We start from the raw sequence: 53,884 nt of genomic DNA, 5'->3' as shown, positions 1-53,884 counted from the left end.
ATCCAAGCAGGAAACGACTGATATTGACGCCGATTCGCTCGCTTCTTAATGCTGTAGAACTTTTGACTGTCCAGTAAAGAAAAACCAAGTGTAATTTTGAAGTTATCAACAAAAAGAGCACACCACCCGGGTGATGTGCTTCTTATATTGTGGATTTTGCTTTTTCTTTTGGTGCCTAATATAGCTTTCGCCCATTTGCGAATAACGCAAATGGGCGAAAGGGTTGAAAATAAGGTTTTTTAACGTTTCGAGAATTGAGGTGCGCGACGAGCGGCTTTCAAGCCGTATTTCTTACGCTCCTTCATCCGCGGATCGCGGGTCAGGAAGCCGGCTTTCTTCAAAGAACCGCGGAATTCCGGATCTGCTTTAAGCAGTGCACGGGAAATTCCGTGGCGGATAGCACCTGCTTGCCCAGTCGTTCCGCCGCCATGTGCCGTTACCAGCACATCATATTTACCTTCCGTTTCGGTAAGGGCCAATGGTTGCTTAACGATTAATTTCAATGTTTCCAGACCAAAATATTCATTCAGATCGCGTTTATTAATAACAATTCGTCCTTCACCCGGTACAAGGCGGACACGTGCTACCGAATGCTTACGACGACCGGTTCCATAGTATTGTACTTGTGCCACGAAAGAGTCCTCCCTTTATTACCCGCGAAGTTCCCAAACTTCGGGTTGTTGTGCTTGATGTGGATGCTCGCTTCCGGCATACACTTTCAGCTTTAATTTCATTTTGTTGCCGAGACGGTTCTTAGGCAGCATTCCATGAACAGCCAGTTCGATCATCCGCTCCGGTTTCTTGGCCAGCATTTCCTGAGCCGAGGTTACTTTCAGACCGCCGGAATGCAGCGAGTGTCTGTAGTATTTCTTGTCTTGCAATTTGTTCCCCGACAGGACAATCTTGCTGGCATTAATAATGATAACGAAGTCACCCGTATCAATATGTGGCGTAAAGGTCGGCTTATGCTTACCGCGAATCAGGCTGGCCGCTTCGCTGGCCAGTCGACCCAAGGTCTTGCCTTCGGCGTCGATAATGTACCATTTACGTTCAACTTCGTTAGGCTTAGCCATATATGTGGTACTCATTTGCTTAATCCTCCTAAGCATCAGAAATAGCTTGTATGATTTAATTCATTAATGTTCAATTATCCGGTGGTCATTTCATGACTCGGGGCCGTGGGATAGCCAGTTATGAAACACCATCTAATATCTTACTATACCTGGATTTGAATAGCAAGAAAAAGTCGTACAAATCAGCAGGCAATATGAAGATTTATTCATACCTGACTTCCCATAGCGTGAGTCCGTGAGCCATAGCTGTCGGCCCTGCCAGTTTACGGTCCCGGGCATCAAGAATTTGTTTGATTTCCGACTCGCTTCTCTTGCCTGTGCCGACCTCCAATACGGTCCCGACGATAATTCTCACCATATTGAATAGAAAACCGTTCCCCGTGATATAAATATGAATCACACCTGCCTCACCATCTCCCAGCATCGGTTCCGGCCTATACTCCACGCTGGTCGAGAAGATGGTACGCACGTGTGATTCAACCGAAGTCCGGGTGGAGCAGAAGGAAGTAAAATCGTGCTCCCCTTCCAAGTAGCGAAGGGACCTTCTCATAGCATCGATGTCCAGCAATGAAGGGTGATGCAAGCGTGTCTTCCGGTGGAAGACGTCCGGCCAGCGGCTCCTATGAATGCTGTAGCGGTAGGTCTTTTGTTTGGCATCGTGTCTGGCGTGGAAATTAAGAGGCATTTCTTCGGCAGTATGAACGGTAATATCGTCAGGAAGTCTGGAATTGATCGCAAGGCACCAGCGTTCGATCGGGATGGCCGACCTGGTTAAGAAGTTAATGACCTGGGCCCGCGCATGAACCCCCGCATCCGTCCTACCGGAAGAGGTAATATGAACCTCTTCACCGGTAAGGATGGAGACGGCTTCTTCCAGCTTGCCCTGAATAGTCACCTGATCCGGTTGAATCTGATATCCGCAATAGGCTGTACCATCGTAGCTTACCTGCATCTTAATGTTTCTCACGATATGCTCCTGTTCCTCACCTAATCGCGTGAACGATACAAAAAAAGGGCTTCAGCAGAATCAGAGATTCTGTCCACCCTTTCCTATCCAGTCGTTAAGCTTGATCCACCAGTTCCAAATAAACCATAGGAGCAGCATCTCCGCGACGAGGCCCCAGCTTCAGGATACGTGTGTATCCGCCTGGACGCTCGGAATAGCGGGTGGCCAATTCAGTAAACAGCTTTTGAATGGCGTCCTGCTCATCGTTAGCCGCTTCACGGCGAACGTAGGCGGCTGCTTGGCGACGAGCATGAAGATCTCCGCGTTTAGCCAGAGTGATCAGCTTCTCCGCGATGGATCTAACCTCTTTCGCCTTAGCCTCTGTCGTTTGGATGCGCTCTTGAATGAATAAGTCGGTCACCAGATCACGGAACAAGGCTTTCCGCGCACTGGAATCACGACCCAGCTTTTGATATGCCATGTTGTTCCCTCCTTCTAATGGGAAATTTAATCTTCCGATCGAAGGCTTAATCCTAATTCGTCGAGCTTCTCCTGAACTTCTTCCAGAGATTTGCGGCCAAGATTGCGGACCTTCATCATGTCCTCTTCCGTCTTGGTTATCAGCTCTTGAACGGTATTAATTCCCGCACGTTTCAAACAGTTGTAAGAACGAACGGAAAGATCCAACTCTTCGATGGTCATTTCCAATACTTTTTCTTTTTTGTCTTCTTCTTTCTCTATCATGATCTCAGCATCTTTGGCTTCATCCGTCAAGCCAACAAAGAGCATAAGATGTTCGGTCAAAATCTTGGCTCCGAGACTAACCGCTTCCTCCGGACGAATACTGCCATCGGTCCATACTTCGAGGGTAAGTTTATCGTAGTTAGTAACTTGACCAACACGAGTGTTCTCAATACTGTAGTTGACGCGGGTAATTGGAGTGTAGATCGAGTCAATCGGGATAACACCGATCGGATGATCCTCACGCTTATTCTTGTCCGCCTGTACGTACCCTCTGCCACGATTGGCATTGATTCGCATATGAAGGCGTGCGTCAGCCGATAAAGTAGCAATATGAAGGTCCGGGTTCAAAATTTCTACATCGCTGTCCGCGCGAATGTCTCCAGCTGTGACTACTCCTTCGCCATCCGCGTCAATTTCCAGTACTTTCTCTTCGTCGGAATGAATCTTTAACGATAGTCCTTTGAGGTTTAGGATAATTTCCGTAACATCTTCCATTACACCGGGAATGGTCGAGAACTCATGAAGGACACCTTCGATTTGAACGGAGTTAACAGCAGCTCCCGGCAAAGAAGAGAGCAAAATACGACGTAAAGAATTGCCAAGCGTCGTCCCGTAACCCCGTTCCAAAGGTTCAACCACAAACATGCCGTATGTGCCTTCTTCGTTTACTGTCACGGTCTCAATCTTTGGTTTTTCAATTTCTATCATTAAATTTACCCTCCTTCGAAACGTCGTTTCCACTGGATACCCGATAACCGATAAAAACATCTAGTATTCCTATCCTTCAACACCATTATTCACATGTTACGGATATTTATACTAGTTTTCGATCCTTAATTAGACACGACGACGTTTAGGAGGACGGCAACCGTTATGCGGAATCGGAGTTACGTCTTTGATCATGTTGACTTCCAGACCTGCAGCCTGCAAGGAACGAATTGCAGCTTCACGTCCGGCGCCAGGACCTTTAACCATAACCTCCACAGTTTTCATACCGTGCTCCATAGCAGTTTTGGCTGCGGCTTCGGCTGCCATTTGTGCTGCAAAAGGAGTACTCTTACGGGAGCCTTTAAATCCAAGGTTTCCGGAGCTTGCCCAAGAAATAGCGTTCCCGTGCGGGTCCGTAATCGTAACGATCGTATTGTTAAATGTGGAACGGATATGAGCTACTCCAGATTCAATATTTTTACGGTCACGACGTTTTGTACGGGTTACTTTTGTTTTAGGTTTAGCCATTCGTCTTTATCCCCCCTTATTATTTCTTCTTGTTAGCTACGGTACGACGAGGACCTTTACGCGTACGTGCATTCGTCTTAGTCCGTTGACCACGAACCGGAAGTCCGCGACGGTGACGAATTCCCCGATAAGATCCGATCTCAATCAAACGCTTGATGTTGAGAGAAATTTCACGGCGAAGGTCACCTTCCACTTTCACCGTCTTGTCAATTGCGTCACGCAGTTTGCTGACTTCATCTTCCGTTAAATCACGGACACGAGTATCCGGATTAACGCCGGTGCTGCTCAGAATTTTCTGCGAAGTGGTGCGGCCAATTCCAAAAATGTAGGTAAGGGCAATCTCCACCCGCTTATCACGAGGCAAGTCTACTCCAGCTATACGAGCCATTGATTGAATGCACCTCCTTAACCTTGTTTTTGTTTATGCTTCGGATTTTCGCAAATCACCATAACGTTACCTTTACGCTTGATGACTTTGCATTTTTCGCATATAGGTTTAACCGACGGTCTAACCTTCATTGTGGTTACCTCCTATTGGTTTTGTCTTAGCAAAACCTACTTCGTAAGCTTGAGCTTTGGGGTTTTGCCTGAGCAAAACCATACTTCATATGCATAACCTCATCTATCTCATGCGTCACTAACAGGAATGCCGACTTATTTAAAGCGGTACGTAATGCGTCCTCTTGTCAGATCATAAGGGGAAAGCTCGACTGTAACCTTGTCTCCAGGCAAAATCCGGATAAAGTGCATTCGAATTTTACCAGATACGTGAGCCAAAATTTTATGACCGTTCTCCAATTCCACTTTAAACATGGCATTCGGGAGAGGTTCTACTACCGTACCTTCAACTTCAATAACATCTTCTTTGGCCACCGTTATTCTCCTTTCTCATGAACTGAGGCTTGTTGCTCTTCCACAAACTTGCTCAGTGCATATCGCAGTTTTCCGTTGGTCACACGACCGGTTTCCGTTAAACTATCCACAACCTCACTGCTTACCGCTTCTAGCAATTTAAGGTGAAGCAGGTTTTTCTTCTTTGGCTGATCGAATTTCCTCTTATCGCCGTCCGCGATAAGAACGAAACGGTCATCGACGATTTGTATGATAATCCCGAATTTTCCAGTGTCCCTTCCTTTCAGGATCTGTACAATTTGCCCAAGCCGGGGATGATCGGATACCTCCACGCTCATCACCTACATTTCCGATTTAGTCAGGATCTCGTACCCATCGTTCGTAATCGCGATAGTATGCTCGAAATGAGCACAGAGAGATCCGTCTACCGTCACAACCGTCCATTGATCATCCAATGTTTTGACATACCGTTCGCCGATGTTTACCATCGGCTCGATGGCCAAGACCATACCGGGCTTCAGGCGAGGCCCTCGGTCAGGAAGTCCGTAGTTCGGTATTTGCGGCTCTTCATGCAGGCTGGCCCCGATTCCATGACCGACATATTCCCGGACAATGGAGAACCCTTCCGCTTCAACCGTGCGTTGAATAGCATGTGAAATTGTGAACAGGCGAGCATCCGGTTTGGCTTCTGCAAGTCCATCATATAGAGCCTTTTCGGTCACTTCCAGCAATTTCTGAGCGCTTGAAGAGATCTCCCCTACCGGATAGGTCCATGCAGAGTCGCCATGATAGCCTTGATATTGTGCTCCGATATCTATGCTGATGATGTCGCCTTCTTTTAGTTTTCTGGGTCCGGGTATTCCATGTACCAACTCTTCATTGACTGAAGCACAGATACTGCCGGAAAAACCGTTGTAGCCTTTAAAAGATGGTGTCGCACCCTGACTGCGAATGAATTCTTCCGCGATCCGATCCAATTCTTTGGTCGTCACACCAGGTCGGATCTCTTTGGAAAGCAATCGGTGGGTCTCCGCCACAATCCGACCTGCTTCCCTCATTAAATCCAACTCGTATTCGGACTTACAAATAATCATCAGGCATTCCCTCTTAGCAGAGAATGGATGTTTGCAGTAACCGAATCAATTTCCTGCTCTCCGTCAACTTGACGTAAAATACCTTTAGCCCGGTAGTAATCAAGCAGAGGTGCCGTCTTGTTGGTATATTCATCCAACCGGGTACCTACTTTCTCCTCGTTATCATCGGCCCGCTGATACAGCTCGCCGCCGCATTTATCGCATGTTCCCTCCGCCTGAGGCGGATTAAACATAACGTGGTAAGTAGCTCCGCAGGATTTGCAAATTCTTCTACCGGTCAATCTCGCCAACAGCAGGTTGCGATCGACTTGCAGATCAATGACGTGATCCAGTTTTCTTCCCATGGACTCCATGATTTCATCAAGTGCTTCGGCCTGGGCCGTCGTTCTTGGAAACCCGTCCAGCAGAAATCCTTGTTCACAATCCGGCTGCATCAGTCTGTCCCTCACAATGCCGATCGTTATGTCGTCCGGCACCAGGAGACCCTGATCCATATACTTCTGGGCTTCCAAGCCAAGCGGTGTAGCCTGGCTCTTGGCCAAACGAAAAGCGTCTCCGGTAGAAATGTGAGGGATCCCGAACTCGCTGACGATTCTTTCCGCTTGAGTCCCTTTCCCCGCCCCGGGAGGACCCATAAATAAAATGTTCACTTCGCTTTAACCTCCCCGAAGGTGACAGACAAAGCGATGAATCCAGTCTACTTATCGCTAGCCTGCAATGCGAATGCAAAGCTTCTTATTTGTTGATAAACCCTTTGTAGTGACGTTTGATCAGCTGGCTTTCGATTTGTTTCATAGTCTCAAGCGCAACTCCGACTACGATCAAGAGTGAAGTTCCACCGATTCGCACCGATTCCGGCAGACCGGCCAATCCTCCGAACAGCATAGGGAGAATGGAGATAGCCGCCAGGAATATGGCACCCGATAATGTAATTCTTGTCATTACTCTCGTTAAATAAACCGAGGTCGTCTTACCTGGACGAATCCCAGGAATGTATCCGCCGTTTTTCTTCATTTGGTCCGCCATTTGCTCAGGGTTAATTTGTACGAACGTATAGAAGAATGTAAATCCGATAATCAACAGAACGTACAGAACCATACCGAGCGGAGCGGTGAAGGACAGATTTTCGATGATCCAATTGGCGACGACATTTCCACTCCAGAACTGTGCAATCGTAGCTGGGAACATCAGCAGCGACATCGCGAAGATGACCGGAATAACCCCTGCTGCGTTCACTTTAAGCGGAATATGAGTCGACTGACCGCCGTACATTTTACGCCCAACTACGCGTTTGGCATACTGTACAGGGATTTTGCGCACACCTTGTTGAACGAAAATAACCCCGGCAATAATGAGGACAATCGCAACAAGGATAACAATAAATTTAATGATATTAAGGAACAGCGCATCTCCTGCGTCAACGAACAGCTGAAGATAGATTGCGCGTCCGTGAGTCGGAATTCCTGCTACAATACCGGCAAAGATAAGGATGGAAATCCCGTTTCCGATCCCATGCTCGGTAATTTGTTCACCCAACCACATCAAGAAAGCAGTACCTGCAGTCAATACGATAGCGATCATCGCGTAGGTTGTGAAGCTCGGATCGATGACCAGATTGCCGTAATAGCTGTTAAATCCAACCGAAGTTCCGAAAGCCTGGATCAACCCAAGTACGATCGTTCCGTATCTTGTAAATTGAGTAAGCTTCTTGCGTCCCGCTTCCCCTTCTTTAGCCCACTGCGCAAACTTGGGGACAACATCCATAGACAACAGCTGAACGATAATGGACGCTGTAATGTATGGAAAAATACCCATGGCGAAAATGGAGAATTGGAACAAGGCGCCGCCTGAGAAAGTATTTAACAGCCCGAATATATCTGCTTGCTGCCGGTCAGTAGCTGATAAAATGTCAGTATCGATATTGGGCACTGGAATAAACGCACCAATCCGATAGACAATCAGAACGAGAAGAGTAAACAGGATCCTTCTGCGAAGATCCTCTACTTTCATGATGTTTGATATGGTCTTTAACATTAAATCACCTCGGTTTTACCACCGGCAGCTTCAATTTTTTCCACCGCAGATTTAGAGAACTTATTGGCTTTAACTGTCAGCTTAACGGTCAGTTCGCCTTCCCCTAAGATCTTGATGCCGCTCAGAGTATTTTTAACAATACCGGCTTGCACTAAAACCTCTGGTGTCACCTCAGCGCCCTCTGTAAATTGATTCAGGCGGTCGAGGTTAACCACTGCATATTCCTTGCGCGAAATGTTCGTAAAACCGCGTTTTGGAAGTCGACGGAACAGCGGGTTTTGTCCACCCTCGAATCCAGGACGTACACCGCCGCCGGAACGGGCTTTCTGCCCCTTATGACCTCTGCCTGCAGTTTTTCCGTTACCGCTGGCAATACCACGACCAACACGCTTTTTCTCATGACGGGAGCCGGCTGCAGGAGTAAGTTCATGCAATTTCATCGTGTGCACCTCCTTATAATTTTTGCAATCTGTTATGTTGAAGCCGGAATGTCATCCGAACGGATTCTTAAGCCTCGACTTCTTTAACTTCAACCAAATGGCTAACTTGATTCACCATGCCCCGAATAGCCGCGTTATCCGGTTGAACAACAGTCTGGTGCAGTTTACGCAGACCTAAAGTTCTAACCGTTGTGCGGTGGGTCTCCGGACGTCCGATCAAACTGCGCTTGAGGGTGATTGCTAATTGCTTGGTCATCGTTTCCCCTCCTAACCTAATAACTCTTCTACAGTTTTACCCCGAAGTTTAGCAACGTCTTCTGCTTTCTTCAAACGCTGCAAGCCTTCCAAAGTGGCGTTGACCATGTTGATAGGATTGGAAGATCCTAAAGACTTGGTCAGAATGTCGCCTACGCCTGCCAGTTCGAGCACCGCACGAACAGGTCCTCCGGCAATAACTCCGGTACCTTCTGCTGCCGGCTTCATCAAAACTTTACCCGCACCGAACCGTCCAATTACAAAGTGCGGAATAGTAGTGTTGACCAGCGGAACATAGACCAGATTCTTCTTGGCGTCTTCGATGCCTTTGCGGATCGCATCGCCGACTTCAGAAGCTTTACCGATTCCGGCGCCAACCCAGCCCTTCTCGTCGCCAACAACAACGAGAGCGCTGAAGCTGAAGCGACGACCACCTTTAACTACTTTAGCAACACGGTTGATGTGAACTGTTTTATCCTTAAGTTCTAAAGTGTTGGGATCTACACGCAAGTTCTATTACCTCCTTATTAAGTGAATTCGCGGTTAGAATTCTAATCCTGCTTCCCGTGCCGCATCGGCCAGAGCCTGTACGCGACCATGATACAGATAACCACCGCGGTCAAATACTACTTTGTCGATGCCTTTCTCTTTGGCACGCTTGGCAATCAAGGCACCTACTTGGCGGGCCGCTTCGACATTGCCGCCGTTCTCCATCTTCAATTCTTTATCCAATGTAGAGGCCGCTGCGATCGTAACGCCTTTAACATCGTCAATAACTTGAGCGTACATATGCTTCTCGGAACGGAAAATGTTCAGGCGAGGACGTTCCGTCGTCCCTTCAATTTTCTTGCGGACACGAAGGTGTCTTTTCACGCGGGCTTGATTTTTATCGGATTTAGTAATCATTCGGTTGTCACTCCTTTCCATTTCCCTTAACACGCTTCAGAGAAATCACTTCTTCTTACCGGCTTTACCTTCCTTGCGGATAATCCGTTCGCCTTCATACTTGATTCCTTTGCCTTTGTAAGGCTCAGGCTTACGAATAGAGCGGATTTTGGCCGCTGTAGCGCCAACCTGCTCTTTATCGATACCTTTAACAATCACTTTCGTATTGGAAGGAACTTCGAACTCGATTCCTTCTTCCGCTTCGATCTCAACCGGATGGGAGTAGCCAACGTTCAGCACAAGCTTGTTGCCGCTTTTGTTAGCGCGGTATCCGACCCCGACAAGCTCTAACGCTTTCGCGTATCCTTCCGTTACACCGTTAACCATATTCGCTACCACAGTGCGGGTAGTTCCGTGCAGGGAACGATGCAATTTATTATCTGAAGGACGTTCGATCAGAATAGTGTTATCTTCAATATTTACATTAATTTCCTTATGCAGTTCGCGGGTCAATGTTCCTTTAGGACCTTTAACCGTAATTACGGAATTGTCCAAAGTCACTGTAACGCCGCCTGGAACAGCAATCGGTTTGCGTCCAACTCGAGACATGTGTGCACCTCCATTCGTTTACGATAAAAACATTACCATACGTAGCAGAGAACTTCTCCGCCTGCGTTGGCCTGACGTGCTTCCTTATCCGTCATCACACCGCGAGACGTGGAAATGATCGCCAAACCCAGACCGCCCAATACTTTAGGAATCTCTTGGCTTTTGGAATATACGCGCAATCCCGGCTTGCTGATTCTTTTCAGCCCGGTAATAACGCGCTCGTTGTTCGGACCATATTTCAGAAACAGGCGGATAATTCCTTGCTTGCTATCCTGAACGTATTCCGCGTCGCGGATGAAACCTTCTCTTTTCAGGATTTCAGCAATTTCCTTCTTGATCTTGGAAGCGGGAATTTCCACAGTTTCATGACGAACTGTATTAGCGTTGCGAATGCGAGTAAGCATATCTGCAATCGGATCAGACATTACCATATTGCGAACCTCCTTCCCGAACTAGGGTGATTACCAGCTTGCTTTTCTGACGCCAGGAATCTGGCCTTTGTATGCTAATTCACGGAAACATATTCTGCAGATTTTGAATTTGCGCAGAACGGAATGCGGACGACCACAACGCTCGCAACGGGTATATGCACGAACCTGAAATTTCGGTTTACGGCGTTGCTTTACGATCATCGAGGTTTTTGCCACTTACTTTCCACCTCCAATAGTTGGAATTATTTGGCGAAAGGCATACCCAATTGAGCAAGCAATTCGCGGGATTCTTCATCCGTTTTGGCGGTTGTTACGATAACTACGTCCATACCGCGAACTTTGTCTACTTTGTCATAATCGATTTCCGGGAAAATGAGCTGTTCCTTCAAACCAAGCGTATAGTTGCCGCGGCCGTCGAATGCCTTGTTCGACACCCCGCGGAAGTCACGTACGCGTGGAAGAGCTACGTTAAACAGCTTATCCAGGAAATGGTACATGCGTTCACCGCGCAGGGTTACTTTAACTCCGATCGGCATTCCTTCACGCAATTTAAAACCTGCAATAGATTTCTTTGCTCTTGTAATAACAGGCTTCTGACCGGCGATCAGCTGAAGATCCTCAACTGCGCTGTCCAGAACCTTGGAGTTAGCCACAGCGTCGCCCACGCCCATATTGATGACAATCTTCTCTATTTTAGGAACCTGCATGACGGTCGTGTAATTAAACTTCTGCATCAATGCAGGGGTAACATCATTCAGATAACGATCCTTTAATCTAGCTGCCATGCTGACATGTACCTCCTTTCCGCACTAAACTTAATCAATAACTTCTCCGGATTTTTTCGCGATCCGGACTTTTTTGCCATTGTCGAGCGTTTTGTATCCGATACGGGTCGGTTGTCCGCTCTTCGGATCCAGCAGCATCACGTTGGAAACATGAATCGGAGCTTCCTGTTCGATGATTCCGCCTTGCGGATTTTGCTGGGATGGTTTGGAATGCTTCTTGACCATGTTCACGCCTTCCACCAACACGCGGTTCTGACGCGGATAAGCTGCGATGACACGGCCCTTCTTGCCTTTATCTTTACCGGTAATAACAAATACCGTATCGTCTTTTTTGACGTGCAATTTGTTATTATGGGATTCAAGCTGTTTAGCTTTCGGCATTTTCAAGTACACCTCCTAAGTAACGGATGGTTCTAACTGCGTTACGCCAGCGGCCCAATTAAATAACTTCAGGCGCCAACGAAATAATCTTCATGAAGTCTTTATCACGAAGCTCCCGGGCAACCGGCCCGAAAATACGGGTTCCGCGAGGGCTTTTGTCTTCTTTGACGATAACAGCTGCGTTCTCATCGAAAGTGATGTAAGAACCATCTTTCCGGCGAGCACCACGCTTAGAACGAACGATAACCGCCTTAACTACATCACCCTTTTTGACAACGCCGCCTGGTGTTGCTTCTTTGACGGAGCAGACGATCAAATCACCAATATTGGCAAACTTGCGTCCTGTTCCACCAAGTACGCGAATACACATCAATTGCTTCGCACCAGAGTTGTCGGCTACGCTTAAACGGCTTTGTTGTTGAATCATTCCAGCGACCTCCTTTCAACCTATTTCCGAAAAAATCTATATAGCAACGGCTTAAATGACTACAGCTTCCTCTACGATTTCAACCAGTCTCCAGCGCTTGTCTTTGGACAGCGGACGGGTTTCCATAATTTTAACCACATCGCCGATCTTGGCTTGGTTGTTCTCGTCATGCGCCTTGAATTTCTTCGTATATTTAATACGCTTGTGGTAGAGGGAGTGCTTCTTGTAAGTTTCTACAGCTACAACGATGGTTTTATCCATTTTGTCGCTGACAACTTTACCGATTTGAACTTTGCGTTCGTTACGTTCACTCATGAAGGATCCTCCTTTCTTCTCTCTGGTTCAGCTTAGCTGATGCCGAGTTCTCTTTCACGCAAAATGGTCTTGGCACGTGCAATTTCTTTGCGCACTTTACGGATTTGAGACGGGTTATCCAGTTGGCCGGTAGCCAGTTGAAAACGGAGGTTGAACAGTTCTTCCTTGAAACCGGAAATTTTGCGCTCGATCTCTTCAGTGGTTAAGTTGCGAAATTCACTAGCCTTCATTTGCTTCACCACCCAATTCATCACGTTTCACAAACTTTGTTTTGATCGGCAGTTTGTGAGCAGCCAGGCGCATCGCTTCGCGAGCCACCTCTTCGCTTACTCCGGCCAATTCAAACAAAATTTTACCGGGTTTAACAACTGCAACCCATTTCTCTACGCTTCCTTTACCGCTACCCATCCGCACCTCAAGAGGCTTCTGGGTGATCGGCTTGGAAGGGAAAATTTTAATCCATACTTTACCGCCACGCTTAATGTAACGGGTCATGGCAATACGGGCAGCCTCAATCTGACGGTTGGTAACCCAGGACGGCTCCATAGCCTGCAGGCCATATTCGCCGAAAGTGACTTCCGTCCCGCCCTTGGCTCTGCCTTTCATCTTACCGCGATGTTCCTTGCGGTGTTTAACACGTTTAGGCATTAACATGATTAGTTTCCTCCTTCCTGTTCAGCCTTCTTCTTAGCTGGCGGAAGAACCTCTCCACGATAGATCCATACCTTCACACCGATCCGTCCGTAAGTGGTATGAGCTTCAGCAGTTCCGTAGTCGATGTCCGCACGCAGAGTGTGCAGAGGCACGGTACCTTCGCTGTAGCCTTCCGTACGAGCGATTTCCGCCCCGCCCAAACGTCCGCTGACAGACGTCTTGATTCCTTTAGCGCCTGCTCTTATCGATCTTTGAATAGCCTGCTTCATAGCCCGGCGGAAAGATACGCGACGCTCGAGTTGCTGTGCAATGCTTTCTGCAACCAATGTTGCATCCAGCTCAGGATTTTTAATTTCTGTAATATTGATGTGGACCTTCTTGTTAGACAATTTGGCAATGTAGGCGCGGATATTCTCTACCTCGGAACCGCCTTTACCAATAACCATTCCTGGTTTAGCCGTATGGATGGTTACGTTCACCCGATTAGCAGCACGTTCGATATCAATACGGGAAACAGAAGCATCCTTCAGCTTACCTTTAAGATATTCGCGGATTTTGACATCCTCCAGGAGCAGATCGCCATAGTCTTTATCTGCGTACCATTTGGATTCCCAATCACGAATGATGCCTATTCTCAATCCGACCGGACTTACTTTTTGACCCACATGTATCCCTCCTTATTTTTCAGATACCACTAACGTAATGTGGCTTGTGCGTTTATTGATACGGCTAGCACGTCCCATAGCACGCGGCCGAAAACGTTTCATGATCGGACCCTGATTTACATAAGCTTGAGCGATATACAGCTTCTCCGGATCCAGGGAATGATTATGCTCAGCATTCGCAATCGCTGCGTTCAAAATTTTCTCCACGACCGGAGAAGCGGCTTTAGGCGTATGACGCAAAATAGCGATAGCTTCTCCCACGTTCTTGCCGCGGATCAGATCGATAACCAATTGAACTTTACGAGGAGCAATGCGAATATATCTTGCACTTGCAGTTGCTTGCATGAGTCTACCTCCTCTCAAACATATCGCTTACTGATTCCGGCTATTAGCGTCTGCCGGTTTTTTTGTCGTCGTCCGTATGCCCTTTGTATGTCCGGGTTGGAGCAAATTCACCGAGCTTATGCCCAACCATGTCTTCCGTTACATACACAGGCACATGCTTTCTGCCATCGTATACGGCAAAAGTATGTCCGACAAATTGAGGGAAAATGGTGGAGCGGCGAGACCAGGTCTTGATCACTACTTTTTTGCTTGTGCTGTCGGCTTCCTCAACCTTCTTAAGCAAATAGCTGTCCACAAACGGTCCTTTTTTCAAACTGCGACCCATAGCTGTTCCTCCCTTCATCCAACCTTACGGATCTGAATATTATTTCGTACGTCCACGTACAATGTACTTACTAGAAGCTTTACCTTTTTTACGGGTTTTGTAACCAAGCGTAGGTTTACCCCATGGAGACATCGGAGATTTGCGTCCGATTGGAGCACGACCTTCACCACCACCGTGAGGGTGATCGTTCGGGTTCATAACTACCCCGCGGACTACCGGGCGTTTGCCCAACCAACGGGAGCGGCCGGCTTTACCGATTTTGAGCAGCTCATGGTCCTCGTTGCCGACAGAACCGATCGTTGCGCGGCAAACCTTGAGAATGCGGCGTACTTCTCCAGAAGATAAACGAACAGTTACGTACTTATCTTCTTTACCAAGAAGCTGAGCCTCTGTTCCAGCAGCACGAACGAGCTGTCCGCCTTTGCCGGGCTTCAATTCGATATTGTGGATAAGCGTACCTACCGGAATATTTTCCAGTGGAAGGCTGTTTCCGACCTTGATATCCGCAGCTGCTCCGGACTCGATTACATCGTTCACCTTCAAACCTTGTGGGGCAAGAATGTAACGCTTCTCTCCGTCTGCATAGTGGATCAAGGCAATATTAGCTGTCCGGTTCGGATCGTACTCGATCGTAGCAACGCGTCCAGGTATTCCATCTTTGTTCCGTCTGAAATCGATAATCCGGTACTTACGCTTATGTCCGCCGCCATGGTGACGAACCGTAATTTTACCTTGGTTGTTCCGTCCTGCCGTCTTGCTCAGCGGAGCCAGCAAAGACTTCTCAGGCGTGCTTGTCGTAATCTCTTCGAAGGTAGATACGTTCATACCGCGTCTTCCCGGAGATGTCGGTTTGTATTTTTTAAATGACATTCGGATTCCCTCCTATCTTCACAAAATGGCCTTAGACCGTTTCAAAGAACTCAAGTTCTTTGCTGTCCGGGCTTAAGGTAACAAAAGCTTTCTTCCAATCCGGTCTGTATCCGGAGAAACGGCCATAGCGCTTCGGCTTGCCGGGCATTCTTAAAGTGTTGACTTTAAGGACTTTCACTTTGAAAATTTCTTCAATCGCCTGCCGAATTTGCGTTTTGTTGGCCTTAATATCCACTTCAAACACGTATTTCTTCTCGGCCATCATATCTGCAGAACGTTCCGTAATTAACGGACGCTTGATAATGTCACGAGGATTTTTCATTACGCAAGAACCTCCTCTACTTTCTCAACCGCTTCCTTCGTAATGATGAGTTTGTCGTGAACCAATACGTCCAATACGTTGATTCCTTCAGCAGTTACAAATTTAACTCCCGGGAGATTACGAGCGGACAATGCCACATTTTCATCGAAGCTCGGAGCGACGATCAGTGCCTTGCGATCGGCCTTCAAATTTTTCAGAATAGCTGCGAATTCCTTCGTTTTAGGCTGATTCATTTGAAGTTGATCCAACACAATAATCTCGTTCTCGATCACTTTAGAAGAAAGAGCTGATTTGATTGCTAAACGGCGAACCTTCTTAGGCAATTTGTATCCATAGCTGCGTGGAGTCGGGCCGAATACAACACCTCCGCCTTTCCACTGCGGCGCACGGATGCTGCCTTGACGAGCGCGACCAGTTCCTTTTTGTTTCCAAGGCTTGCGTCCTCCGCCTCTTACTTCGGAGCGACCTTTAACCTTGTGCGTTCCCTGACGCTGGGAAGCCTGCTGCATAACAACAGCTTCATGAAGCACGTGTTGATTCGGTTCAACTCCGAATACGGCATCGGACAGTTCAACTTCACCAACCTGAGCTCCGCTAACGTTGTATAATGCTACTTTTGGCATGATGAATCCTCCTTTCTCGCAAAATTACTTCTTAACCGAAGATTTGATGCTGACGAAGCTATTTTTAGGTCCTGGAATAGATCCTTTAACCAGAATTACATTGCGCTCCGCATCCACTTTAACGACTTGCAGATTTTGCAGCGTAACGGTTTCCTGACCCATATGTCCCGGTAATTTCTTGCCTTTGGGAACACGGTTGGCTTGAATCGATCCCATCGAACCCGGTCCGCGATGATAACGGGAACCGTGAGACATAGGCCCTCTGTGCTGTCCATGTCTTTTGATAGATCCGGCAAATCCCTTACCTTTCGAAGTGCCAGTTACGTCTACGAATTCGCCTTCGCTGAACAGATCTACTTTAATTTCTTGTCCTACCTCATAATCTGCCAACTGAACTCCGCGAAATTCTTTAATGTAGCGCTTAGGTGCTGTGTTCGCTTTTTTGGCATGGCCTGACTCAGGCTTGTTGGCGCGAACTTCCTTCTTATCTTCAAAACCGATCTGAATCGCCTCATAACCGTCGTTCTCCACGTCTTTCTTCTGCAGAACAACACAAGGGCCGGCTTGAATTACCGTTACGGGCAGAACTACACCTTCCGGTGTAAATACTTGAGTCATCCCCAGTTTTCTACCTAAGATACCTTTAGTCATGTTGACACCTCTTTTCCTTTACAATCCTTCTGAAATGAAATATTCGTTACTCGTTGCTTCGATCTTCTATTCTACAGCTTGATTTCGATGTCCACACCGGACGGCAAGTCCAAACGCATGAGCGCATCGACCGTTTGCGGCGTCGGGTTGACAATGTCAATCAAACGTTTATGCGTACGCATTTCGAATTGCTCTCTGGAATCCTTGTACTTGTGAACCGCACGCAGAATCGTGATGATTTGCTTCTCGGTAGGAAGCGGAATCGGTCCGGATACACCTGCTCCCGAACGTTTTGCCGTTTCTACGATTTTCTCGGCGGATTGATCAAGAATTCTGTGATCGTATGCTTTCAAGCGAATACGAATCTTTTGCTTTGCCATAGTAGTCCCTCCTTCTTTCGCCCAAATTATAATCGGACATACTCCGTGAAAATCTCCTGAACACCGTCCATGGCAAAGGGGCCGGGTGTGTCAGCAACCTCTCACATCATCGCAACGTCACAGACCAACGTTCACTATTATATTAAAAACCCAGCAAGAAATCAAGAAAATTTCAAAAAAACTTACTCAAACGCTATTCTTTTATAGAAACAACCAAAGCATTAAGGGCTATAGGCCTTATGCAGCCTCTACGTCGGCTTGAATTCTTCCTCTTCTTAAATCGCAAAGAGAACCTTCACCTATTAAGATGAAGGTTCTCATAATTGCATTATTACTTCACGATTGTAGCAACCGCACCGGCACCTACTGTACGTCCGCCTTCGCGAATAGCGAATTTGGTTCCTTGCTCGATAGCGATCGGAGCAATCAGTTCAACGGTAACGGTGATGTTGTCCCCAGGCATAACCATCTCGGTTCCTTCCGGAAGAGTGATGATTCCTGTTACGTCCGTTGTACGGAAGTAGAACTGAGGACGATATCCGGTGAAGAAAGGCTTATGACGTCCGCCCTCTTCTTTAGTCAGTACGTAGATTTGAGCGGTGAAGCTGGTGTGCGGATTAACGGAACCAGGCTTAGCCAAAACTTGGCCGCGCTCGATTTCTTTACGATCCACACCGCGGAGAAGAGCACCGATGTTGTCCCCGGCTTGAGCGGAGTCAAGCAGCTTACGGAACATTTCTACTCCGGTTACAACGGATTTCTTAGTTTCTTCTACAAGACCAACGATTTCGATCTCGTCGCCCACTTTAACTGTTCCACGCTCTACACGGCCAGTAGCAACCGTACCGCGTCCGGTGATGGAGAATACGTCCTCGACAGGCATCAAGAAAGGCTTGTCAGTGTCGCGCTCAGGAGTCGGAATGTAGGTGTCGATTTGCTCGAACAGCTCGACGATTTTCTGAGCCCATTCTCCGTCCGGATTTTGCAGAGCTTCACGTGCGGAACCACGGATAACCGGAGTGTCATCTCCAGGGAATTCATATTCGCTCAGCAGATCGCGAACTTCCATTTCAACCAGTTCGAGAAGCTCTTCGTCTTCTACCATGTCGCATTTGTTCAGGAAGACTACAATATAAGGTACGCCAACCTGACGGGAGAGCAGGATGTGCTCACGAGTTTGCGGCATAGGACCATCAGCAGCGGATACAACCAGGATAGCTCCGTCCATTTGGGCAGCGCCGGTGATCATGTTTTTAACATAGTCGGCGTGTCCAGGGCAGTCAACGTGAGCATAGTGACGGTTAGCGGACTCATACTCAACGTGGGAAGTAGAGATCGTAATACCGCGCTCGCGCTCTTCAGGAGCTTTGTCGATTTGATCGTAGGAGAATGCTTCTCCGCCGCCGTATTTCCTTGTCAATACAGTTGTGATGGCAGCTGTCAAAGTTGTTTTACCATGGTCAACGTGACCGATAGTTCCGATATTAACGTGCGGTTTTGTACGTTCGAATTTTGCTTTTGCCATGTTTAATAAGCCTCCTTAAAATTAAATATATTAGGCGCCTTTGTTCTTAGCGATGATTTCATCGGCGATAGATTTAGGCACTTCTTCATAATGGGAAATTTCCATAGAGTAAACCCCGCGACCTTGGGTACGGGAGCGGAGAGTCGTGGAGTATCCGAACATTTCGGCCAAAGGTACTTTGGCGCGAATGACTTGGGCTCCTGCGCGTGCATCCATTCCTTCAATGCGTCCGCGGCGGGAGTTCAAATCTCCCATAACGTCTCCCATATACTCTTCCGGTACAGTGACTTCCACTTTCATGATAGGCTCAAGGATGGCAGGATTACACTTATCCTTGGCTGCCTTGAGCGCCATAGATCCGGCAATTTTGAACGCCATCTCACTAGAGTCAACATCATGGTAGGAACCATCAAACAGTGTTGCTTTGATGTCAACCAGCGGATATCCGGCCAAAACCCCGTTCTTCATAGCTTCTTCGATTCCTGCCTGAACAGGAACGACGTACTCCTTCGGAACGGCTCCACCGACAATCTTGTTCTCGAATTGGAAACCAGTTCCCGGCTCAAGAGGCTCGAACTCAACCCATACGTGTCCGTATTGACCGCGTCCACCGGACTGACGTACGAATTTACCTTCGACTTTAGCCGCACTGCGGAAGGTTTCTCTGTAGGCTACCTGAGGCTTACCTACGTTCGCTTCCACCTTGAACTCGCGAAGCATACGATCAACGATAACTTCCAGGTGAAGCTCACCCATACCGGAAATGATCGTCTGCCCTGTTTCTTCATCGGTGTGCGTTCTGAAAGTCGGGTCTTCTTCAGCCAGCTTGGACAAAGCAATACCCATCTTGTCCTGGTCGGCTTTCGTCTTCGGTTCGATAGCTACGTCAATAACAGGCTCTGGGAAGGTCATTGACTCCAGAATAACAGGATTTTTCTCATCACACAAGGTGTCCCCTGTAGTTGTATCCTTCAAACCTACGGCAGCCGCGATATCACCGGCATGAACCTCGGTAATTTCCTGACGGCTGTTAGCGTGCATTTGCAGGATACGTCCCACTCTTTCGCGCTTTCCTTTGGTTGTGTTCAACACATAGGAACCGGAATTCAGAATACCGGAGTAAACACGGAAGAAGGTCAGTTTACCTACATACGGGTCAGTCATAATTTTGAACGCAAGCGCTGCGAAAGGCTCATCATCGGAGGACTTTCTGGTAGCTTCGGTTCCGTCTTCCAAATGCCCCGTAATATCCGGAACATCGGTAGGAGCCGGCAGATAAGCTACGACAGCGTCAAGCATCAACTGAACACCTTTGTTACGGTAAGAGGATCCGCACAGAACCGGAGTGATCTTAACATCGATTACTCCCTTGCGAAGAGCAGCCTTCAGCTCATCTACGCTGATTTCTTCCCCTTCCAGGTATTTCATCGTCAGTTCTTCATCCAGCTCGGCGATTTTCTCTATCAATTCTCCACGAAGCGTTTCAACTTTATCTTGATACTCTGCAGGAACTTCAACCTTCTCAATTTCCTGCCCTTTGTCATCTTTATAGATGTAGGCGCAGTTTTCGATCAGGTCGATAATACCAACAAATTCGCTCTCCGCACCAATAGGGTATTGGATTGCAACAGCGTTGGCCTGCAGTCTTTCACGCATCTGTTCGATAACACCATCGAAGTTTGCACCGATAATGTCCATCTTGTTAACATATGCGATCCGCGGAACGCCATAACGGTCTGCCTGACGCCATACGGTTTCAGATTGGGGCTCTACGCCGCCCTTGGCGCAAAACACACCAACTGCTCCATCCAGTACACGAAGCGAACGTTCAACTTCAACGGTGAAGTCTACGTGACCAGGCGTGTCGATAATATTGATGCGGTGACCTTTCCACTGGGCTGTCGTCGCCGCCGAAGTGATCGTGATTCCACGTTCTTGCTCCTGCTCCATCCAGTCCATAGTAGCGGAACCCTCGTGGGTCTCCCCAATCTTGTGGGTACGACCCGTGTAGAACAGGATCCGCTCCGTCGTGGTAGTCTTACCGGCGTCAATGTGCGCCATGATCCCGATGTTTCGTGTATCTTGTAAGGAGAACTCTCTTGCCATAGTCATTCGTCTCCTTTCTAATATGCTGCCATTTTTGGAATTCTACCAGCGGTAATGAGCAAAAGCTTTGTTAGCCTCAGCCATTTTATGAGTATCTTCGCGCTTCTTAACCGAAGCACCGGAGTTATTGCTGGCATCGATGATTTCCGCAGCCAGTCTTTCCTGCATTGTCTTCTCGCCGCGAAGACGAGAGTAATGCACCAACCAGCGCAAACCAAGCGAAGTGCGGCGCTCAGGCTTTACTTCGATAGGTACTTGGTAGTTGGCACCCCCGACACGACGGGCTTTTACTTCCAATACAGGCATGATGTTCTTCAGCGCTTGTTCAAAAACTTCCATTGGCTCTTTGCCGGTACGTTCTTTAACCGCGTTGAAAGCATCATATAGAATTCTTTGTGCCGTACCTCTCTTACCGTCGATCATAATACGATTGATCAGACGGGTTACCAGCTTGCTGTTGTAAATCGGATCCGGCAATACGTCTCTGCGTGGAACTGGTCCTTTACGTGGCATAGTTATCCCCCTTTCGTTACATTCTTCATCCATTTATCGGATCGAGTCCGGTTTATTTCTTCTCCTTAGGACGCTTCGCTCCGTATTTGGAACGAGCCTGCATCCGGTTGGCTACACCTGCGGTATCCAATGCTCCGCGAACGATGTGGTAACGTACCCCCGGAAGATCTTTAACCCTACCTCCACGCACCAGAACAACGCTGTGCTCTTGAAGGTTGTGCCCGATTCCCGGAATATAGGCGGTTACCTCTACACGGTTACTCAAGCGTACACGGGCATATTTCCTGAGGGCGGAGTTCGGTTTCTTCGGTGTCATCGTGCCCACACGAGTACAAACTCCGCGCTTTTGAGGGGCGTTCAAATCTGTTTCCTCTCTCTTCAGCGCGTTAAACCCTTTTTGCAGGGCCGGAGATTTCGAAGTGTAAACCTTCGCCTTGCGGCCTTTGCGAACTAGTTGGTTAATTGTTGGCATTCATCGCACCTCCTTCCTTTATACTTTCTACTTCCTTGCAGCAAGCCCACAGATCCAGGTGAATCATAAAAAAGCAAAGGAAAGTTTTTGCCCGCAGAAGTACACCATGAAACACTCCGTTTCCGGTGTGCTTCATATAAGGCCTTCCGTTAACAAAAACATATCTATCCTTCATTCACCACTGCAGCCATGGCAGCACCCACTTCGATCCCGCATGCTTTTCCAAGCATTTTCATAGAATCGACATAGGTTACTTTAACCCCCATTTTTTTGCAGAGGTTTACCATTTTCGTTGTTATGCGCGGATCGGCGTCCTTGGCAATAATGACCTCTTCGGCTTTACCAAGCTCCACCATCCTTGTCGCTTGCTTGGTGCCAACGATTAAATGATTTGCCTGCTTAACTTTATCATAAGACATGATTAACTCGTATCCTCCAAAGTACAGGTGAGATCAAATAGGCACACTCCGATATAATATCACTTCAAAAAAACTGTGTCAAGAAAGTTCATGCATGTAATTTCATGAACTTTCTTGACTATCTGGAAGTATTAATTCTGGCTCAATGCAACCTCGCTGCCCGCTTCGGGATCCAAACCGTTCTCTACAGCCTCATCGCCTTCGGGCTCCGTTACCGGCGCATTCGGATCCAGGATGCGTACATTCCGGTACCGCGCCATTCCTGTTCCGGCAGGAATCAGCTTACCGATAATGACGTTCTCCTTAAGACCGAGCAATTGGTCCACCTTGCCCTTGATGGCGGCATCCGTAAGGACACGGGTCGTCTCCTGGAAGGATGCGGCCGACAAGAAGGAGTCGGTCTCCAGCGAAGCCTTGGTGATTCCAAGCAGTACGGGTCTGGCCACTGCAGGCTCAAGCCCGTTAAGCAGCGCTTCACGGTTGGCCGCTTCGTATTCATGGATATCCACATACGAACCCGGCAAGAGCGGTGTATCTCCGGAATCGACGATACGGATCTTACGCAGCATCTGGCGGATCATAACCTCGATATGCTTGTCGTTGATTTCAACGCCTTGGTTCCGGTATACGCGGTGAACTTCTTGCAGAATATAATTCTGAACGCCGCGTATTCCTTTAATCCGCAGCATATCCTTCGGATCGATCGAGCCATCCGTCAGCTCGTCTCCGGCTTCCACCGTCTGTCCCTTCGTTACCCGGATTCGGGAACCGAAGGTTACGGAGTACACCTTGGTCTCCGCCTCGCCCTGGACTTCAATCTCCCGGCGATCTTTGGCTTCGCGGATATCCTTGATCACGCCGTCGACTTCGGTGATGATCGCCTGACCTTTCGGATTCCGGGCCTCGAACAGCTCCTGAATCCGCGGCAAACCTTGGGTAATATCGTCTCCGGCTACTCCCCCGGTGTGGAACGTACGCATCGTCAGCTGCGTTCCAGGCTCCCCGATCGATTGTGCGGCGATAATTCCGACAGCTTCACCTATTTCAACGAACTGACCTGTTGCCAGGTTGCGTCCGTAGCATTTCTTACATACTCCGTGCTTGGCACGGCAGCTCAGCACCGAACGGATTTGCACCTTCTCCACCCCGGCACGTACGATCTGATCGGCAATGGACGCCGTGATCATCTCGTTCCGTCCGACAATGATCTCACCGGTTTCCGGATGTCTTACCGTCTCGAAGGAATACCTTCCCTCAATCCGGTCGTACAGATCCTCGATGACCTCTTTACCGTCCTGAATTTTGGTGACGACAAGACCTTTGTCCGTGCCGCAATCCTCTTCACGGACGATAACATCCTGAGCCACGTCAACCAGACGGCGTGTCAGATAACCCGAGTCTGCGGTACGAAGCGCCGTATCCGACAATCCTTTCCGGGCACCGTGCGTGGAGATGAAGTACTCCAGAACGGTAAGTCCTTCCCGGAAGTTGGACTTGATCGGCAACTCGATGATCCGTCCGGACGGGTTAGCCATTAAGCCGCGCATTCCGCCGAGCTGGGTAATCTGGGATTTGTTACCCCGTGCTTTGGATTCAACCATCATGTTGATGGAGTTGAATTTATCCAGCGATTTCATGAGGATGTCTGTAATGTCATCCTTGGCTTTACTCCAGATGCCGATGACGCGGTCGTACCGTTCTTCATCGGTGATCAGACCTCTGCGGTATTGGTTCGTGACGGTCAGTACCTTCTCTTCCGATGCCTTGATGATCTGGTCTTTCTCTTGAGGCACGGTTACGTCCGCCACGGCAATGGTAATACCGGCGCGAGTCGAGTAAGTAAAGCCCAGGCTCTTGATTTTATCAAGGATTACGGAAGTCTCCGTCGTATGGTAGCGGCGGAAGCATTCCGCAATGATGGCTCCGAGGTATTCCTTGCCTATAGCCGGCTTCTCCTCGGCCTGCATGATGCGCTCGCGGATGTCCACGCCTTTGTCGAACACGAAGTGCTCGTCGGATATTCCATTCAGCAAGTTAGCCTTGGAGGCTTCGTTGATATATGGGAAATCACTCGGGAAGATTTCATTGAATATAATTTTCCCGATGGTAGTAATCAGCATAGCATTTTGCTGCTTTTCCGTGAATGATGTCTTATTAAGGGCCTTGGCCGGAATCCCGACAACCGCATGCAGAGACGCAATTCCGCGCTGATACAGCGAGACGGCCTCATGAACGGATGCCAGTATCATACCCGCCCCGTTGGCTTCCTTATTAGACATCGTCAAGTAGAAGCTTCCCAATACCATATCCTGAGACGGAGTAACGACAGGCTTTCCGTCTTTCGGGTTAAGAATATTGCCGGATGCCAGCATCAGAAGGCGGGCTTCCGCTTGAGCTTCTGCAGACAACGGAACGTGAACCGCCATCTGGTCACCGTCAAAGTCAGCGTTGTAAGCCGTACATACGAGCGGGTGAAGCTTAATGGCACGTCCTTCTACGAGAATAGGCTCGAACGCCTGAATTCCAAGTCTGTGCAGCGTAGGCGCACGGTTCAGAAGAACTGGGTGTTCTTTGATTACTTCCTCCAGAACGTCCCACACTTCCGCGCTGCTTCGCTCTACCTTCCGCTTGGCACTTTTAATGTTATGGGCCAGCCCTTTGTTCACCAATTCCTTCATGACGAACGGCTTGAACAGCTCCAACGCCATTTCTTTAGGTAATCCGCATTGATACATTTTCAGGCTCGGGCCTACAACGATAACCGAACGGCCCGAATAGTCTACCCGTTTACCAAGCAGGTTCTGACGGAAACGGCCTTGCTTTCCTTTAAGCATATGGCTTAAGGATTTCAGAGGACGGTTTCCGGGCCCGGTTACGGGACGCCCGCGGCGGCCGTTATCGATCAGGGCATCGACCGCTTCCTGCAGCATCCGCTTCTCGTTCTGAACAATGATATCTGGTGCACCCAGATCCAACAGGCGCTTAAGCCGGTTGTTCCGGTTAATAACACGCCGATACAGATCGTTCAGGTCGGAAGTCGCAAAGCGGCCACCATCGAGCTGAACCATCGGACGAAGCTCCGGCGGTATAACCGGGAGCACGTCGAGGACCATCCACTCAGGCAGGTTCTTGGAGTTGCGGAAAGCCTCAATGACTTCAAGACGTTTAATCGCACGATTCCTGCGCTGACCCTGAGCGGTCTTGAGTTCTTCTTTAAGAGAATCTAATTCCTTCTCTATATCGATGTCCTGAAGCAGCTTCTTGATCGCTTCGGCACCCATTCCCGCCTGGAAAGCATATCCGTATTTCTCGCGGTAGCTGCGGTATTCCTTCTCCGATAGCAGCTGCTTCTTCTCCAGCGGCGTATCTCCCGGATCGGTCACGACATAGGAGGCGAAATAAATCACTTCCTCCAAGGAACGCGGCGACATGTCCAAAGCCAGGCCCATCCGGCTCGGAATGCCCTTGAAATACCAGATGTGGGAGACAGGAGCAGCCAGCTCAATATGGCCCATCCGCTCACGGCGAACCTTCTGACGGGTGACCTCTACACCGCATCGGTCACAGACGACTCCTTTATAGCGGACCCGCTTGTATTTACCGCAATGACACTCCCAATCCTTGGTCGGTCCGAAGATCTTTTCGCAGAACAACCCTTCTTTCTCGGGCTTTAACGTTCTGTAGTTGATCGTCTCCGGCTTTTTGACTTCCCCTCGCGACCAGGAACGAATCTTCTCAGGCGATGCCAATCCGATCTTCATATACTCAAAGTTGTTAACGTCGATCAAGGAGCAACCCTCCTTAGAAATGTGCATTACTCTTCAAACTAGCGACCGTGTGTCGTCCAAAGCTGAAACCGGGCTATTCTACGCCCAGTTCAGCTCCTTCCAGATTGAGGTTGAGCTTGTCACTGCCCGTGTCATCCTCATCATCTATTTCCTTCATTTCGATTTCTTCTTCGTTCTCAGTCAGGATCTTGACGTCCATACCCAAGCTTTGCAGCTCTTTGATCAATACTTTAAACGATTCAGGAACACCTGGCTCCGGCACATTCTCGCCTTTGACAATGGATTCGTAGGTTTTCACCCGGCCGACCACGTCATCGGACTTGACCGTAAGGATTTCCTGAAGGGTATAGGCCGCGCCATAAGCCTCCAGCGCCCATACCTCCATCTCACCGAACCGCTGTCCGCCAAACTGCGCCTTACCACCCAGCGGCTGCTGGGTAACCAGGGAGTATGGCCCTGTGGAACGGGCATGGATCTTATCATCGACCATGTGCGCCAGCTTGATCATGTACATGACGCCAACGGTGACCTCGCGTTCGAACGGCTCTCCTGTCCGTCCGTCGTAGAGAATGGTCTTACCGTTCCGCTGCATTCCGGCTTCTTCCATCGTATCGAATACGTCATACTCGGTGGCTCCATCAAAAACAGGGCTCGCGGTATGAATGCCGAGCAGTTTGGCTGCCATCCCGAGGTGAACCTCCAGAACCTGACCAATATTCATCCGGGAAGGAACCCCAAGAGGGTTCAGAACAACTTCTACAGGCGTTCCGTCCGGCAGGAAAGGCATATCCTCCTCAGGCAGAATCCGGGCCACAACCCCTTTGTTCCCGTGACGTCCGGCCATCTTGTCGCCCTCGGAAATCTTCCGTTTCTGAGCGATATATACCCGTACAAGCTGGTTGACTCCAGGAGGCAGCTCATCGCCATTCTCCCGGGTAAACACTTTAACGTCAACGACGATTCCGTCTGTTCCGTGCGGCACTCTTAAGGAGGTGTCTCTGACTTCACGTGCCTTCTCACCGAAGATCGCGTGCAGCAGGCGCTCCTCTGCAGTCAGTTCCGTTACCCCTTTAGGAGTGACTTTCCCGACCAGAATGTCCCCGGCGCCAATTTCCGCACCGACCCGAATAATTCCCCGTTCATCCAGATTCTTCAACGCCTCTTCTCCGACGTTAGGAATATCCCGGGTGATTTCTTCCGGTCCGAGCTTGGTATCCCGCGCCTCGGACTCGTATTCCTCAATATGAATAGACGTATACACGTCTTCCTTAACCAGTTTCTCGCTCAGCAGAATGGCATCCTCGTAGTTATAGCCTTCCCATGTCATGAACGCTACGACAACGTTACGGCCGAGAGCCAATTCGCCCTGCTCGGTGGAAGGACCGTCCGCCAGAATATCTCCGACTTTGACGATATCCCCGCGCTTGACGAGCGGCCGCTGGTTGATGCAAGTCCCTTGGTTAGAGCGGAAAAATTTGTGCAGCTTATACTTGATAAGATCTCCGCTTACCTTCTTGCCATCTATGGTCTCCTGGCGGCGAAGCCAGATTTCATTCGCGGAAGCTTTCTCGATTACACCATCGTGCTTGGCAACGACACAGACTCCCGAATCTTTAGCCGCTTTATGCTCCATACCGGTTCCGACTAACGGAGCTTGCGGAACGAGCAAAGGCACCGCTTGCCGCTGCATGTTCGAACCCATCAGCGCACGGTTCGAGTCGTCGTTCTCCAGGAACGGAATCAACGCCGTCGCTACAGATACAACCTGCTTAGGCGAAACGTCCATATAGTCAACCCGATCGCGCGGAAGAGTCAGAATATCATCCTTATAGCGGATAATTACGTTCTCGTTCACGAACGTACCTTCCGGAGACAGCTCCGCATTCGCCTGAGCAATAACGTAATTATCTTCCTCATCGGCGGTCAGATAGGCAATCTTGTCCGTGACGACTCCCGTTTGCGGATCCACCCAACGATACGGAGCCTCAATAAAGCCGTATTCGTTGATTCTCGCAAAGGTTGACAAAGAGTTGATCAGACCGATGTTCGGTCCTTCCGGCGTCTCAATCGGACACATCCGTCCATAGTGAGAGTGGTGAACGTCCCGAACCTCCAGCCCGGCGCGTTCTCTTGTCAATCCGCCAGGTCCCAAAGCAGAGAGACGGCGCTTGTGCGTCAGCTCAGCCAGCGGGTTCGTCTGGTCCATAAACTGGGACAGCTGAGAGCTGCCGAAGAACTCCTTGATCGAAGCGATCACCGGACGAATGTTAATCAGCGCTTGCGGCGTAATGACATTGGCATCCTGAATGGACATCCGCTCCCGCACAACACGTTCCATCCGGGACAGACCGATCCGGAACTGGTTCTGCAGCAATTCTCCGACAGACCGGAGACGGCGGTTGCCCAGATGGTCAATATCATCCGTACTGCCGATACCATGAAGCAAATTAATAAAGTAGTTAATGGAGGAAATAATATCGGCAGGCGTAATATGCTTTACTGATTTATCAATATTCCCGTTGGAGATGACCTTGATGACCTTGCCATCTTCATAAGGGGAGAATACGTCAATGCATTGCAGCGGAATATCATCCGACTCGGTTACCCCGCCATTTACCGGAAACTCCTTCAAATTGACGCCTTCTTCCAAATAAGGAAGAATTTTGTCCAGGAGTCTGCGGTCAAGCATTTGGCCCGTCTCTGCAATAATCTCACCCGTTTCGGGGTCGAACAGCGTTTCAGCAAGGCGCTGGTTGAACAGACGGTTCTTGATATGAAGCTTCTTATTGATCTTGTAACGTCCGACATTAGCCAAATCGTATCTTTTCGGATCAAAGAATCTGGCTACGAGCAAGCTCTTGGCGTTATCCAACGTCGGCGGCTCGCCGGGACGCAATCTCTCATAGATTTCGATCAAAGCTTTTTCCGTGGAATCCGTATTATCCTTGTCCAGCGTATTACGGATGTACTCATCTTCGCCGAGGAGGTCGAGTATTTCGGCATCCGTGCCGAAACCAAGAGCTCTCAGCAGAACGGTTACCGGAATTTTCCGAGTCCGGTCAATCCGCACATAGATGATATCCTTGGCGTCTGTTTCCAGCTCCAACCAGGCCCCCCGGTTGGGAATAACCGTAGCCGTATAGGTGGTTTTGCCGTTTTTATCAACTTTCGTACTAAAATAGACACTAGGGGAGCGTACTAGCTGACTGACGATTACCCGTTCCGCCCCGTTAATAATAAAAGTGCCTGTTTCCGTCATCAGAGGGAAATCCCCCATGAACACTTCCTGTTCCTTAACCTCACCCGTCTCTTTGTTAATAAGACGGACCTTCACCCGGAGAGGAGCTGCATAAGTGACATCCCGCTCTTTGGCGTCGTCGACCGTATATTTGGGCTCGCCCAAACTATAGTCGATAAACTCCAAAACCAAGTTTCCCGTGAAATCTTGAATTGGCGATATGTCTTGAAACATCTCCCGAAGGCCTTCCTCCAGAAACCAATCGTATGATTTCTGTTGAATTTCGATCAGGTTAGGAATCTCCAGCACTTCATTAATACGTGCATACGACCTGCGTGTGCGTCGACCATATTGAACAAGATGACCCGCCAACATTCTTCACCCCTCGTGACTACTCAAATTATGTTGCTAAAACTTCCGGAGCCTGTTCATAGAGAACAACTCCGCTCACCAAGCTATATAAGACGGTCAAATCTGGAGCGAATGAAGCATAGTCTCTTATATAGCGAAAAGACATCTAACGAGGCCCCTTTCGCAGTAGAAAGCGGCCGCATGAGAAGCGGTTAACGCGGAAAGAACTGCTCCGGATCCCTCTGAATCCTTAACCCTTCCGCTGTATAGGAAAACTCCTCTCGGAGTATTTCGAGGATGAGCGACCGCACTAGAGGAAATTGACCGCTCCCGAATTTCAGATCCGCTTAATTTAAGGCGAACCCCTTTCGAGTTGTCGAGAAAAGCTGTAGTATAGAGGAACGACCGCCCTCGATATAGCTTCAACAGAGCTTTTCTTAACATCAAAATAGAATTTGAAGTCGTCCGGAAAGCAGATACCTACAAATTCTACCGCGGGCAAAAATACTACTCATTATTTAAGTCCCTCTTAAGCGGTCATCGGAAAGTCGTTCACGAACATCTGATGAACAAAACCTTTCCGATGGAATAAACTAGAAAAAGCTTCATTAGAAGCCTTCCTTTTTGAACTTTTTCCAAAAAAGCCCAGTCGTAATTCTCTCTGTATTTCATTATGCCCTTAGTAAATATCCCATAATCTTCAAAACGACAGATTGGACTAAATCTTTCCATTTCTTGTCCTTTGGGTAAAAAAATATCGCACCTCTCTTCCGCAATTCTGTAGAAGATAAAAAATGCTTGACATTTTAATTAACTAAAGACATAAAGCCTATTTTATGCTGACATTTTATAATAATAACATATCTGGAGAGTAGAGTCAATGAAGGAAGCAAAAAAGACTTCATAACTACTCCTTTTCTTTAAACGGCGATCCATGAAAATAACTACAGATTTTCAAATGCTCCATTTAAACCTTTCTAACCCGACTCAACCGAAAACCATTTGTTATCAGACGGTTTTGGTCGCTTTAAATATACGGTACCCTTTATCCTTGGTTATTTCCTCCACCTGACCAAACATTTCTTCCAGCTTCAGCTTAGCGGAAGGAGCTCCCTGCTTTTTCTGAATAACCACCCACAACTGTCCGGAAGGAAGCAAACAATGATACGCCTGTTCGAAAATTTGATGAACGACCGCCTTGCCCGCACGTATGGGAGGGTTCGTCAGAATGCAATGAAACCGTTCATCCAATACCTGTTCCAGCATGTTGCTTTGCATAACTTTAACGTTGGCCAAGCCATTACGTCTTGCATTCTCACGAGCTAACTCAACGGCGCGCTCGTTAATATCGATCATCGTCACCGATCCAAGGCTCACCTCTGCCGCCACAGCGATACCGATCGGACCGTAGCCGCAGCCGACATCCAGCACCTTGGCATCTTCCGCAACTTCCACCGACTCGATCAGCAATCGGCTTCCGAAATCAATCGCGTTCTTCGAGAAGACCCCGGCATCCGTAACAAATTGAAAATCCCGGCCCCGCAGGCTTTGTCTAATCATTCGCAAATCGTGAGCGGCGACCGGTTTCGGCGTATAGTAGTGATCGGACATCTAAATTCCTCCCTGCATCGGTGATTAGTTCATCCCTTTATTTCCAAATCCGGTGCCGATCCGGGATAACCGCATCCACGCCGACTAAGGAAAGACCCTTTGAAGAACAAACTTCAAAGGGTCCATATAGGAAACTGCATTATTTTACTTCAACAGTTGCTCCTGCTTCTTCCAGCTTAGCTTTGATAGCTTCAGCATCTTCTTTGGATACTTTCTCTTTGATCGGCTTCGGTGCGCCGTCAACCAGATCTTTAGCTTCTTTCAGGCCAAGACCAGTGATTTCGCGAACCACTTTGATAACGTTGATCTTGGATCCGCCGGCATTAGCCAGGATTACGTCAAATTCGCTTTGCTCTTCAGCTTCAGCAGCAGCACCGGCTCCGCCGATAACCGCTACAGGAGCGGCAGCCGTTACGCCGAATTCTTCTTCAATTGCTTTAACCAGGTCGTTCAGTTCCAAAACGGACATGCCTTTAATGGCTTCTAAAATTTGCTCTTTACTCATGGTTAAACCTCCAATATAGTATAATATCTTATCCTTATCGTTTCTTCCGTCAGCTTAAGCTTCCGCTCCGCTCTCCTGCTTCTCCGCCACAGCTTTAACTGCAAGCGCGAAGTTGCGGACAGGTGCTTGAAGCACGCTGAGCAACATGGACAGAAGACCTTCTCTGGAAGGAAGATCCGCCAGTTCCTTGATCTGGCTGATGTCTACGATTCTGCCTTCGACAATACCCGCTTTAATGCTCAGCTTGTCGTTCTTCTTGGCAAAATCGGACAAAATCTTGGCAGGTGCGACGACATCCTCTTTACTGAATGCAATCGCTGTTGGTCCCGTCAGAGCGGTGTCCAGCTCCGTCAGTTCAGCTTCTGCCGTAGCACGGCGTACCAACGTATTCTTAAGGACCTGGAATTCCACTCCCGCTTCACGCAGCTGCTTACGAAGCTCGGTTACCTGGGCCACATTCAAACCGCGATAGTCTGCTACGATCGTACAACTGCTTTCGCGAAGCTTGCTTACCACCTCGGAAACCAGCTGTTGTTTCTGTTCACGAACTTTTGCATTACCCATCTGTTACACCTCCTGGTACTTAGTTGCTAGGATGGAGCGTTACAAATAGAAAAGCCTTCGCAGACAGTACGAAGGCATGATGATTCGAGATTCCGTAACGAAATACGAAACTATATCATAACACCTCGGCAGGAAATTAAGCTTGCAATAAGCACCTGCTGTCTACGGCAGCATATTCAATTTCAGAAAACCTCACTTAGAGTAGCATAGATGACTGTTTGAAGTCAACCGCTTATCTAAAAGATTGAAGGTTTAATTTCACGCTCGGCCCCATAGTGGACGAAATCGCTGCGCTCTTCAAGTAAACCCCTTTAGCCGCAGCAGGCTTGCTTCTGACCAGTGCTTCGACTAATGCACGCAGGTTCTCGGTCAGCTTCTGTTCGTCGAAAGAAACTTTCCCTACAGGCGCATGAATTTGTCCTGCTCTGTCAAGACGGTACTCAATCTTACCGGCCTTGATTTCCTGGACAGCTTTCGCTACGTCGAAGGTTACGGTTCCCGCTTTCGGGTTCGGCATCAGACCTTTCCCCCCGAGCAACCGTCCCAATTTCCCTACTTCACTCATCATGTCCGGAGTTGCCACACAGACATCGAATTCGAACCAGCCTTGTTGGATTTTGTTGATCATGTCCTGATCGCCTACAAAATCAGCGCCGGCGCTTTCGGCTTCCTTGGCTTTCTCTCCTTTGGCAAAAACCAAAACCCGCTTGGTTTTACCCGTACCGTGCGGCATAACAACTACGCCACGAACCGCTTGGTCCTGCTTCTTGGGGTCAACTCCCAGACGCACGGCAACTTCTACTGTCTCATCAAATTTAGCAGAGGCCATCTTCTTCACAAGAGCAACAGCTTCCGCAGGCTCATATTGAGCATCTGCATCAACCAGCTTGACTGCCTCCGAATATTTCTTACCATGTTTAGGCATTTGGTTTCCTCCTTCGTGGTATTAACGGATAATCCTCCCACGGTTATGCGGATAATTACCGCCACTTATTGCATTCATTATTGCGGGAAGCATTCGGTAAATCTTAATCTTCAATCTTGATTCCCATGCTGCGGGCAGTTCCTTCTACCATACGCATAGCGGCTTCCACCGATGCAGCATTCAAATCAGCCATTTTGGATTCGGCGATTTCACGAACTTTGTCGCGTTTTACCGTTGCTACCTTAACCTTGTTAGGCTCGCCGGAGCCTTTCTCGATTCCTGCTGCTACACGCAACAGTACGGCTGCCGGAGGAGTTTTGGTTACGAACGTGAAAGAACGGTCTTCGAAAACAGACAGCTCTACCGGAATAACCAAACCAGCCTGATCGGCCGTACGAGCGTTAAATTCCTTACAGAATGCCATGATGTTGACACCTGCTTGACCTAGAGCCGGACCTACTGGCGGAGCCGGATTAGCTTTACCAGCGGGAATTTGCAGCTTAACGACTTTGATTACCTTCTTTGCCATGTGAGACACCTCCTTGCACGTAGTGTGGTCTAACGGGATGTTTCCCTCCCACCAATGAAGGCCTATCCCAATCCAGATAGACCTGGCATAACCTTATGAGAAGAAGAGAACAAGCGAAGAGCACCCGGCCGGGTTCTCTACAGTTTCTCCACCTGATGGAAGTCAAGCTCCAACGGGGTTTCTCTTCCAAACATGTTTACATGCACCTTTAGCTTACTTTTGTCAGGCAAAATCTCCTCAACGGATCCCACAAAATCGGCAAAAGGACCCACTTTAACACGAACCGTCTCTTTCAAGTCAAAGTCAATCTTCGGCTTAGGCTCTTCCATTCCCATATGCTTCAGAATAGAATCCACTTCTTCCGGCAACAGTGGAATCGGCTTGGAACCGGAACCTGTAGAACCGACAAAACCAGTCACTCCCGGCGTGTTGCGAACCACATACCAGGAATCGTCCGTCTGGATCATCTCTACAAGAACATAACCGGGATACACTTTGCGCATGACGGTTTTCTTCTTGCCGTCTTTGTTGACTACTTCTTCTTCCATCGGAACAAGCACGCGAAAGATCTTGTCCATCATGTTCATCGATTCGACGCGCTTCTCCAGATTGGCCTTAACCTTGTTCTCGTAGCCGGAATAAGTGTGAACAACGTACCATCTTTTTTCCATAAAGGTCACCCCGGTCCCTATTCCGTTATCAAACGGACTATATTGGAAATCCCAAGGTCGAGAATAGTAAAGTAGATCGTTACGAAAATAACGGTAACCAACACGACAAGAGTATAGCTCACCATTTCTTTACGATTGGGCCACTTGACTTTCTTCAGCTCAGCCCAGCTATCCGCAAAGTAGGAAAAGGTGGAGCCGAAGCCTCGCTTGATTCTACCTAAAAAAGCCATTGCTGCACCCCCACTGCTTACCTTGTTTCGCGATGAAGCACGTGTTCATTGCAAAACTTGCAATATTTCTTCATCTCCATGCGGTCCGGATGGTTCCGCTTGTTCTTATTGGACGTATAGTTACGCTGTTTACAGTTAGTACATGCCAACGTAATGATTACCCGCATGATCACACCCCCCTGGTAGACAACCTTCTTAATAAAGAACCCCCGATTGTCTGAGGAGAGCCTGACAATTTAGGGTTACTGAATTAATTTATCATACCGCGATTTTCATGTCAAGGAATGGATCATTACCATTATTCTCTTACCTAAGGATTAGTAAACCTAGAACTCCAATATTTACATATGTACTATAATTTATACTAGGATAACCCTACAAAGTGACGAGCATTGCCTTAGCAAGCTTTTCCGCCAGAGATGTTTAACTGGATTTCATACAGCTAGTTCCTCTGTAGCGAAAGTCGGTAACTAAGTGGAAAACCGCAGCTCATTTGTGCAAAACGGGCGATTTCAGCAAGAAACAACGATTCTAAATGCAGTTTTTCCATTTACTTTAATCACTTTCTACCATTCGCTTGATTTTACCTGCACAAATTACATTTAGAGGCTATCGATTCATTGTGGGAAAGGCGTTCAACAGGATACTGTACCAGTAAAAATCCAACAGCGAAAACGTAACGGAACTGGTAGACCCTATTTCGTCAAAATAGGCGCTTTTTTTAGACTAACGGACACCGTTGCGCTTATTGCCTAGAATTCTCCTACTTCCGCGAACATTTCTTGGGAATAAGGTCATCTGGTTCCGTTAAAATTACCGAAAGGCCCTTTTGGTACGATTAAGGTCTCTGGGGTCCGTTAAAACCAAACTGCGTAGGATTTTCGCATGACCTTTGGTTATATACCATTAATCGACAGTCTCATCTAAATCGTTACCAACCGAAGCAATGGCTTTCTATTTAAATCGATATTTGCCCTGCTAAAGTTCGGTTAATACATTCAATATTTTTAAAAAAGCTCCTATATAAGCCATCTCGAAGATGAATAACCCGGTATTAGAGGCGGCCACTTTCTAACGGGGTAAAAAAATAACTTTCCGCCCAACATGGCTAGAAAGCTATTCGTTACATATTGTCCCTGACTTCCAGGTATTTCTCCAGCTTGCGCTTTACCCGTTGAAGAGCGTTATCGATAGATTTCACATGGCGATCCAGATCTACCGCAATCTCCTGATAGGAGCGTCCGTCCAGATAGAGCATCAGCACCCTGCGCTCCAGCTCGCTCAGAATTTCACTCATCTTATCTTCCAGTCCGAAGAATTCCTCCTGATTGATGATCAGTTCCTCCGGATCGGTTACTCTGGAACCGCAAATAACGTCCAGCAGCGTCCGGTCGGAATCTTCGTCATAGATAGGCTTGTCCAACGAAACATAAGAATTAAGCGGAATGTGCTTCTGACGTGTGGCGGTTTTGATCGCGGTAATAATTTGGCGGGTAATGCATAATTCTGCAAACGCTTTAAACGAGGCCAGCTTGTCTCCCCGGAAATCGCGAATCGCCTTGTATAATCCGATCATGCCTTCCTGAACAATGTCTTCACGGTCAGCGCCAATCAAAAAGTAAGAGCGGGCCTTCGCCCGTACAAAATTTTTGTACTTGTTGATCAAATATTCCAGTGCGCCACTGTTGCCATCACGAACCGCTTCGACGTTGTCCTCGTCGCTTTTGAGCTCATAGATATCGCTTCTCAAATCATTGAGGTCAACATTCACGAACAATCCCTCCGGCCTGGCCAATTCGGCAATCTCTCTAAACAGAGATAGGTTAAGTATACATTAGGGCCTAATGACCGTCAATGAGAAAAAGCCGTTATTATGGACTTTTCCCGGGGATGACGCGCTAAGAATCCCCCCTCCTCCATTTTTCGAACAGCTGTTTCATCTCAGGAGTCAGGACCGCATCGAAGGAATTCCGCTTGCCCCGCTCCGTCTTCTCCAGCTCCCGGCCGATGTCCTGCTGGCTCTGTCTGACCTTCAGCAGCAGCTCCCTGGCGGAAATTCTTAGCGCCCCTTTGCCGAAAATAACATGCTGCTCCACCATATCCGAGGTGGCAACATAAATCCTGTTTCTTCTCCCTATCAGGTCGTTGACCAGCCTTTCGATCAGCTCATCAGCGGTCTCTTTTTCTTTCGTATAGAAGATTTTCAGCCGTCTCTGTTCGGTCTTCACCGCCAGGCCGGGAACCCGATGGGCGTCAAAAACGATATATACCCGGATTCCCGAATAAGCCTGGTAATCGGCCAGAATATCAATCAGACGGTCGCGAGCCTCCACCAATTGAATGTCTTTCAGCTTCTGCAGCTCGGGCCAGGCCCCGATAATATTATATCCGTCTACAATCAAGTATTCGTTCATAGCGTCAACCGGAGGATAATTGGCCGATTCTCTGACGCAGCGCTTCGTACATGAGCACGGAAGCCGCTACCGAAGCGTTCAAGGAAGAGATACTGCCCAACATCGGCAGTTTGATCAGAAAGTCGCAATGCTCTCTTACCAACCTTCCAATCCCTTTGCTCTCATTCCCAATGACGATGGCCAGCGGCATGGTCAAATCCGCCTCGAACACCGTCTGTTCCGCGGAGCCGTCCGCACCGGCGACCCAGACTCCCCGCTCTTTTAACTCTTCGATCGTCTGGACCAGGTTGGTCACTTTGGCGACCGGAACATATTCAACGGCCCCCGCCGATATTTTGGACACCGTGGCGGTCAGTCCGACGGCCCGGCGCTTGGGGATGATGATCCCATGCACACCGGTACAATCCGCCGTTCTCAGGATGGCTCCCAAATTATGCGGATCTTCAATTTCGTCCAGAATAACGATCAATGGCGCCTGCCCCCTGCTTGCCGCAAGGTCCAAGATATCATCCACACTGGCATAGTCATACGCCGCAATCTGTGCAACAACCCCCTGATTCTGCACGTTAGGTACCAATTGATCCAGCTTGCGCCTGGCGGCGGTTTGCACGAGTATGCCATTGGCCTTGGCTTCCGCCATTATCGGGTGTACGTAGTGCTTCTGGGCATTGTCGGCAATCCATATTTTATGAATGGTCCGGCCGGAACGGATCGCCTCCAGCACCGAGTGCTTCCCCGCAATATATTCCTCCAAGCTAATCCCTCCTTCTGTCATGCTGCAGCTCGTCTGTCGAAGGGGACTCGCCGCCCTCCATGCCCAAGCTTAGATTAATGAGCTGAGAGAGCCTGTCCTCTCTGCCAAGACAATATAAGTATCCAACGAGACATTCCAGCGCCGTACTGTGACGATAGACAAGAATATCCGTATTTTTGGGGGACGTGCCCGATTTCGCATTGCGTCCCCGGCGGACGACATCGGCTTCTTCCTCCGTCAGCACAGGCTGCCATCGCTCCAGCGCCAGAGCTTGGGCCTTCGCCGACACATATCGGGTCGCCTGCTTATGAAGCTGATTCGGGCGGAAATTGGCGCGTGATGCAAGATGCTGACGAACCGCCAGCTCATAGACGGCGTCACCGATATACGCCAGAACCAGCGGGTTCATCAGTTTGGGATCGGCCCCCCCGCGGTATTGGAACAATGAATGTTTGGTCATAGAATCACTCATTTCCGGCGCCAGCGAATTCCTTGAGGTGTATCCTCGAGAATGATGCCCTTCTCCGTCAGCAAATCCCGAATTTCATCGGCCCGGGACCAATTTTTCGCCGCTCTCGCTTCCGTCCGCTCTTGAATAAGCTGCTCGATTTCCTCATCCAGCAGTTCTTCCTGCCTTTCTTGAACGATCCCGAGGATTTGATTCATCTCTGCAAACCGCTGCTTGACCAGCTCCAGAGATGCTAGAGTTACTTGTTCCTTCTGAAGATACCGGTTTGTCTCCGTAACAAGGTCGAACATAACGGTTATAGCGTCTGCCGTATTGAAATCGTCATTCATCTTCTCGACAAAATCGGCATGTGCCTTCTTGACCGCCTCGGCTATCGTTTCGTCAACCTCTCCCTCCGAGGCATCCTTAAGACGGTAGTCGAGATTAGCCAGGCAATTTTCAATCCGCTCCAACCCTGCGGCAGCCTGCCGAATAGTGTCCTCGCTGTAATTCAACGGGTGGCGGTAATGCGTGGCCAGCATGAAGAAGCGGATCACCTGCGGCCGGACAGTTTGCAAAATTTCCCGAACATTCAGGCCGTTGCCGAGTGATTTCGACATTTTCTCATTATTGATGTTCAAGTAGCCATTATGCATCCAATAGTTGGCAAGGGGCTTGCCGTGAAGTGCCTCGGATTGGGCCACCTCGCATTCATGATGCGGAAACTGCAGGTCCTGACCGCCTCCATGGATGTCGATCGTTTCCCCCAAATATTTTCTGGCCATGGCGGAGCATTCGATATGCCATCCCGGACGCCCGTCGCCCCAAGGGCTGGGCCAGGAAATCTCGCCAGGCTTGGCCTGCTTCCATAACACGAAATCTTTAGGGTCTTCCTTCCTCTCATCCACTTCCACCCGAATACCGGATTGCAGCTCCTCGATATTCTGGTGAGACACTTTTCCGTATTCCGGGAAACGGTGTACGCGGAAATAAACATCTCCCCCGCTCTCATAAGCGAAGCCCTGCTCTACCAACTCGGAAATAAAGGAGATAATTTCCGGAATGTTTTCGGTCACTCGCGGGTGCAGCGCTTCTTCCACTCCTAGAGCTTTCGCATCCTCGATGAAGGCTTCTATAAATTTATCCGCCACTTCCGGTACGGTGGAGCCGGTTTCTGCCGCTCTACGGATCAGTTTATCGTCAACATCGGTAAAATTGCTGACATACTGAACATCGTATCCAAGATAAGCCAAATATCGTCGAACGGTGTCGAATACGATCAGCGGGCGGGCATTGCCTATATGGATATAATCATACACCGTCGGACCGCAAACATACATTGTCACTTTGCCGGGGCTCAACGGAACGAAAGTTTCCTTCGCTCTGGTCAATGTATTATAGATTTTCAATCCCATTGTCAGGCTCCTCCATTCATTCTCTTCTGTTCTTCCAATTGTTCCCGCAGCTCCTCAATTTGCCGCTGCAGCTGCTTGCAGGTATCGATCACCGGATCAGGGAGATTGCCGTGATCCAGCCGGTTGACACGCACTCCGTCGCGCTTGACGACCTTGCCCGGAATTCCGACTACCGTACAATTCGGGGGCACTTCGGACAGCACAACGGCATTCGCACCGATGATCGAGTAGTCGCCGACCGTAAAAGAGCCGAGAACCTTGGCTCCGGAAGAGACGACAACATGATTGCCGATGGTCGGATGACGCTTTCCTTTTTCCTTGCCTGTTCCTCCAAGGGTGACTCCCTGATAAAGGATAACATCGTCCCCTATCTCACAGGTTTCCCCGATGACAACCCCCATTCCATGGTCGATAAACAAGCGCCGGCCAATTTTCGCCCCGGGGTGGATCTCGATCCCGGTCATAAATCTAGAAAATTGAGAGATCATCCGGGCCAGCATAAACCATTTCCGCCTATAAAACCAATGGGCTATTCTATGAAACCAGACGGCGTGAAGGCCGGAATAGGTCAGCACCACTTCCAACACACTGCGCGCAGCCGGGTCGTTATCGAATACCGCTTGAATATCCGAGCGGATCGTACGAAACAAAGGAGTCACCTTCTTCCTCAATTCGACAATAATAATGTCGCCGCAATCCCCCATGAAACAAAAAAACTCTGCAGCGCCAAGGCTGCAGAGGCGTAAGATCACGCGGTTCCACTCTGCTTGGGCCCATTGACGCCGGCCATCGTACGGCTTCCGGCTTAGGACCCATCTTTCCGGTTTGGTATCGGGCACCACCCGGCACCATCTACCCTGCGCCAAAGGCAGCTCAATGGTGCTGTTCACAGGCGCATTTCCATAGGGAAGGGATGGACATCTTACAGCCGGCCCTCTACGGGCACCGGATGTCCTCTCTGGCAATCCCATTCCAAATGTACTCTCCTGATCAACACATTCACTCATATAAACTATAGTTCAGTATATCAAAAGGTTCCGAATTACGACAATAGCTTCTGCAATCGGTCCAAGACCTTATCCCGTCCAATTAAGTAGATGGTTTGATTCAGATCCGGCCCGTGCATCTGTCCGGTCAGGGCGACACGAATCGACATAAATAGCTGTTTCCCTTTGTAGCCTGTCTCCTTCTGCACCTGTTTCAGCATGGCTTTAACGGAATCCGGAGAGAATTCCTCGGCATTTCTTACCTGTTCAGCGAAGCCGGCCAAAACGACAGGCACATGCTCCTCCGCAAGCAATTCTTTAGCCTCGCCCTCATATTCCAGATGCTCCCGGAAGAACAGATCGGACAGTTCTACAATCTCTGCAGCATATCTCATCTGCTCCTGATACAGGCCGATGAGCTGAGAGGCCCACTCCTTTTCCGAATCGTTCAACGTCTCGGGCAGCTTGCCGGCTTTCTGAAGGTGCGGCAGCGTCAGTTCGACAATCCGCTCTTTGTCGGCTTTTTTGAAATAATGATTGTTCATCCAGTTTAATTTATCCATATCGAAGACGGCCGGACTCTTGGAGATTCGGTCCAGGCTGAACTGTTCAATCAACTGCTCCATGGAGAAAATCTCCTCTTCGCCGCCTGGGGACCAGCCGAGCAGGGTGATGAAATTAACGACTGCCTCCGGCAAATAGCCCAAATCTCTATATTGCTCGATAAACTGAATGATCGATTCGTCGCGCTTGCTCATCTTCTTGCGGTCCTGATTCAGGATGAGCGCAAGATGGGCGAAGCTCGGCGGCTCCCATCCCAATGCTCTGTAGAGCATGATTTGGCGCGGTGTATTGGACAGATGCTCTTCGCCGCGAATGACATGAGTAATGTTCATTAAGTGATCATCAAGCACTACGGCAAAGTTATACATCGGAATTCCGTCAGGACGAACAATGATGAAGTCGCCGATCCCGTTGGTCTCGAATTCGACCGTTCCGCGCACTTCATCTTCGAAGCGGATGACTTCATTCTCCGGAACCCGGAAACGAAGGGTAGGCTTCCTGCCTTCCGCACGATATTTCTCGGCCTGTTCTTCGGTCAGATGGCGGCATTTGCCCGAGTATCGCGGCATCTCACCGCGGGCCTCCTGGGCAGCCCGCTCCTGCTCCAGCTCCTCCTCAGTGCAGTAACAGTGATAAATCTTCTTATCCGCCAGCAATTGGTCGATATAAGGACGATACAGCGGCAGACGCTCCATCTGCCGGTAAGGCCCGTAATCGCCCCCGAGATCGACGCTCTCATCCCAGTCCATACCAAGCCAGCGCAGACCATTCAACTGGTTCTCCACCCCGGACTCGATATGCCGGGTCTGGTCCGTATCCTCGAACCGGATAATGAACCGTCCTTGCTTGCTGCGGGCGTATAGATAATTGAATAAAGCGGTTCTGGCGCCGCCGATGTGCAGATGACCGGTCGGGCTAGGCGCATAGCGAACACGAACATTAGCAGACATTGAAGTTAACCCCTCTCATCGAATCAGAACATAAAATATTTATGAGCTATCATAGCATATCTTTAACCAGGCAAACAACAGATTGTGCAGCTATTCCTTCCCCTCTTCCGGTGAAGCCAAGCTGCTCGGTCGTAGTGGCTTTGACATTAACCTGTTCCTCATCCGCTTCCAGCGCCTCGGCAATAATCTTGACCATTTGCGGAATATAAGGTGCCATCTTGGGCTTCTGAGCGATCAATGTGGCGTCCACGTTGCCGAGTCTATAGCCTCTCTCCTTCACTAGTGCCCAGACATCCTTCAGCAGCTTCAAGCTGTCCGCATCCTTGTAGGCCTCATCCGTGTCCGGAAAGTGCCTGCCAATATCGCCTAACGCCAGTGCCCCGAGGACCGCGTCGGTAATGGCGTGAAGCAGCACATCCGCGTCTGAATGCCCCAGCAGCCCTTTCTCATATGGAATGTCTACTCCCCCAATAATGCATTTGCGTCCGGCGACCAGCTGATGAACGTCGAAGCCATGTCCAACCCGAATCATGATTGCATCTCCCCTCTTCCCGATTGTATGAACCATTCCGCCCACCCCATATCCTCGGGTGTCGTAATTTTAATATTGGTATAGCTGCCTTCCACTACATGTACGGAATACCCTGCCCGCTCCATTAACATGGCGTCGTCCGTGCCGACGAAACCGGCGGCGGCGGCCTGCTCATGAGCCTGAATCAGTGCAGACAGACGAAAAGCTTGCGGGGTCTGAATCGCCCACAAGCTTCGCCGATCCGGCGTCGATTCTATCGCTCCGTCCGCTCCGACCACTTTGATCGTATCCTTCACCGGAACAGCCAGAACAGCGGCTCCCGTCTCCCTGGCTTTGGCCAGGCATCGCAGGATATCCTGCCGGGACACGAATGGGCGGACCGCATCATGCACCAGCACCCACTCGACCGCCTCGGGCATTGCGCGGAGCCCCCGGAGGACCGAATGCTGCCGTTCAGTTCCCCCCGTGACGATCCGCTTGACCTTAGTCACCCCGTAATGGTCGACATAATCCCGACACCTTTCCAGGTCGGCTTGTCCAACAACAAGAACGATTGAATCAATCTCTTCTATTTGTTGAAAAGTCTGCAGCGTATGAACCAATACCGGTTTATCGCCCAGCTTCAAGTATTGCTTGCTCTCGGCGGTCCCCATTCGGGAACCCGTACCTGCCGCGACAATGATGACTCCTTGCTTGCCCATAGCTTCCCCCGCGCCCTGTTTTTCTCTCTATCATAACGCTTTATTGAGCTTTTTCCAACAATTTTGGCTTCGCAAAGATCATCCGCCCCGCAGAAGTCTGCAGAACGCTGGTCACCATCACTTCCATCGTCATTCCGATATATTCTCTGCCGCCTTCCACAACAATCATCGTTCCGTCATCCAGGTAAGCGACGCCTTGACCGAATTCCTTGCCATCCTTGATGATTTGGATCATAATTTCTTCTCCCGGCAGCACAACAGGCTTAACCGCATTAGCCAAATCGTTAATATTGAGGACAGATACACCCTGGAGCTCGCATACTTTGTTCAGATTGAAGTCATTTGTAATCACTTTCCCCCTCAGCAGCTTGGCCAGCCGGACCAGTTTGCTGTCGACCTCCGAAATATCCTCGAAGTCCCCCTCATAAATAAGCACTTTCACTTCCAGCTCTTTCTGAATCTTGTTCAAAATGTCCAATCCCCTGCGCCCGCGATTCCTCTTCAGCAGGTCGGAAGAATCGGCAATATGCTGCAGTTCCTCCAGCACGAATTCGGGAATGACAAGAATTCCTTCGATAAAGCCGGTTTTACAAATGTCCGCTATCCTTCCGTCAATAATGACACTGGTATCTAAAATTTTATGTTCTTCCATCACCTGTTCTTCCGCAGCGGGGCCTTGACTAGAACGTATCTTGGAAAATAGAGAGGCGAACTCTTCAGTCTGCGAACTCCCCCAACGAAACCCGCCGATTCCCAGCAACAATGTGACTGCGATCGGCAGAACGCTTCCTCCACCGGCGGTCATTCGATTCAGGGCAGGGAACAGCAGAACGGCAATGATCAACCCGACGATCATTCCGGCAATGCCGGTTAACAGCTCGGTAAGGGGCATTTGCTGAGATTCACCCTCTCGCTGAAGAAGCCTCCTTCCCCCCCATCTAAGCAGTACGGCCAAGATATAACCGGCCGCTGCCCCCAAGCCTACCAACCAATACACCTGACCTTTAAGCTGTGCTTGACCCGTCAGGGACTCCAACCATGGAAGCGAGCCTTCACCCAAGTACAGATTCCATTGGAATCCCATAATACCACCGATGATTGCCGCCACAATTCCTATCCATAATTTCATTACTGCTTCACCTCCGAATATAATGAATTCTCTTTCTAGTAGTAATTATGTTCCAATTCATTCCACCCTAAACCTTTGGTTTTCGAGTTCTCTCACCCTTATTCTCAAATTGAAAACCAATCCTCCAATAAGCTATAATGATTTCCAAACACTAAACTTGATTGAGGTGGATGGAATGAACTCGCTCGATTTGAAGCAGTTCCAGGAACAAGTCTCCGAATTGTTGCTCCGACACCGAAGTTTGCTTGATGTTTTATCTAAATGCCAGCAATCCAACGCCGCAGTGCACCGCTCCGTCGTGAAAGCCGTAACCGAATGCGGGTGCATTGAGGTCAATGCCAAGAAACAGCAATACTCGGCCGAGATGTCTCTGAAGGACGCCAGTCAAACTCTGGATACTCACATTGCAGGACAGCTATGCGAAAATTGTCTGGAGGTTATTAGCGCGGAACTGGGGAAGAATCTGTTTTACACGGCTTCCCTGTGCAATTTGCTTCAAATCGATTTGCAGGAAATCGTCTCAGACGAATCCAAGAAATGCTCGACTCTCGGTTTGTTTAATCTATCGTAATATTTCCACTTATCGATCGGAATTTTCGAAGAGAAATAAAAAAAGCATTTATTTCCTGAGTTTCAGAAAATAAATGCTTTTTATTTTCGATATTTACTTGTCGCCGCCAGCTAGCGTCTTTTCCTGAAGCTTTGAAGCGTCCCATATAAAGCGTACAGTACAAGCGGGACGAATATAAGCTTGGATAACGGTCCGGGATAAGCAAAGGCTATTGCCGTAGCGGCAATAACGATCAAGGGTGCTAACCAAATGATCGGCTTCGGAACATTCACTTTCTTAAAGCTGGGGTATTTGATATTGCTGACCATTAAATAGGACAGAAGTACCGTACAAGCTACCAAAATATAAGGGTGAATTTCCTGATGGAACAAAGCCAGTGTACACAGAATTCCTCCGGCCGCAGGAATCGGCAGGCCGATGAAGTACCCCGGAATTCCCTCCACCACATTGAATCGGGCCAGCCTCAATGCTCCGCAAATAGGGAACAGCGCTGTTGTGATCCAGGCGGTAGGTGGATTCAAGCCGGAGAAAGCAACCACATACATAATAAAAGCGGGAGCTACCCCGAATGAAATGACATCTGATAACGAATCTAGTTCTTTGCCGAATTCGCTCTGAGCATTTAATGCCCTGGCGACTCTGCCGTCCAAACCATCCATAAGCATAGCAATAATAACCATAACAGCCGCGAGGCTTGGCTTATCGGTATAAACTAGAATAATGGCGATAATTCCCAGGAAAAGGTTCAACACCGTAAAGACACTGGGAAGGGATTTTTTAATCATTCCTTGACCACCTTTAGAATAGTCACCTAATCTTAAACATTTTACGGGAATTAAATATGTCTGTCAACAAACAACTGGCCTTGAATTCGTTTCAGACCTTCCTTGATCGCCCGGGCTCTCACTTCTCCAATTCCGTCTACTTCATCTAATTGCTCCGTCGTCGCGGTCAAAATGTGGGAAAAACTTTCGAACTGTTCTACCAAATTGGTAATAATGGGGGAAGGAAGTCTAGGAATTTTATGAAGCACCCGGAACCCTCGGGGCTGCACCTGTTCTTCCAATGTCGTGTTAGTAATGCTGTAGCCGAGAATGCGGGCAAGATGCTGGTGATCGAGCAATTCTTCGCTGGTCAGCTTGCGCAGAGCCGTGCGGATGTCTCTTACCTTCTCTTCGCTCAAATCTTTGCAATAATCCCTGATCAGAAGCGTCGATTCCTGTTCGGTATAAGCTACCAGTTCCTCGAGCTGCATGCGAATCAGCCGCCCCTCCGTTCCCAGCTCGTTGATATATTTCTTGATTTCTTCTTTGACCTTGAGTACCATCCCCACTCTTTGAAATACGTTGGTCACGTCATAAAGTGTCACCATTTCCTCAAATTCGGATGCTCCCAAATTTATCATCGCCTGATCCAGCACCGCTTTGTACTTCTCCAGCGTTTGAATAGCCTGGTTGGCCTTCGTCAGGATCACGCCGATATCTTTAAGCGAATATCGCATATTTCCTTGGTAGAGTGTGATGACGCGCCTGCGCTGGGAGATGGAAACGACCAGTTTGCCGGTTTGCTTGGCTACCCTTTCGGCCGTCCGATGCCTGATCCCCGTCTCCGTCGATGGAATGGAGGAATCGGGAATCAACTGCGTGTTGGCATATAAAATTCTTTTTAAATCTTCACTGAGAATAATAGCCCCATCCATCTTGGCCAGTTCATAAAGAAAATTCGGGGAGAAATCGCAATTGATCGAAAAGCCTCCGTCTACAATTTCCATAACCTCGGGACTATATCCAACAACAATTAATGCTCCTGTATTGGCACGCAGCACATTCTCCAATCCATCGCGAAAAGAGGTGCCGGGCGCCACCAATTGCAGAAGCTGATTCATCACATCCCGGTTTGTATCATCCTTACCCATGTTAGCCCCCCTAGTCACTATTGATCCTTCTACCGCATAGCCGCTGCCAAAGCTTCCGAGACGGTCGTTACTCCAACGATATCCATTTGACTTGGAGGTGTCCAGCCCTTCAGACTTTTTTCCGGCATGATGACTCTCTTAAATCCAAGCTTCTGAGCTTCCTTCACCCGTTGATCGATGCGTGAAACCCCTCTGACCTCTCCGGTCAGGCCGATCTCCCCGAACACGACTACGTCAGGTTCCACGGGATAATCGCGGAAGCTCGAGGCAATGCTGACGGCCGCCGCCAGATCGACAGCCGGCTCATCCAGCTTTACGCCTCCCGCTACATTCAAATAAACGTCCTGGCTCTGCAGAACCAGTCCTATTCTCTTCTCCAATACCGCAATAATGAGCGATAGCCGGTTATGGTCAAAGCCGGCCGACATTCTTCGAGGAGACGGAAAATTGGTAGAGGCAACGAGCGCCTGAAGCTCCACAAGCACGGGACGGGTCCCCTCCATGCTTGCCGCAACGGCAGAGCCGGAAGCCCCCACCGGCCGCTCGGACAGAAATAACTCTGATGGATTATTCACTTCCGTTAATCCGCCTTCAGACATCTCGAAGATGCCGATTTCGTTGGTCGAACCGAACCGGTTCTTCACTGCCCTGAGAAGTCTGTACGTATGATGGCGTTCCCCTTCAAAATACAACACACAATCGACCATATGTTCGAGAAGTCGCGGTCCGGCAATCGCTCCCTCTTTGGTCACATGGCCTACAAGAACAGTCGCTATTCCTTTGACCTTAGCTATACGCATAAAGTGCGCAGTGCATTCGCGTACCTGAGCGACACTGCCAGGCGCTGAGGAAATAGCCGGGTGATAAACCGTCTGAATGGAGTCCATGACTAGAAAATCAGGCTTAACCTCATCAATGGCGGCCTGAATATGTTCGAAGTTAGTTTCGCAGAGAACGTACAGATCGGGAGAAGCGGCTGCAAGCCGGTCCGCTCTTAGCTTGGTTTGGCGGGCCGACTCCTCTCCGGATATATATAGCACGCGAAGCTTGTTGGCGGTTAAGGCGAAGGAAGTCTGAAGCAGTAAGGTAGACTTTCCTATCCCCGGGTCTCCGCCTACCAAAATAAGAGATCCCGGAACAATCCCTCCTCCAAGCACGCGATTCAGTTCCCGGTTATTGGTGTCTATCCGCGGTTCCCTTGTACTTTCTATATCTATGATTGGAACGGGCTTTTCTTTCGTCTGGAGCAGAGAAGAACCGATTCCCTGTGTTTTAATAACCGTCTCTATCTCTTCCACCATGCTGTTCCAGGCTTGGCATCCGGGGCATTTGCCCAGCCATTTGGCCGATTCGTAACCGCATTCCTGACAGCAAAATTTCGTCTTTTGTTTAGCCATTGGAGCCTTCTCCTATCTTCAAAAAAACACACATTCTATCAAAGTTTACCATGTCCTGCAATGTCCTTCAACGGTGTTCCCCTGTCCGTTGCTTATTCCTTCTTTAAATCATCGAAAAAAAGCCTCACTAACGGCTCATAGGCCGATTAGTGAGGCGTTTGGGAAAATGCAAACTTGAGCATCGCGGGTAACTCATTAGCCTATGTCGAAAGCGTCCTTATTCCGATGCCACGCCTGCAGGCTTCGATCGGGTTACGATCAGTTCCCCGTCTTTTTCATCTATAGATACGGTATCTCCCTTGGAGATGTTGCCTTTCAGCAATTCCTCCGAGAGACGATCCTCAATATGCTTCTGGATGGCACGGCGCAACGGTCTTGCTCCATAAGCCGGATCGTAGCCTTCGTTAGCCAGGAATTCTTTCGCCCCATCGGTGAGAACGAAGTCGACTTCCTGCTCCTTCAGCCGCTTCCGCAGTTCATCCGACATCAGGGTAACAATTTGCGCAATGTGCTCCTTATCCAGAGAGTGGAATACAATAATTTCGTCGATCCGGTTGAGGAATTCCGGACGGAAGCTTTTCTTCAGCTCGGACATCACTTTGTCCTTCATATTATTGTAATCCTTGTCGTTGTCCCGGCTAACGGTAAATCCGAGGGAAGTGTTTTTCTTAATCATTTCCGCACCGACGTTCGAGGTCATAATGATCAAGGTATTGCGGAAATCGACTGTCCGTCCCTTGGAATCGGTCAACCGGCCGTCTTCCAGCACCTGCAGCAGAATGTTGAATACTTCTGGATGTGCCTTTTCAATCTCATCGAGCAGTACAACGGAGTAAGGCTTACGGCGTACTTTCTCGGTGAGCTGTCCGCCTTCATCATACCCGACATATCCCGGAGGAGCTCCGACCAGACGGGAGGTCGAGTGCTTCTCCATATACTCCGACATATCGATGCGTATGACGGCATTCTCATCGCCGAATAGAGATTCGGCAAGCGCCCTTGCCAGCTCTGTCTTTCCGACCCCGGTCGGTCCCAGGAAGATGAAGGAGCCCATCGGTCTCTTCGGGTCCTTCAGCCCTGCACGGGCTCTGCGAATGGCCCGGCTGACCGCCTTGACCGCTTCGGATTGGCCGATGACACGCGAATGAAGAATGTCTTCCATCCGGAGCAGACGCTCCGTCTCCTCTTCCTTCAGTTTGCTTACCGGAATCCCCGTCCAACTGGCTACAACCTGGGCGATATCCTCCGGAGTGACCTCGGAATCGGTTCTGCCCTGCTTCTCTTTCCAGTCGTTCTTGGTGATTTCCAGCTCTTCCCGCAGCTTCTGCTCGGTATCGCGCAGCGCAGCGGCTTTTTCGAACTCTTGGCTTTGAACTGCGGAGTCCTTCTCCTTGCGGATATTCTCCAGCTTGCTCTCCAGCTCCTTCAAATTCGGCGGTACCGTATAAGAGCGGAGCCTTACTTTAGAACCGGCTTCATCAATGAGATCGATCGCCTTATCCGGCAGGAAACGATCCGTGATGTACCGGTCGGACAATTTCACCGCGGCTTCAATGGATTCATTGGGGATCTTCACGCGATGATGCGCCTCGTACCGGTCTCTCAACCCGTGTAAAATTTGAATCGCTTCTTCAGGAGAAGGCTGATCCACCGTAATAGGTTGGAAACGTCTTTCCAATGCGGCGTCCTTCTCGATATATTTGCGATATTCATCTAGCGTCGTCGCCCCGATGCATTGCAATTCACCCCGGGCCAAAGACGGCTTTAGAATATTCGAAGCATCGATGGCTCCCTCGGCTCCTCCCGCACCAATTAAAGTGTGGAGCTCGTCAATAAACAGAATGATGTTGCCGGCTTGACGGATTTCGTCCATTATTTTCTTAAGACGATCCTCAAATTCTCCCCGGTATTTCGTCCCTGCCACGACCGATCCCATATCCAGGGTCATCACTCTTTTGTCACGCAGTGTCTCCGGAATTTCGTTGTTGATTATTTTCTGTGCCAGACCTTCGGCGATGGCGGTCTTACCAACCCCCGGTTCCCCGATCAGAACGGGATTGTTCTTGGTCCGGCGGCTCAGCACTTGGATGACGCGCTCAATTTCTTTATTCCGGCCGATAACAGGGTCCAGATTACCTTCTTTGGCAATAGCAGTCAGATCTCTGGCCAGACTATCCAACGTTGGCGTGTTGACATTTGCCGGAGTACCATGATTGGACGAAACCACCTCACTGCTCCCCAGAAGCTGCAGAACTTGCTGACGGGCTTTATTCAGAGAGATTCCCAGGTTATTAAGAACTCTGGCGGCAACCCCTTCTCCTTCGCGAATTAATCCAAGCAGAATATGCTCTGTGCCCACATAAGTATGTCCCAGCTTGCGAGCCTCGTCCATGGACAGCTCGATCACTTTCTTCGCCCGCGGTGTATAAGCGAAATTAGTAGGCTGCTCCTGCCCGCGTCCAATTAACGATTCCACCTCATCCTGAATTTTCTCCAGGCCAAGACCCAGGGCTACAAGGGCTTTGGCAGCTATGCCTTCCCCTTCACGAATAAGCCCCAACAGAATGTGCTCCGTGCCGATATTGTTGTGCCCCAGCCGGACGGCTTCTTCTTGCGCCAAGGCCAGAACCTTCTGTGCACGTTCCGTAAATCTGCCAAACATCATATCCTACACCTCCAGATAATTTCTAATGCTATTGAATAAACAGTTGAACATCACGCTTGGTTAAAACGCTCTCTGATCATTTGGGCTCTGCGGATATCCCTTTCCTCCGGCGAAAGCTTCTGTCCGGCATATTGCTGCAGAAATCCGGGTTGAGTCATGACCATCAGCTCGTTTAATACCCGGGCCGATAGTTGTTTAATGATCCCCAGATCAATGCCCAACCGGACATCGGACAAGCGTTGTGCAGCTTCTTTGGAATCCATGATGATGGCGTGGGACAAGATGCCATAGGAGCGGTTCACCCTGTCGCTTAAACGGTGTCTGGATTCCTCCATCAACCTTACTCTGGCAGCCCGCTCATGCTCGATAATCTGTCGAACCACACTGTACAAATTATCTATAATTTCCTCTTCGCTCTGTCCCAATGTTATTTGATTCGAGATTTGAAACAGATTTCCTGTTGCCTCGCTGCCTTCTCCATATAGCCCTCTTACAGCCAACCCTACCTGGGTAATCGCCGACAGAATGCGGTTGATCTGCTGAGTAAGGACGAGGGCAGGCAGATGAATCATGACGGACGCTCTGATCCCCGTTCCGACATTGGTAGGGCAGCTGGTTAAATATCCTCTCTTCTCATCATAGGCGTAATCCAGCTGGCTTTCGAAAATATCGTCCAATTGATTGGCCAGGTCCCAAGCCTCTTTAATCTGAAATCCGGAACAAAGAACCTGGATGCGCAGGTGATCCTCTTCGTTGACCATTATGCTGATCGACTCATTTTTACTCAGAATTACGGCACCGTTACGCGATTCATTCGCCAAACTCGGACTGATTAGATGCTTTTCGACCAGAACCCTCTTTTCCAAATCGTTCAGGTCAGCCAGATGCATCGTATCCAGTTCACTAATTTCGGTCAGCCCTTCATTGGACAGAACTGCCGCTATTTTCTCCATGACTTCTCTGGATTGTTGGTTGGTGGCCAGCATCGGAAAAGGAAACGAGCGCAAATTGCGGGCAATCCGGATACGGCTGCTAATCACGATATCGGAATCCGGTCCGTTGTCTTTCATCCATTCGCTTAAAGCTTCGCTTGTGTAACGCCCAGGCATGCGATTTCCTCCTCGTTTCTTAAAATTCAGCCATCCGTCTTTCCAAATCCCGAATTTTATCCCGGATTCTGGCCGCTTGCTCGAATTCTTCAAACTCAATCTTCTTGGACAGCTCCTGCTTCAAATTTTCAATTTCCCGCTTATACTTAATAATTCCTCCCGATCTTTTGGGGACTTTACCCACGTGCGAAGTGTTGCCATGCACTCTTTTGAACAAAGGATCGAGGCGTTCCGAAAAATACCGGTAGCAGGAACTGCAGCCAAATCTCCCGAGCTTGCTGAACTGGGAATAGGTTAACCCGCATTCCTCGCAGCGTATGGATTGCGGTTTATTGCCTAACGAGCTGTGGGAGGACGGATCGAAATCAAGCAGACCGGAAAGCAGGTTATGGATGGAAAAGCCGTTAGGTGTTCCGGGAATCATCTCCCCTTTTTCCCTGGCGCAGGCTTCACAAAGATGAAATTCTGTCTTTTCCGCATTAACAATTTTGGTAAAATGAAGTGTCGCCGGTCTTTTACCGCATTCTTGGCAATTCATAGCTCAACCCTCCTGTACGCTTCCCTGATTAAATGTATATGAGAAGCAAGTGAAGTATAGCGACTTATCTTTGCTTCGCAGCTCATGGACAGCCTAACGCATTATTTGCTTAACAAGGCTAACAGCATAGACCTCAATATTTTAGCCCGTATTTCATCCCTCAATGGCAGTTTAACCATTAATACATCTCGTGAAATGGCCGCTTTTATTAATTTGGCTTCCCTGCGGGAAATAAATCCCCCTTCTTCCAACTGGTAAACAAGACCTTCGGATGTGGTCTGGTCAATGGAATCAATAACGGTTCGCAAAATATGGTCCAAAACCGGGCCTTGCGTTCCTAACGGCACCTTCTGAATACGAATGTATCCCCCTCCGCCGCGTTTGCTCTGGACAATATATCCTTTCTCCAACGTAAATCGTGTACTGATTACATAATTAATTTGCGAAGGGACACAATCAAATCGTTCAGCGAGTTCGTTTCGCTGGATTTCAATGACGCCGTTCGGACTTTGCATCATGATTTGCTTTAAATACTGTTCGATGATTTCCGAGGCGTTGCGCATTGCTTCCATCCCTCACTTCTGACATAATAAGCATTCTTAAATATATTTTGTTAAGCTTCATACAGGTCAAACTGACTTTGACTATCTTTGACCTTAAACTTATTATAGCATGTTTTTATCATTTGCCAATAGTTTTTGTGCAAATCATTCAGTAGATGTTATTTATTTTTGGCTTGTGATGTTCGTTTTATTCAAAACTTTGGCAGTTTGAGCCAGTTTGTAGTGTCAATTCTTCGGTTAAGCGGCGGTGAAAAGCAAAATAAAAAAAGCCCTGCCGGCAATATACCCGCAAGGCTTGGTTCTTATAAAAAATTCCGCATACTCTCCTTCGGGAGAGACGACGTGGATTTTTAAACAAAAAAAATAACCGCTTGGCAACGTCCTTCCGCACCGGCTGAAAATGCTTCTCGAATCACTTCGAGGTCGGCATCGGAATTTACCGCT

67 protein-coding genes and 1 other annotated feature are annotated in these 53,884 nt (G+C 48.9%); of the genes, 1 reads left to right on the top strand and 66 read right to left on the bottom strand.

Features of this window, described 5'->3' with window-relative positions:
• Positions 1–239: 239 nt before the first annotated feature.
• The 59 genes from rpsI to ACTHRH_RS22890 form a co-directional block, all read right to left on the bottom strand.
• Positions 240–632, bottom strand: a complete 393-nt coding sequence (rpsI, locus tag ACTHRH_RS23180; protein WP_144936602.1) for a 30S ribosomal protein S9 — start codon at positions 630–632, stop codon at positions 240–242.
• A gap of 18 nt (positions 633–650) precedes the next feature.
• The gene (gene rplM / locus ACTHRH_RS23175) at positions 651–1,088 is read right to left on the bottom strand and encodes a 50S ribosomal protein L13 (protein WP_144936599.1); all 438 of its coding nucleotides are present in this window, start codon (positions 1,086–1,088) and stop codon (positions 651–653) included.
• Positions 1,089–1,275: 187 nt separating this feature from the next.
• Complete coding sequence (truA, locus tag ACTHRH_RS23170) at positions 1,276–2,040, bottom strand: tRNA pseudouridine(38-40) synthase TruA (protein WP_144936596.1); 765 nt, start codon at positions 2,038–2,040, stop codon at positions 1,276–1,278.
• 94 nt (positions 2,041–2,134) lie between these two features.
• On the bottom strand, positions 2,135–2,500 hold the full coding sequence (rplQ, locus tag ACTHRH_RS23165; protein WP_144936593.1) for a 50S ribosomal protein L17: 366 nt from the start codon (positions 2,498–2,500) through the stop codon (positions 2,135–2,137).
• Positions 2,501–2,526: 26 nt separating this feature from the next.
• A complete protein-coding gene (locus ACTHRH_RS23160; protein WP_144936590.1) occupies positions 2,527–3,471 on the bottom strand; it encodes a DNA-directed RNA polymerase subunit alpha in 945 nt (314 codons plus the stop codon).
• 129 nt (positions 3,472–3,600) lie between these two features.
• Positions 3,601–3,999 (bottom strand): 30S ribosomal protein S11, encoded by a 399-nt coding sequence (gene rpsK, locus ACTHRH_RS23155; RefSeq protein ID WP_144936587.1) that lies wholly within the window; start codon positions 3,997–3,999, stop codon positions 3,601–3,603.
• 19 nt (positions 4,000–4,018) lie between these two features.
• Positions 4,019–4,387 (bottom strand): 30S ribosomal protein S13, encoded by a 369-nt coding sequence (gene rpsM / locus ACTHRH_RS23150; RefSeq protein ID WP_144936584.1) that lies wholly within the window; start codon positions 4,385–4,387, stop codon positions 4,019–4,021.
• A gap of 17 nt (positions 4,388–4,404) precedes the next feature.
• A complete protein-coding gene (rpmJ, locus tag ACTHRH_RS23145) occupies positions 4,405–4,518 on the bottom strand; it encodes a 50S ribosomal protein L36 (protein WP_023388342.1) in 114 nt (37 codons plus the stop codon).
• A 135-nt stretch (positions 4,519–4,653) separates the two neighbouring features.
• Complete coding sequence (gene infA / locus ACTHRH_RS23140) at positions 4,654–4,872, bottom strand: translation initiation factor IF-1 (RefSeq protein WP_144936581.1); 219 nt, start codon at positions 4,870–4,872, stop codon at positions 4,654–4,656.
• Positions 4,873–4,874: 2 nt separating this feature from the next.
• On the bottom strand, positions 4,875–5,189 hold the full coding sequence (locus ACTHRH_RS23135) for a KOW domain-containing RNA-binding protein (protein WP_144936578.1): 315 nt from the start codon (positions 5,187–5,189) through the stop codon (positions 4,875–4,877).
• 3 nt (positions 5,190–5,192) lie between these two features.
• Positions 5,193–5,945 carry a type I methionyl aminopeptidase gene (map, locus tag ACTHRH_RS23130; RefSeq protein ID WP_144936575.1) on the bottom strand — a complete coding sequence of 251 codons (753 nt, stop codon included), beginning with the start codon at positions 5,943–5,945 and terminating at the stop codon, positions 5,193–5,195.
• Positions 5,945–6,595 carry an adenylate kinase gene (locus tag ACTHRH_RS23125; RefSeq protein WP_144936572.1) on the bottom strand — a complete coding sequence of 217 codons (651 nt, stop codon included), beginning with the start codon at positions 6,593–6,595 and terminating at the stop codon, positions 5,945–5,947. The genes map and ACTHRH_RS23125 overlap by 1 nt, the downstream gene beginning before the upstream one ends.
• An 85-nt stretch (positions 6,596–6,680) precedes the next feature.
• Positions 6,681–7,979, bottom strand: coding sequence for a preprotein translocase subunit SecY (secY, locus tag ACTHRH_RS23120; RefSeq protein WP_144936569.1), 1,299 nt, complete (start codon positions 7,977–7,979; stop codon positions 6,681–6,683).
• Positions 7,979–8,419 (bottom strand): 50S ribosomal protein L15, encoded by a 441-nt coding sequence (rplO, locus tag ACTHRH_RS23115; protein WP_144936566.1) that lies wholly within the window; start codon positions 8,417–8,419, stop codon positions 7,979–7,981. The genes secY and rplO overlap by 1 nt, the downstream gene beginning before the upstream one ends.
• A gap of 67 nt (positions 8,420–8,486) precedes the next feature.
• Entirely contained in the window at positions 8,487–8,675 is a 189-nt protein-coding gene (gene rpmD, locus ACTHRH_RS23110; protein WP_144936563.1) for a 50S ribosomal protein L30, read from the bottom strand.
• A gap of 11 nt (positions 8,676–8,686) precedes the next feature.
• The gene (gene rpsE, locus ACTHRH_RS23105) at positions 8,687–9,184 is read right to left on the bottom strand and encodes a 30S ribosomal protein S5 (RefSeq protein ID WP_144936561.1); all 498 of its coding nucleotides are present in this window, start codon (positions 9,182–9,184) and stop codon (positions 8,687–8,689) included.
• A gap of 33 nt (positions 9,185–9,217) precedes the next feature.
• Positions 9,218–9,580 carry a 50S ribosomal protein L18 gene (gene rplR, locus ACTHRH_RS23100; RefSeq protein WP_144936558.1) on the bottom strand — a complete coding sequence of 121 codons (363 nt, stop codon included), beginning with the start codon at positions 9,578–9,580 and terminating at the stop codon, positions 9,218–9,220.
• Positions 9,581–9,625: 45 nt separating this feature from the next.
• The gene (gene rplF, locus ACTHRH_RS23095) at positions 9,626–10,168 is read right to left on the bottom strand and encodes a 50S ribosomal protein L6 (protein WP_144936555.1); all 543 of its coding nucleotides are present in this window, start codon (positions 10,166–10,168) and stop codon (positions 9,626–9,628) included.
• A 32-nt stretch (positions 10,169–10,200) separates the two neighbouring features.
• On the bottom strand, positions 10,201–10,599 hold the full coding sequence (gene rpsH / locus ACTHRH_RS23090; RefSeq protein WP_144936552.1) for a 30S ribosomal protein S8: 399 nt from the start codon (positions 10,597–10,599) through the stop codon (positions 10,201–10,203).
• Positions 10,600–10,629: 30 nt separating this feature from the next.
• A complete protein-coding gene (locus ACTHRH_RS23085; protein WP_144936548.1) occupies positions 10,630–10,815 on the bottom strand; it encodes a type Z 30S ribosomal protein S14 in 186 nt (61 codons plus the stop codon).
• Positions 10,816–10,841: 26 nt separating this feature from the next.
• A complete protein-coding gene (gene rplE / locus ACTHRH_RS23080; protein WP_144936545.1) occupies positions 10,842–11,384 on the bottom strand; it encodes a 50S ribosomal protein L5 in 543 nt (180 codons plus the stop codon).
• A gap of 30 nt (positions 11,385–11,414) precedes the next feature.
• Entirely contained in the window at positions 11,415–11,765 is a 351-nt protein-coding gene (rplX, locus tag ACTHRH_RS23075; protein WP_222126656.1) for a 50S ribosomal protein L24, read from the bottom strand.
• Positions 11,766–11,823: 58 nt separating this feature from the next.
• Positions 11,824–12,192: a 50S ribosomal protein L14 gene (gene rplN, locus ACTHRH_RS23070; protein ID WP_144936542.1), complete on the bottom strand. Its 369-nt coding sequence runs from the start codon at positions 12,190–12,192 to the stop codon at positions 11,824–11,826.
• 51 nt (positions 12,193–12,243) lie between these two features.
• The gene (gene rpsQ / locus ACTHRH_RS23065; RefSeq protein WP_144936539.1) at positions 12,244–12,507 is read right to left on the bottom strand and encodes a 30S ribosomal protein S17; all 264 of its coding nucleotides are present in this window, start codon (positions 12,505–12,507) and stop codon (positions 12,244–12,246) included.
• Positions 12,508–12,539: 32 nt separating this feature from the next.
• Positions 12,540–12,737, bottom strand: coding sequence for a 50S ribosomal protein L29 (gene rpmC, locus ACTHRH_RS23060; protein ID WP_144936536.1), 198 nt, complete (start codon positions 12,735–12,737; stop codon positions 12,540–12,542).
• Positions 12,727–13,161 (bottom strand): 50S ribosomal protein L16, encoded by a 435-nt coding sequence (rplP, locus tag ACTHRH_RS23055; protein WP_144936533.1) that lies wholly within the window; start codon positions 13,159–13,161, stop codon positions 12,727–12,729. The genes rpmC and rplP overlap by 11 nt, the downstream gene beginning before the upstream one ends.
• Positions 13,162–13,163: 2 nt before the next feature.
• Positions 13,164–13,826: a 30S ribosomal protein S3 gene (rpsC, locus tag ACTHRH_RS23050; RefSeq protein ID WP_144936530.1), complete on the bottom strand. Its 663-nt coding sequence runs from the start codon at positions 13,824–13,826 to the stop codon at positions 13,164–13,166.
• Between the two features lie 12 nt (positions 13,827–13,838).
• Positions 13,839–14,171, bottom strand: a complete 333-nt coding sequence (gene rplV / locus ACTHRH_RS23045) for a 50S ribosomal protein L22 (protein ID WP_144936528.1) — start codon at positions 14,169–14,171, stop codon at positions 13,839–13,841.
• A gap of 43 nt (positions 14,172–14,214) precedes the next feature.
• The gene (rpsS, locus tag ACTHRH_RS23040; protein ID WP_144936525.1) at positions 14,215–14,496 is read right to left on the bottom strand and encodes a 30S ribosomal protein S19; all 282 of its coding nucleotides are present in this window, start codon (positions 14,494–14,496) and stop codon (positions 14,215–14,217) included.
• Positions 14,497–14,535: 39 nt separating this feature from the next.
• Positions 14,536–15,366, bottom strand: coding sequence for a 50S ribosomal protein L2 (gene rplB / locus ACTHRH_RS23035; RefSeq protein ID WP_144936522.1), 831 nt, complete (start codon positions 15,364–15,366; stop codon positions 14,536–14,538).
• A gap of 31 nt (positions 15,367–15,397) precedes the next feature.
• Positions 15,398–15,688 carry a 50S ribosomal protein L23 gene (rplW, locus tag ACTHRH_RS23030; RefSeq protein ID WP_144936519.1) on the bottom strand — a complete coding sequence of 97 codons (291 nt, stop codon included), beginning with the start codon at positions 15,686–15,688 and terminating at the stop codon, positions 15,398–15,400.
• Positions 15,688–16,311: a 50S ribosomal protein L4 gene (gene rplD / locus ACTHRH_RS23025; RefSeq protein WP_144936516.1), complete on the bottom strand. Its 624-nt coding sequence runs from the start codon at positions 16,309–16,311 to the stop codon at positions 15,688–15,690. The genes rplW and rplD overlap by 1 nt, the downstream gene beginning before the upstream one ends.
• Positions 16,312–16,335: 24 nt before the next feature.
• Positions 16,336–16,962 carry a 50S ribosomal protein L3 gene (gene rplC, locus ACTHRH_RS23020; RefSeq protein ID WP_144936513.1) on the bottom strand — a complete coding sequence of 209 codons (627 nt, stop codon included), beginning with the start codon at positions 16,960–16,962 and terminating at the stop codon, positions 16,336–16,338.
• 71 nt (positions 16,963–17,033) lie between these two features.
• Complete coding sequence (gene rpsJ, locus ACTHRH_RS23015) at positions 17,034–17,342, bottom strand: 30S ribosomal protein S10 (RefSeq protein ID WP_005544556.1); 309 nt, start codon at positions 17,340–17,342, stop codon at positions 17,034–17,036.
• A 331-nt stretch (positions 17,343–17,673) separates the two neighbouring features.
• Complete coding sequence (gene tuf, locus ACTHRH_RS23010; protein WP_144936510.1) at positions 17,674–18,867, bottom strand: elongation factor Tu; 1,194 nt, start codon at positions 18,865–18,867, stop codon at positions 17,674–17,676.
• Positions 18,868–18,897: 30 nt separating this feature from the next.
• Positions 18,898–20,973 carry an elongation factor G gene (gene fusA / locus ACTHRH_RS23005; RefSeq protein ID WP_144936507.1) on the bottom strand — a complete coding sequence of 692 codons (2,076 nt, stop codon included), beginning with the start codon at positions 20,971–20,973 and terminating at the stop codon, positions 18,898–18,900.
• Between the two features lie 42 nt (positions 20,974–21,015).
• Positions 21,016–21,486, bottom strand: coding sequence for a 30S ribosomal protein S7 (gene rpsG, locus ACTHRH_RS23000; RefSeq protein ID WP_144936504.1), 471 nt, complete (start codon positions 21,484–21,486; stop codon positions 21,016–21,018).
• Positions 21,487–21,538: 52 nt separating this feature from the next.
• Positions 21,539–21,958, bottom strand: a complete 420-nt coding sequence (gene rpsL, locus ACTHRH_RS22995) for a 30S ribosomal protein S12 (protein WP_144936501.1) — start codon at positions 21,956–21,958, stop codon at positions 21,539–21,541.
• Positions 21,959–22,122: 164 nt separating this feature from the next.
• The gene (locus ACTHRH_RS22990; RefSeq protein WP_144936498.1) at positions 22,123–22,377 is read right to left on the bottom strand and encodes a 50S ribosomal protein L7ae-like protein; all 255 of its coding nucleotides are present in this window, start codon (positions 22,375–22,377) and stop codon (positions 22,123–22,125) included.
• 131 nt (positions 22,378–22,508) lie between these two features.
• A complete protein-coding gene (gene rpoC, locus ACTHRH_RS22985; RefSeq protein WP_144936496.1) occupies positions 22,509–26,165 on the bottom strand; it encodes a DNA-directed RNA polymerase subunit beta' in 3,657 nt (1,218 codons plus the stop codon).
• A 73-nt stretch (positions 26,166–26,238) separates the two neighbouring features.
• Positions 26,239–29,775: a DNA-directed RNA polymerase subunit beta gene (gene rpoB, locus ACTHRH_RS22980; protein ID WP_379291863.1), complete on the bottom strand. Its 3,537-nt coding sequence runs from the start codon at positions 29,773–29,775 to the stop codon at positions 26,239–26,241.
• 987 nt (positions 29,776–30,762) lie between these two features.
• On the bottom strand, positions 30,763–31,365 hold the full coding sequence (locus ACTHRH_RS22975) for a class I SAM-dependent methyltransferase (RefSeq protein ID WP_440417807.1): 603 nt from the start codon (positions 31,363–31,365) through the stop codon (positions 30,763–30,765).
• Positions 31,366–31,504: 139 nt separating this feature from the next.
• Positions 31,505–31,870, bottom strand: a complete 366-nt coding sequence (gene rplL, locus ACTHRH_RS22970) for a 50S ribosomal protein L7/L12 (RefSeq protein ID WP_144936490.1) — start codon at positions 31,868–31,870, stop codon at positions 31,505–31,507.
• 54 nt (positions 31,871–31,924) lie between these two features.
• Positions 31,925–32,434, bottom strand: a complete 510-nt coding sequence (gene rplJ, locus ACTHRH_RS22965) for a 50S ribosomal protein L10 (RefSeq protein WP_440417805.1) — start codon at positions 32,432–32,434, stop codon at positions 31,925–31,927.
• A gap of 38 nt (positions 32,435–32,472) precedes the next feature.
• Positions 32,473–32,620, bottom strand: a sequence feature (ribosomal protein L10 leader region).
• A 46-nt stretch (positions 32,621–32,666) separates the two neighbouring features.
• Entirely contained in the window at positions 32,667–33,359 is a 693-nt protein-coding gene (gene rplA / locus ACTHRH_RS22960; RefSeq protein WP_144936485.1) for a 50S ribosomal protein L1, read from the bottom strand.
• 103 nt (positions 33,360–33,462) lie between these two features.
• The gene (rplK, locus tag ACTHRH_RS22955) at positions 33,463–33,888 is read right to left on the bottom strand and encodes a 50S ribosomal protein L11 (RefSeq protein ID WP_144936482.1); all 426 of its coding nucleotides are present in this window, start codon (positions 33,886–33,888) and stop codon (positions 33,463–33,465) included.
• Positions 33,889–34,025: 137 nt separating this feature from the next.
• Entirely contained in the window at positions 34,026–34,559 is a 534-nt protein-coding gene (gene nusG, locus ACTHRH_RS22950) for a transcription termination/antitermination protein NusG (RefSeq protein ID WP_144936479.1), read from the bottom strand.
• Between the two features lie 17 nt (positions 34,560–34,576).
• The gene (gene secE / locus ACTHRH_RS22945) at positions 34,577–34,789 is read right to left on the bottom strand and encodes a preprotein translocase subunit SecE (protein ID WP_144936476.1); all 213 of its coding nucleotides are present in this window, start codon (positions 34,787–34,789) and stop codon (positions 34,577–34,579) included.
• A gap of 17 nt (positions 34,790–34,806) precedes the next feature.
• Positions 34,807–34,956 carry a 50S ribosomal protein L33 gene (rpmG, locus tag ACTHRH_RS22940; protein WP_144936473.1) on the bottom strand — a complete coding sequence of 50 codons (150 nt, stop codon included), beginning with the start codon at positions 34,954–34,956 and terminating at the stop codon, positions 34,807–34,809.
• A gap of 956 nt (positions 34,957–35,912) precedes the next feature.
• Entirely contained in the window at positions 35,913–36,560 is a 648-nt protein-coding gene (sigH, locus tag ACTHRH_RS22935; protein WP_144936470.1) for an RNA polymerase sporulation sigma factor SigH, read from the bottom strand.
• 127 nt (positions 36,561–36,687) lie between these two features.
• Entirely contained in the window at positions 36,688–37,203 is a 516-nt protein-coding gene (locus ACTHRH_RS22930) for an NYN domain-containing protein (protein WP_440417802.1), read from the bottom strand.
• A gap of 4 nt (positions 37,204–37,207) precedes the next feature.
• On the bottom strand, positions 37,208–37,957 hold the full coding sequence (rlmB, locus tag ACTHRH_RS22925; RefSeq protein ID WP_440417800.1) for a 23S rRNA (guanosine(2251)-2'-O)-methyltransferase RlmB: 750 nt from the start codon (positions 37,955–37,957) through the stop codon (positions 37,208–37,210).
• A gap of 1 nt (position 37,958) precedes the next feature.
• Positions 37,959–38,417 (bottom strand): Mini-ribonuclease 3, encoded by a 459-nt coding sequence (locus ACTHRH_RS22920; RefSeq protein WP_186328341.1) that lies wholly within the window; start codon positions 38,415–38,417, stop codon positions 37,959–37,961.
• A gap of 8 nt (positions 38,418–38,425) precedes the next feature.
• A complete protein-coding gene (gene cysS, locus ACTHRH_RS22915; protein WP_379291827.1) occupies positions 38,426–39,820 on the bottom strand; it encodes a cysteine--tRNA ligase in 1,395 nt (464 codons plus the stop codon).
• A gap of 2 nt (positions 39,821–39,822) precedes the next feature.
• Positions 39,823–40,470 carry a serine O-acetyltransferase EpsC gene (gene epsC / locus ACTHRH_RS22910; protein WP_150960549.1) on the bottom strand — a complete coding sequence of 216 codons (648 nt, stop codon included), beginning with the start codon at positions 40,468–40,470 and terminating at the stop codon, positions 39,823–39,825.
• Positions 40,471–40,862: 392 nt separating this feature from the next.
• Entirely contained in the window at positions 40,863–42,320 is a 1,458-nt protein-coding gene (gltX, locus tag ACTHRH_RS22905) for a glutamate--tRNA ligase (protein WP_144936455.1), read from the bottom strand.
• A 49-nt stretch (positions 42,321–42,369) separates the two neighbouring features.
• Positions 42,370–42,852 carry a 2-C-methyl-D-erythritol 2,4-cyclodiphosphate synthase gene (gene ispF, locus ACTHRH_RS22900; protein WP_144936452.1) on the bottom strand — a complete coding sequence of 161 codons (483 nt, stop codon included), beginning with the start codon at positions 42,850–42,852 and terminating at the stop codon, positions 42,370–42,372.
• Positions 42,849–43,553, bottom strand: coding sequence for a 2-C-methyl-D-erythritol 4-phosphate cytidylyltransferase (ispD, locus tag ACTHRH_RS22895; protein ID WP_440417797.1), 705 nt, complete (start codon positions 43,551–43,553; stop codon positions 42,849–42,851). The genes ispF and ispD overlap by 4 nt, the downstream gene beginning before the upstream one ends.
• Before the next feature lie 40 nt (positions 43,554–43,593).
• Positions 43,594–44,682, bottom strand: a complete 1,089-nt coding sequence (locus ACTHRH_RS22890; RefSeq protein WP_440417795.1) for a PIN/TRAM domain-containing protein — start codon at positions 44,680–44,682, stop codon at positions 43,594–43,596.
• A gap of 175 nt (positions 44,683–44,857) precedes the next feature.
• Between ACTHRH_RS22890 and ACTHRH_RS22885 the strand changes: the two genes are divergently transcribed.
• Positions 44,858–45,253 (top strand): DUF1573 domain-containing protein, encoded by a 396-nt coding sequence (locus ACTHRH_RS22885; RefSeq protein WP_440417793.1) that lies wholly within the window; start codon positions 44,858–44,860, stop codon positions 45,251–45,253.
• 110 nt (positions 45,254–45,363) lie between these two features.
• On the opposite strand, the gene pssA is transcribed toward ACTHRH_RS22885, so the two are convergent.
• The 7 genes from pssA to ACTHRH_RS22850 form a co-directional block, all read right to left on the bottom strand.
• Positions 45,364–46,038 carry a CDP-diacylglycerol--serine O-phosphatidyltransferase gene (gene pssA, locus ACTHRH_RS22880; RefSeq protein ID WP_144936440.1) on the bottom strand — a complete coding sequence of 225 codons (675 nt, stop codon included), beginning with the start codon at positions 46,036–46,038 and terminating at the stop codon, positions 45,364–45,366.
• 50 nt (positions 46,039–46,088) lie between these two features.
• Complete coding sequence (gene disA, locus ACTHRH_RS22875) at positions 46,089–47,168, bottom strand: DNA integrity scanning diadenylate cyclase DisA (RefSeq protein WP_150960537.1); 1,080 nt, start codon at positions 47,166–47,168, stop codon at positions 46,089–46,091.
• A gap of 29 nt (positions 47,169–47,197) precedes the next feature.
• Positions 47,198–48,565 carry a DNA repair protein RadA gene (gene radA / locus ACTHRH_RS22870; RefSeq protein WP_144936434.1) on the bottom strand — a complete coding sequence of 456 codons (1,368 nt, stop codon included), beginning with the start codon at positions 48,563–48,565 and terminating at the stop codon, positions 47,198–47,200.
• 217 nt (positions 48,566–48,782) lie between these two features.
• Complete coding sequence (gene clpC / locus ACTHRH_RS22865; RefSeq protein ID WP_144936432.1) at positions 48,783–51,230, bottom strand: ATP-dependent protease ATP-binding subunit ClpC; 2,448 nt, start codon at positions 51,228–51,230, stop codon at positions 48,783–48,785.
• Positions 51,231–51,280: 50 nt separating this feature from the next.
• The gene (locus tag ACTHRH_RS22860) at positions 51,281–52,339 is read right to left on the bottom strand and encodes a protein arginine kinase (protein ID WP_379291820.1); all 1,059 of its coding nucleotides are present in this window, start codon (positions 52,337–52,339) and stop codon (positions 51,281–51,283) included.
• Between the two features lie 19 nt (positions 52,340–52,358).
• Positions 52,359–52,877, bottom strand: a complete 519-nt coding sequence (locus tag ACTHRH_RS22855) for a hypothetical protein (RefSeq protein WP_144936426.1) — start codon at positions 52,875–52,877, stop codon at positions 52,359–52,361.
• 101 nt (positions 52,878–52,978) lie between these two features.
• Positions 52,979–53,440 carry a CtsR family transcriptional regulator gene (locus ACTHRH_RS22850; protein WP_379291818.1) on the bottom strand — a complete coding sequence of 154 codons (462 nt, stop codon included), beginning with the start codon at positions 53,438–53,440 and terminating at the stop codon, positions 52,979–52,981.
• Between the last annotated feature and the right edge of the window lie 444 nt (positions 53,441–53,884).

Origin of the sequence: Paenibacillus sp. SAFN-117 (genome assembly GCF_051966115.1) — a bacterium.
In the GTDB taxonomy this organism is placed as follows: domain Bacteria; phylum Bacillota; class Bacilli; order Paenibacillales; family NBRC-103111; genus Paenibacillus_L; species Paenibacillus_L residui.
This window is presented reverse-complemented; position numbering and strand designations above follow the sequence as displayed.

What these genes read in the sequence shown, in the direction of transcription:
- rplM (WP_144936599.1), bottom strand. Translation starts at nt 1,088, where the DNA reads ATGAGTACCACATATATGGCTAAGCCTAACGAAGTTGAACGTAAATGG.
- rplQ (WP_144936593.1), bottom strand. Translation starts at nt 2,500, where the DNA reads ATGGCATATCAAAAGCTGGGTCGTGATTCCAGTGCGCGGAAAGCCTTG.
- ACTHRH_RS23160 (WP_144936590.1), bottom strand. Translation starts at nt 3,471, where the DNA reads ATGATAGAAATTGAAAAACCAAAGATTGAGACCGTGACAGTAAACGAA.
- rpsK (WP_144936587.1), bottom strand. Translation starts at nt 3,999, where the DNA reads ATGGCTAAACCTAAAACAAAAGTAACCCGTACAAAACGTCGTGACCGT.
- rpsM (WP_144936584.1), bottom strand. Translation starts at nt 4,387, where the DNA reads ATGGCTCGTATAGCTGGAGTAGACTTGCCTCGTGATAAGCGGGTGGAG.
- rpmJ (WP_023388342.1), bottom strand. Translation starts at nt 4,518, where the DNA reads ATGAAGGTTAGACCGTCGGTTAAACCTATATGCGAAAAATGCAAAGTC.
- ACTHRH_RS23135 (WP_144936578.1), bottom strand. Translation starts at nt 5,189, where the DNA reads ATGAGCGTGGAGGTATCCGATCATCCCCGGCTTGGGCAAATTGTACAG.
- map (WP_144936575.1), bottom strand. Translation starts at nt 5,945, where the DNA reads ATGATTATTTGTAAGTCCGAATACGAGTTGGATTTAATGAGGGAAGCA.
- secY (WP_144936569.1), bottom strand. Translation starts at nt 7,979, where the DNA reads ATGTTAAAGACCATATCAAACATCATGAAAGTAGAGGATCTTCGCAGA.
- rplO (WP_144936566.1), bottom strand. Translation starts at nt 8,419, where the DNA reads ATGAAATTGCATGAACTTACTCCTGCAGCCGGCTCCCGTCATGAGAAA.
- rpmD (WP_144936563.1), bottom strand. Translation starts at nt 8,675, where the DNA reads ATGACCAAGCAATTAGCAATCACCCTCAAGCGCAGTTTGATCGGACGT.
- rplR (WP_144936558.1), bottom strand. Translation starts at nt 9,580, where the DNA reads ATGATTACTAAATCCGATAAAAATCAAGCCCGCGTGAAAAGACACCTT.
- rplF (WP_144936555.1), bottom strand. Translation starts at nt 10,168, where the DNA reads ATGTCTCGAGTTGGACGCAAACCGATTGCTGTTCCAGGCGGCGTTACA.
- rpsH (WP_144936552.1), bottom strand. Translation starts at nt 10,599, where the DNA reads ATGGTAATGTCTGATCCGATTGCAGATATGCTTACTCGCATTCGCAAC.
- rplE (WP_144936545.1), bottom strand. Translation starts at nt 11,384, where the DNA reads ATGGCAGCTAGATTAAAGGATCGTTATCTGAATGATGTTACCCCTGCA.
- rplX (WP_222126656.1), bottom strand. Translation starts at nt 11,765, where the DNA reads ATGCCGAAAGCTAAACAGCTTGAATCCCATAATAACAAATTGCACGTC.
- rplN (WP_144936542.1), bottom strand. Translation starts at nt 12,192, where the DNA reads ATGATTCAACAACAAAGCCGTTTAAGCGTAGCCGACAACTCTGGTGCG.
- rpsQ (WP_144936539.1), bottom strand. Translation starts at nt 12,507, where the DNA reads ATGAGTGAACGTAACGAACGCAAAGTTCAAATCGGTAAAGTTGTCAGC.
- rpmC (WP_144936536.1), bottom strand. Translation starts at nt 12,737, where the DNA reads ATGAAGGCTAGTGAATTTCGCAACTTAACCACTGAAGAGATCGAGCGC.
- rplP (WP_144936533.1), bottom strand. Translation starts at nt 13,161, where the DNA reads ATGTTAATGCCTAAACGTGTTAAACACCGCAAGGAACATCGCGGTAAG.
- rplV (WP_144936528.1), bottom strand. Translation starts at nt 14,171, where the DNA reads ATGCAAGCAACTGCAAGTGCAAGATATATTCGCATTGCTCCTCGTAAA.
- rpsS (WP_144936525.1), bottom strand. Translation starts at nt 14,496, where the DNA reads ATGGGTCGCAGTTTGAAAAAAGGACCGTTTGTGGACAGCTATTTGCTT.
- rplB (WP_144936522.1), bottom strand. Translation starts at nt 15,366, where the DNA reads ATGTCATTTAAAAAATACAAACCGACATCTCCGGGAAGACGCGGTATG.
- rplW (WP_144936519.1), bottom strand. Translation starts at nt 15,688, where the DNA reads ATGAAAAATCCTCGTGACATTATCAAGCGTCCGTTAATTACGGAACGT.
- rplD (WP_144936516.1), bottom strand. Translation starts at nt 16,311, where the DNA reads ATGCCAAAAGTAGCATTATACAACGTTAGCGGAGCTCAGGTTGGTGAA.
- rplC (WP_144936513.1), bottom strand. Translation starts at nt 16,962, where the DNA reads ATGACTAAAGGTATCTTAGGTAGAAAACTGGGGATGACTCAAGTATTT.
- rpsJ (WP_005544556.1), bottom strand. Translation starts at nt 17,342, where the DNA reads ATGGCAAAGCAAAAGATTCGTATTCGCTTGAAAGCATACGATCACAGA.
- tuf (WP_144936510.1), bottom strand. Translation starts at nt 18,867, where the DNA reads ATGGCAAAAGCAAAATTCGAACGTACAAAACCGCACGTTAATATCGGA.
- fusA (WP_144936507.1), bottom strand. Translation starts at nt 20,973, where the DNA reads ATGGCAAGAGAGTTCTCCTTACAAGATACACGAAACATCGGGATCATG.
- rpsG (WP_144936504.1), bottom strand. Translation starts at nt 21,486, where the DNA reads ATGCCACGTAAAGGACCAGTTCCACGCAGAGACGTATTGCCGGATCCG.
- rpsL (WP_144936501.1), bottom strand. Translation starts at nt 21,958, where the DNA reads ATGCCAACAATTAACCAACTAGTTCGCAAAGGCCGCAAGGCGAAGGTT.
- ACTHRH_RS22990 (WP_144936498.1), bottom strand. Translation starts at nt 22,377, where the DNA reads ATGTCTTATGATAAAGTTAAGCAGGCAAATCATTTAATCGTTGGCACC.
- ACTHRH_RS22975 (WP_440417807.1), bottom strand. Translation starts at nt 31,365, where the DNA reads ATGTCCGATCACTACTATACGCCGAAACCGGTCGCCGCTCACGATTTG.
- rplL (WP_144936490.1), bottom strand. Translation starts at nt 31,870, where the DNA reads ATGAGTAAAGAGCAAATTTTAGAAGCCATTAAAGGCATGTCCGTTTTG.
- rplJ (WP_440417805.1), bottom strand. Translation starts at nt 32,434, where the DNA reads ATGGGTAATGCAAAAGTTCGTGAACAGAAACAACAGCTGGTTTCCGAG.
- rplA (WP_144936485.1), bottom strand. Translation starts at nt 33,359, where the DNA reads ATGCCTAAACATGGTAAGAAATATTCGGAGGCAGTCAAGCTGGTTGAT.
- rplK (WP_144936482.1), bottom strand. Translation starts at nt 33,888, where the DNA reads ATGGCAAAGAAGGTAATCAAAGTCGTTAAGCTGCAAATTCCCGCTGGT.
- nusG (WP_144936479.1), bottom strand. Translation starts at nt 34,559, where the DNA reads ATGGAAAAAAGATGGTACGTTGTTCACACTTATTCCGGCTACGAGAAC.
- secE (WP_144936476.1), bottom strand. Translation starts at nt 34,789, where the DNA reads ATGGCTTTTTTAGGTAGAATCAAGCGAGGCTTCGGCTCCACCTTTTCC.
- rpmG (WP_144936473.1), bottom strand. Translation starts at nt 34,956, where the DNA reads ATGCGGGTAATCATTACGTTGGCATGTACTAACTGTAAACAGCGTAAC.
- ACTHRH_RS22930 (WP_440417802.1), bottom strand. Translation starts at nt 37,203, where the DNA reads ATGAACGAATACTTGATTGTAGACGGATATAATATTATCGGGGCCTGG.
- ACTHRH_RS22920 (WP_186328341.1), bottom strand. Translation starts at nt 38,417, where the DNA reads ATGACCAAACATTCATTGTTCCAATACCGCGGGGGGGCCGATCCCAAA.
- cysS (WP_379291827.1), bottom strand. Translation starts at nt 39,820, where the DNA reads ATGGGATTGAAAATCTATAATACATTGACCAGAGCGAAGGAAACTTTC.
- gltX (WP_144936455.1), bottom strand. Translation starts at nt 42,320, where the DNA reads ATGTCTGCTAATGTTCGTGTTCGCTATGCGCCTAGCCCGACCGGTCAT.
- ispF (WP_144936452.1), bottom strand. Translation starts at nt 42,852, where the DNA reads ATGATTCGGGTTGGACATGGCTTCGACGTTCATCAGCTGGTCGCCGGA.
- ispD (WP_440417797.1), bottom strand. Translation starts at nt 43,553, where the DNA reads ATGGGCAAGCAAGGAGTCATCATTGTCGCGGCAGGTACGGGTTCCCGA.
- ACTHRH_RS22890 (WP_440417795.1), bottom strand. Translation starts at nt 44,682, where the DNA reads ATGAAATTATGGATAGGAATTGTGGCGGCAATCATCGGTGGTATTATG.
- ACTHRH_RS22885 (WP_440417793.1), top strand. Translation starts at nt 44,858, where the DNA reads ATGAACTCGCTCGATTTGAAGCAGTTCCAGGAACAAGTCTCCGAATTG.
- pssA (WP_144936440.1), bottom strand. Translation starts at nt 46,038, where the DNA reads ATGATTAAAAAATCCCTTCCCAGTGTCTTTACGGTGTTGAACCTTTTC.
- disA (WP_150960537.1), bottom strand. Translation starts at nt 47,168, where the DNA reads ATGGGTAAGGATGATACAAACCGGGATGTGATGAATCAGCTTCTGCAA.
- radA (WP_144936434.1), bottom strand. Translation starts at nt 48,565, where the DNA reads ATGGCTAAACAAAAGACGAAATTTTGCTGTCAGGAATGCGGTTACGAA.
- clpC (WP_144936432.1), bottom strand. Translation starts at nt 51,230, where the DNA reads ATGATGTTTGGCAGATTTACGGAACGTGCACAGAAGGTTCTGGCCTTG.
- ACTHRH_RS22860 (WP_379291820.1), bottom strand. Translation starts at nt 52,339, where the DNA reads ATGCCTGGGCGTTACACAAGCGAAGCTTTAAGCGAATGGATGAAAGAC.
- ACTHRH_RS22855 (WP_144936426.1), bottom strand. Translation starts at nt 52,877, where the DNA reads ATGAATTGCCAAGAATGCGGTAAAAGACCGGCGACACTTCATTTTACC.
- ACTHRH_RS22850 (WP_379291818.1), bottom strand. Translation starts at nt 53,440, where the DNA reads ATGCGCAACGCCTCGGAAATCATCGAACAGTATTTAAAGCAAATCATG.